This window comes from Thermanaerovibrio velox DSM 12556, from assembly GCF_000237825.1.
In the GTDB taxonomy this organism is placed as follows: Bacteria; Synergistota; Synergistia; order Synergistales; family Synergistaceae; genus Thermanaerovibrio; species Thermanaerovibrio velox.
Window position 1 is genome coordinate 1657759 of record NZ_CM001377.1, and the last position, 42417, is coordinate 1700175.

The 42417-nt window shown below is 62.0% G+C and carries 43 protein-coding genes, 1 pseudogene and 2 riboswitches (1 of these 46 only partly in view); of the genes and pseudogenes, 9 read left to right on the forward strand and 35 right to left on the reverse strand.

Annotated elements, in window-relative coordinates; all coding sequences use genetic code 11:
- The 5 genes in view from THEVEDRAFT_RS07990 to THEVEDRAFT_RS08010 are tightly spaced (at most 32 nt apart) and all read right to left on the reverse strand, a layout consistent with a single transcriptional unit that may run on beyond the window.
- On the reverse strand, nucleotides 1–811 hold the 5' portion of the coding sequence (locus THEVEDRAFT_RS07990) for an acetaldehyde dehydrogenase (acetylating) (RefSeq protein WP_006584218.1). 665 nt of this gene lie to the left of the window's left edge; the window shows 811 of its 1476 coding nt (coding positions 1–811); its start codon is at nucleotides 809–811; its stop codon lies beyond the left edge, outside the window.
- Nucleotides 801–1403: a BMC domain-containing protein gene (locus tag THEVEDRAFT_RS10265; RefSeq protein WP_006584219.1), complete on the reverse strand. Its 603-nt coding sequence runs from the start codon at nucleotides 1401–1403 to the stop codon at nucleotides 801–803. The genes THEVEDRAFT_RS07990 and THEVEDRAFT_RS10265 overlap by 11 nt, the downstream gene beginning before the upstream one ends.
- A gap of 25 nt (nucleotides 1404–1428) precedes the next feature.
- Nucleotides 1429–2082, reverse strand: a complete 654-nt coding sequence (gene eutL, locus THEVEDRAFT_RS08000; protein ID WP_006584220.1) for an ethanolamine utilization microcompartment protein EutL — start codon at nucleotides 2080–2082, stop codon at nucleotides 1429–1431.
- Nucleotides 2083–2114: 32 nt separating this feature from the next.
- Entirely contained in the window at nucleotides 2115–3014 is a 900-nt protein-coding gene (gene eutC / locus THEVEDRAFT_RS08005; protein WP_006584221.1) for an ethanolamine ammonia-lyase subunit EutC, read from the reverse strand.
- Between the two features lie 17 nt (nucleotides 3015–3031).
- On the reverse strand, nucleotides 3032–4393 hold the full coding sequence (locus THEVEDRAFT_RS08010) for an ethanolamine ammonia-lyase subunit EutB (RefSeq protein ID WP_006584222.1): 1362 nt from the start codon (nucleotides 4391–4393) through the stop codon (nucleotides 3032–3034).
- A 131-nt stretch (nucleotides 4394–4524) separates the two neighbouring features.
- Nucleotides 4525–4701: riboswitch (cobalamin riboswitch) on the reverse strand.
- 253 nt (nucleotides 4702–4954) lie between these two features.
- Here THEVEDRAFT_RS08010 and ptsP point away from each other — a divergent pair.
- Nucleotides 4955–6706: a phosphoenolpyruvate--protein phosphotransferase gene (gene ptsP / locus THEVEDRAFT_RS08015; protein WP_006584223.1), complete on the forward strand. Its 1752-nt coding sequence runs from the start codon at nucleotides 4955–4957 to the stop codon at nucleotides 6704–6706.
- Nucleotides 6707–6710: 4 nt separating this feature from the next.
- On the opposite strand, the gene THEVEDRAFT_RS08020 is transcribed toward ptsP, so the two are convergent.
- The gene (locus THEVEDRAFT_RS08020; protein WP_245522649.1) at nucleotides 6711–7457 is read right to left on the reverse strand and encodes a prepilin peptidase; all 747 of its coding nucleotides are present in this window, start codon (nucleotides 7455–7457) and stop codon (nucleotides 6711–6713) included.
- 77 nt (nucleotides 7458–7534) lie between these two features.
- Here THEVEDRAFT_RS08020 and THEVEDRAFT_RS08025 point away from each other — a divergent pair, with 77 nt between their 5' ends.
- Nucleotides 7535–7723: a 2-hydroxymuconate tautomerase gene (locus THEVEDRAFT_RS08025; protein WP_006584225.1), complete on the forward strand. Its 189-nt coding sequence runs from the start codon at nucleotides 7535–7537 to the stop codon at nucleotides 7721–7723.
- Here the strand turns inward: THEVEDRAFT_RS08025 and THEVEDRAFT_RS08030 are convergent.
- The 20 genes and pseudogenes from THEVEDRAFT_RS08030 to THEVEDRAFT_RS08120 all read right to left on the reverse strand — a co-directional run bounded on the left by THEVEDRAFT_RS08030 (nucleotide 7720) and on the right by THEVEDRAFT_RS08120 (nucleotide 26605).
- Nucleotides 7720–8595 carry a lysophospholipid acyltransferase family protein gene (locus THEVEDRAFT_RS08030; RefSeq protein ID WP_006584226.1) on the reverse strand — a complete coding sequence of 292 codons (876 nt, stop codon included), beginning with the start codon at nucleotides 8593–8595 and terminating at the stop codon, nucleotides 7720–7722. The genes THEVEDRAFT_RS08025 and THEVEDRAFT_RS08030 overlap by 4 nt on opposite strands.
- 2 nt (nucleotides 8596–8597) lie before the next feature.
- On the reverse strand, nucleotides 8598–9887 hold the full coding sequence (tyrS, locus tag THEVEDRAFT_RS08035) for a tyrosine--tRNA ligase (RefSeq protein WP_006584227.1): 1290 nt from the start codon (nucleotides 9885–9887) through the stop codon (nucleotides 8598–8600).
- Between the two features lie 18 nt (nucleotides 9888–9905).
- The gene (locus tag THEVEDRAFT_RS08040; protein WP_006584228.1) at nucleotides 9906–11375 is read right to left on the reverse strand and encodes a hypothetical protein; all 1470 of its coding nucleotides are present in this window, start codon (nucleotides 11373–11375) and stop codon (nucleotides 9906–9908) included.
- Between the two features lie 67 nt (nucleotides 11376–11442).
- Entirely contained in the window at nucleotides 11443–13044 is a 1602-nt protein-coding gene (locus tag THEVEDRAFT_RS08045) for an MBL fold metallo-hydrolase RNA specificity domain-containing protein (RefSeq protein ID WP_006584229.1), read from the reverse strand.
- A gap of 61 nt (nucleotides 13045–13105) precedes the next feature.
- Nucleotides 13106–14470 (reverse strand): histidine kinase, encoded by a 1365-nt coding sequence (locus THEVEDRAFT_RS10170; RefSeq protein WP_006584230.1) that lies wholly within the window; start codon nucleotides 14468–14470, stop codon nucleotides 13106–13108.
- Entirely contained in the window at nucleotides 14470–14763 is a 294-nt protein-coding gene (locus THEVEDRAFT_RS10270) for a response regulator transcription factor (protein ID WP_342610159.1), read from the reverse strand. Before THEVEDRAFT_RS10270 ends, THEVEDRAFT_RS10170 begins: the two co-directional genes overlap by 1 nt.
- A gap of 94 nt (nucleotides 14764–14857) precedes the next feature.
- Nucleotides 14858–15115 (reverse strand): annotated as a pseudogene (locus tag THEVEDRAFT_RS10275) (response regulator); the annotation flags it as partial.
- Nucleotides 15112–15669, reverse strand: coding sequence for an HDIG domain-containing metalloprotein (locus THEVEDRAFT_RS08060; RefSeq protein ID WP_006584232.1), 558 nt, complete (start codon nucleotides 15667–15669; stop codon nucleotides 15112–15114). The pseudogene THEVEDRAFT_RS10275 and the gene THEVEDRAFT_RS08060, both read right to left, overlap by 4 nt.
- Before the next feature lie 58 nt (nucleotides 15670–15727).
- On the reverse strand, nucleotides 15728–16195 hold the full coding sequence (locus THEVEDRAFT_RS08065; protein WP_083830715.1) for a deoxycytidylate deaminase: 468 nt from the start codon (nucleotides 16193–16195) through the stop codon (nucleotides 15728–15730).
- Nucleotides 16196–16257: 62 nt separating this feature from the next.
- Complete coding sequence (locus THEVEDRAFT_RS08070) at nucleotides 16258–16899, reverse strand: hypothetical protein (RefSeq protein ID WP_245522650.1); 642 nt, start codon at nucleotides 16897–16899, stop codon at nucleotides 16258–16260.
- Nucleotides 16900–16933: 34 nt separating this feature from the next.
- Nucleotides 16934–17839, reverse strand: coding sequence for a chemotaxis protein CheV (locus THEVEDRAFT_RS08075; protein WP_006584235.1), 906 nt, complete (start codon nucleotides 17837–17839; stop codon nucleotides 16934–16936).
- 69 nt (nucleotides 17840–17908) lie between these two features.
- Nucleotides 17909–19435 (reverse strand): Ppx/GppA phosphatase family protein, encoded by a 1527-nt coding sequence (locus THEVEDRAFT_RS08080; RefSeq protein ID WP_006584236.1) that lies wholly within the window; start codon nucleotides 19433–19435, stop codon nucleotides 17909–17911.
- Nucleotides 19435–20010, reverse strand: coding sequence for an HD domain-containing protein (locus THEVEDRAFT_RS09500; RefSeq protein ID WP_040825430.1), 576 nt, complete (start codon nucleotides 20008–20010; stop codon nucleotides 19435–19437). The genes THEVEDRAFT_RS08080 and THEVEDRAFT_RS09500 overlap by 1 nt, the downstream gene beginning before the upstream one ends.
- Nucleotides 20007–20936 carry a CHAD domain-containing protein gene (locus THEVEDRAFT_RS08090; protein ID WP_040825432.1) on the reverse strand — a complete coding sequence of 310 codons (930 nt, stop codon included), beginning with the start codon at nucleotides 20934–20936 and terminating at the stop codon, nucleotides 20007–20009. The genes THEVEDRAFT_RS09500 and THEVEDRAFT_RS08090 overlap by 4 nt, the downstream gene beginning before the upstream one ends.
- 28 nt (nucleotides 20937–20964) lie before the next feature.
- Nucleotides 20965–23100 carry a polyphosphate kinase 1 gene (gene ppk1, locus THEVEDRAFT_RS08095; RefSeq protein WP_006584238.1) on the reverse strand — a complete coding sequence of 712 codons (2136 nt, stop codon included), beginning with the start codon at nucleotides 23098–23100 and terminating at the stop codon, nucleotides 20965–20967.
- Nucleotides 23101–23154: 54 nt separating this feature from the next.
- Entirely contained in the window at nucleotides 23155–23994 is an 840-nt protein-coding gene (locus THEVEDRAFT_RS08100) for an EAL domain-containing protein (protein ID WP_172634038.1), read from the reverse strand.
- Entirely contained in the window at nucleotides 23978–24622 is a 645-nt protein-coding gene (locus THEVEDRAFT_RS08105) for an SDR family oxidoreductase (protein ID WP_006584240.1), read from the reverse strand. Before THEVEDRAFT_RS08105 ends, THEVEDRAFT_RS08100 begins: the two co-directional genes overlap by 17 nt.
- Before the next feature lie 115 nt (nucleotides 24623–24737).
- Complete coding sequence (locus tag THEVEDRAFT_RS08110; RefSeq protein ID WP_006584241.1) at nucleotides 24738–25487, reverse strand: TIGR02757 family protein; 750 nt, start codon at nucleotides 25485–25487, stop codon at nucleotides 24738–24740.
- Entirely contained in the window at nucleotides 25484–26014 is a 531-nt protein-coding gene (locus tag THEVEDRAFT_RS08115) for a flavin reductase family protein (RefSeq protein WP_006584242.1), read from the reverse strand. Before THEVEDRAFT_RS08115 ends, THEVEDRAFT_RS08110 begins: the two co-directional genes overlap by 4 nt.
- Before the next feature lie 105 nt (nucleotides 26015–26119).
- Nucleotides 26120–26605 (reverse strand): ferritin, encoded by a 486-nt coding sequence (locus THEVEDRAFT_RS08120; protein ID WP_006584243.1) that lies wholly within the window; start codon nucleotides 26603–26605, stop codon nucleotides 26120–26122.
- Between the two features lie 321 nt (nucleotides 26606–26926).
- Here THEVEDRAFT_RS08120 and pheA point away from each other — a divergent pair, with 321 nt between their 5' ends.
- The 3 genes from pheA to THEVEDRAFT_RS08130 are packed head-to-tail and all read left to right on the forward strand — an operon-like array spanning nucleotide 26927 to nucleotide 28573.
- Nucleotides 26927–28009 (forward strand): prephenate dehydratase, encoded by a 1083-nt coding sequence (pheA, locus tag THEVEDRAFT_RS08125; RefSeq protein WP_245522651.1) that lies wholly within the window; start codon nucleotides 26927–26929, stop codon nucleotides 28007–28009.
- Between the two features lie 52 nt (nucleotides 28010–28061).
- Nucleotides 28062–28226: a hypothetical protein gene (locus tag THEVEDRAFT_RS09505; protein ID WP_006584245.1), complete on the forward strand. Its 165-nt coding sequence runs from the start codon at nucleotides 28062–28064 to the stop codon at nucleotides 28224–28226.
- Complete coding sequence (locus THEVEDRAFT_RS08130; RefSeq protein ID WP_006584246.1) at nucleotides 28223–28573, forward strand: cupin domain-containing protein; 351 nt, start codon at nucleotides 28223–28225, stop codon at nucleotides 28571–28573. The genes THEVEDRAFT_RS09505 and THEVEDRAFT_RS08130 overlap by 4 nt, the downstream gene beginning before the upstream one ends.
- On the opposite strand, the gene THEVEDRAFT_RS08135 is transcribed toward THEVEDRAFT_RS08130, so the two are convergent.
- From THEVEDRAFT_RS08135 to THEVEDRAFT_RS08155, 5 genes are all read right to left on the reverse strand, one after another.
- Nucleotides 28560–30284, reverse strand: a complete 1725-nt coding sequence (locus THEVEDRAFT_RS08135; RefSeq protein WP_006584247.1) for an AfsR/SARP family transcriptional regulator — start codon at nucleotides 30282–30284, stop codon at nucleotides 28560–28562. The genes THEVEDRAFT_RS08130 and THEVEDRAFT_RS08135 overlap by 14 nt on opposite strands.
- A gap of 74 nt (nucleotides 30285–30358) precedes the next feature.
- The gene (locus tag THEVEDRAFT_RS08140; protein WP_006584248.1) at nucleotides 30359–31033 is read right to left on the reverse strand and encodes an energy-coupling factor ABC transporter ATP-binding protein; all 675 of its coding nucleotides are present in this window, start codon (nucleotides 31031–31033) and stop codon (nucleotides 30359–30361) included.
- Complete coding sequence (locus THEVEDRAFT_RS08145; RefSeq protein ID WP_006584249.1) at nucleotides 31030–31725, reverse strand: ABC transporter permease; 696 nt, start codon at nucleotides 31723–31725, stop codon at nucleotides 31030–31032. Before THEVEDRAFT_RS08145 ends, THEVEDRAFT_RS08140 begins: the two co-directional genes overlap by 4 nt.
- A 19-nt stretch (nucleotides 31726–31744) precedes the next feature.
- Nucleotides 31745–32587, reverse strand: coding sequence for an ABC transporter substrate-binding protein (locus THEVEDRAFT_RS08150; protein WP_006584250.1), 843 nt, complete (start codon nucleotides 32585–32587; stop codon nucleotides 31745–31747).
- Nucleotides 32588–32717: 130 nt separating this feature from the next.
- Nucleotides 32718–32837: riboswitch (molybdenum cofactor riboswitch) on the reverse strand.
- Between the two features lie 38 nt (nucleotides 32838–32875).
- Nucleotides 32876–33574 carry a GntR family transcriptional regulator gene (locus THEVEDRAFT_RS08155; RefSeq protein WP_006584251.1) on the reverse strand — a complete coding sequence of 233 codons (699 nt, stop codon included), beginning with the start codon at nucleotides 33572–33574 and terminating at the stop codon, nucleotides 32876–32878.
- A gap of 134 nt (nucleotides 33575–33708) precedes the next feature.
- Between THEVEDRAFT_RS08155 and THEVEDRAFT_RS08160 the strand changes: the two genes are divergently transcribed.
- Nucleotides 33709–34890 (forward strand): glycine C-acetyltransferase, encoded by a 1182-nt coding sequence (locus THEVEDRAFT_RS08160; protein WP_006584252.1) that lies wholly within the window; start codon nucleotides 33709–33711, stop codon nucleotides 34888–34890.
- Between the two features lies 1 nt (nucleotide 34891).
- Nucleotides 34892–35845: an NAD-dependent epimerase/dehydratase family protein gene (locus THEVEDRAFT_RS08165; RefSeq protein ID WP_006584253.1), complete on the forward strand. Its 954-nt coding sequence runs from the start codon at nucleotides 34892–34894 to the stop codon at nucleotides 35843–35845.
- Nucleotides 35846–35909: 64 nt separating this feature from the next.
- Here THEVEDRAFT_RS08165 and THEVEDRAFT_RS08170 read toward each other — a convergent pair whose 3' ends face one another.
- From THEVEDRAFT_RS08170 to rarD, 4 genes are read right to left on the reverse strand one after another with little or no spacing between them, the layout of a single operon-like run.
- Nucleotides 35910–36881: an NrtA/SsuA/CpmA family ABC transporter substrate-binding protein gene (locus tag THEVEDRAFT_RS08170; protein WP_156787146.1), complete on the reverse strand. Its 972-nt coding sequence runs from the start codon at nucleotides 36879–36881 to the stop codon at nucleotides 35910–35912.
- A gap of 56 nt (nucleotides 36882–36937) precedes the next feature.
- Nucleotides 36938–37684, reverse strand: a complete 747-nt coding sequence (locus THEVEDRAFT_RS08175) for an ABC transporter ATP-binding protein (RefSeq protein ID WP_006584255.1) — start codon at nucleotides 37682–37684, stop codon at nucleotides 36938–36940.
- Entirely contained in the window at nucleotides 37674–38453 is a 780-nt protein-coding gene (locus THEVEDRAFT_RS08180) for an ABC transporter permease (protein WP_006584256.1), read from the reverse strand. The genes THEVEDRAFT_RS08175 and THEVEDRAFT_RS08180 overlap by 11 nt, the downstream gene beginning before the upstream one ends.
- Entirely contained in the window at nucleotides 38446–39366 is a 921-nt protein-coding gene (rarD, locus tag THEVEDRAFT_RS08185) for an EamA family transporter RarD (RefSeq protein ID WP_006584257.1), read from the reverse strand. Before rarD ends, THEVEDRAFT_RS08180 begins: the two co-directional genes overlap by 8 nt.
- Before the next feature lie 69 nt (nucleotides 39367–39435).
- Between rarD and THEVEDRAFT_RS08190 the strand changes: the two genes are divergently transcribed.
- A complete protein-coding gene (locus THEVEDRAFT_RS08190; RefSeq protein WP_006584258.1) occupies nucleotides 39436–40257 on the forward strand; it encodes an SDR family NAD(P)-dependent oxidoreductase in 822 nt (273 codons plus the stop codon).
- 103 nt (nucleotides 40258–40360) lie between these two features.
- On the forward strand, nucleotides 40361–42417 hold a 2057-nt coding region (locus THEVEDRAFT_RS10175), incomplete at its 3' end, for a methyl-accepting chemotaxis protein (protein ID WP_006582896.1).

Below are 42417 nucleotides of genomic sequence, written 5' to 3' on the forward strand. Positions count from 1 at the left end.
ACTCCCGCCGTACCTGGTCCTCCACCTTCTTGTCCACCACCACCGACTGTTCCGATGCACATATGGTGCTGTAGTCAAAGGTCTTGCTGGCGGTTATCCGGGCCACCGCCCTTGGTACGTCCGCGGTTCGATCTATGAAAGCCGGGGTGTTCCCCGGTCCAACCCCTATGGCGGGGGTCCCGGAGCTGTAAGCCGCCCGGACCATCGCAGACCCACCGGTGGCGAGGATGAGCGATACGTTCTCCGGACGCATGAGCTCCTGGGTACCCTGAGGGGTGGTCAAGGACATACAACCGAAGACCCCCTCCGGCCCCCCCGCATCCTCCACCGCCTTGGAGAGCACCTTCACGGTCTCCATGATGCAGTTCTTAGCGCTGGGATGAGGGGAGAAAACAATGCTGTTAGCCCCCTTCAGGGCTATCATGGCCTTGAATATCACCGTGGAAGTGGGGTTCGTGGACGGTATCAGCCCCGCCACCACCCCCACGGGCACCGCAACCTCGAAGAGCTTCCCCTCCGGGTCCTCCCGGATGATCCCCACGGTCCTCATGGCCTTTACGGCATCGTACACGCCCTTGGCAGCGAACAGGTTTTTGAGCTTCTTGTGCTCCGGCCTTCCGTATCCGGTCTCCTCATGGGCCATCCGCCCAAGTCGCTCCGCGTTTTCAACCGCCGCTCTGAAGACCGCCGCTACAAGGCGGTCGATCTCCTCCTGTCCCATGGAGGCTAGAACCCGTTGGGCCCCCTTGGCCTTTGCCACCAGATCCCTTGCCTCCTGGATCGACAGGAGATCCCGGTCCCTAACCTGCACTCCCGTCACCTCCTCCCCGTTCCGTCAACGACCTTAGCTCCCGCAAAAGCTCCTCCTTGGAGGCGAACTTTATCCTCTTCCGGCTCATACCCACCGGAAGCGATCTCGCAAGCCTCCTGAGCTCCATCACCGTCAGGGCCTCCAGTTCCGAAAGGTCAAGCGAAGGCCCCGTTTCCCGCACCTCCGGCTTGCCCGGTTCGTCAGCTCCACGGGACACCTCCAGCGGCCCTGAAGACGGGGCTTCGTCACTCAAAGCTTCATCCGCCGCTGAAGAAGACGCCCCATCCTCCGGGGAAGACCCCGGGGCCAACATGCCCCAAACCTCCCAATGGGGACGGGGGATAACGTGCACCCCCCTCATCCTCACCCCCACCTTACCCACCGAGGCGGCCGCAGCGTCCACAGCGGCCCTCACGGAGGCCACGTCCCCCGCCACCAGGACCGTGACAATGCCACCCTTGACCTTGAGGGCCCCCAGAAGGGTCACCGACGCAGCCTTCAGGGCCGAGTCCGCCGCCTCCACCGCCCCCAGCATCCCAAACACCTCCACCATGCCGAGGGCCTTGCCGGTGAGAGCATCACCGCAACCCATGGAGTAGACCGCTCCCCGGGTCCGGTTAGAAGAGCAGCGGGTTCTCGGCCACGAAGATCACCGCCTGGGCAAAGGCGTCGCAGGCGGCCTTACAGGCGGACTGAGAACCGGTGAGCAATCCCCCGCCGAAGTTGGTCTCCGAGGGGGGACCGTAGAAAGCCGCCAACCTAACGTCCGCGGCCTTCAAAGCCGCATCCAGGGCGTACATGGCCTCCAACGGAGGGGCTATGAGGTAAGCCAGGGCCTCCCCCTCCTTTATCCCCGCCACCTTGGACAGGTAGCTTCCAGTCCTGGATATGCAATGGGCATAGTAGGGGATCGTATCGTCATCGTTTGCGGAAACGAACCATGCCTCGTTCTCTATGAAGTCCGCTATGGCGTTAAGGCCGCTTCGGACCTCCGCCGGGTTGGGACCGGCTATGATGCCTATGATCTCCCCGGCCAGCTTGGTGTTGGCGTTAGCAGCACCTCCGTAGAAGGACTTGGCGTACACAACCTCCACGTCCGCCTTCTTGGTGGCCTCATCCAGGGCGGTGTACGTCACATCGTCGCTGTCCGCGGTGACCATACCAAGGCTCCTCTGGTCGGGCCTAAGGCCAAGGGCGGATGCCATGTCCGGGTTAACGTTGGGGATTATCTTCACGCTCAAAAGTCTCGCCTTCAGGGGATCTCCCTTCATGTTCCTTCCCTCCTTAGGGGCTCGTTAATTAATTAAAGCTTTAGATCTATCCCGCTTACCTTCTTCTCCAGCATCAGCTTTATGATCTCCCCTATGTAGCCCCCCGCCTCCACCGCCGGGGTGCCACCGGAGTGGATGTTAGAGACAACGGTGCGTTTCGCCTCGGGCATCCCCACGGTGCCCCGGTAGGTTATGTAGGCGGACATGCTCTCCGCGGTGACCAGCCCTGGACGCTCACCGATGAGCACGCACACCACCTCTGCTCCGGTCACCTCGGATACCACGTCCATGGCGGGGACCCTCCCGTACTTCACAAAGAAGGGCTTCGGTAACTTGATTCCCTTTGACTCAAGAACCTGCGACACGGCCTTGAAGGTGTCCATCCCATTGGCCTCCACCGCAGTGGTGCTGAGCCCATCAGAAAGGTAGACCAAAACCTTGGGAGGCTGGGGCACCATGGACTTTATGGCCCCCTTGGACTCGTCGGAAAACCTCCTGCCCAGGTCCGGCCTGGTGAGGAACTGATCCTTATCGGAACATAGGGTTTGTACGACCTTAAGGTCGTTGCTCCGCAGGAACTCCTCGGATATGTCGCTGAACACCGCGTCCTGGGCGGCCGCGTGGTCCGCCCTGAAACGCAGCAGCGTCTCGGTCTTGTAACGGGGTCCCGCCCTCCAAACCCCTATCCTCGCCGGGGTCTTCTCCTTCATGGCCATCAGGGCCTTCGGGTCCTTAGGCTCCGGCACAAGACAATGCTTCCTTATGTCAAGCTTGGTAAGATCGGGCAAGCCCTCGTCATCCAAGCCAAGGGCATCCTCCCCGGAGCCCGACGACGGGGGTTCCACGACAACCCGCTGCCCCGGCTCCTCCAAGGAACCCATCTCCATTAGTATCTCCTTCACCAGCTGTTTAAGCTCAAGTTCCGTCACCATCTCTACCAGCCCTCCCGTCAGCAGAAGATGGAAGCATCCCCGGCCCGGTCGGTCAGGGTGCCGTTCTCCATGATCCCCCATCTCTCCAGCCAGCACTCGAACTCAGGTATGGGGCGCACCTTCAGCAGCTGCCTCAGCGTGGGGGTGTCGTGGTAGCTGGTGCACTGGTAGTTGAGCATCACATCGTCCCCGTGAGGTATCCCCATGAAGTAGTTGCATCCCGCGGCAGTAAGAAGGACCGCCAGGTTCTCTATGTCGTTCTGGTCCGCCTTCATGTGGTTGGTGTAGCAGGCGTCACATCCCATAGGGATCCCCGTGAGCTTCCCCATGAAATGATCCTCAAGGCCAGCCCTTATCACCTGCTTGCTGTCGTAAAGGTACTCGGGACCTATGAAGCCCACCACGGTGTTCACAAGGAAGGGCTTGAACCGCTTGGCAAAACCGTAACAGCGGGCCTCCATGGTAACTTGGTCCGCCCCAAAGTGAGCATCCGATGAGAGCTCCGACCCCTGACCGGTCTCAAAGTACATGAAGTTAGGACCCACGGACGTGCCCTGCCGGGCCGCCAGCTCCATCGCCTCCTCCAGCATGTGGGCGGTTATGCCAAAGGCCTCGTTCCCCTTCTGAGAACCCGCTATGCTCTGGAAGAACAGGTCCGTGGGCGCCCCTTGACGCACCGCCTCCATCTGGGTGCTGACGTGCGCCAAAACGCACATCTGCGTCGGTATCTCATACCTCTCCTTGATCTCCTGGAAACTGTGCAGGATCTTCTTCACGTTCTCCACCGTGTCGTCCACCGGGTTAAGCCCTATCACCGCATCCCCAACCCCGTAGGACAGACCCTCGAATATGGATGCCCTTATACCCTCCACGTCATCGGTAGGATGATTGGGCTGAAGCCGGGACGCAAGGGTCCCCGGTAGCCCTATGGTGGTGTTGCAGTGGGCGGGAACTCGGATCTTGCTGGCCCCGTAGATGAGATCCAGGTTGCTCATGAGCTTCGCCACCCCCGCCACCACCTCGCTGGTAAGACCCCGGCTTACCCGCCTTATGTCCTCCCCATTGGTGCGGTCAGATAATATCCATTCACGAAGCTCCCCAATGGTCCAGTTGCGTATCTCCCCAAAGATCCTCTCATTAACGTCGTCCTGGATTATCCTGGTGACCTCATCCTCCTCATAGGGCACCACCGGGTTCTCCCTCAGATCCCCCACCGTCAGGTTCGCCAACACCTGCTTGGCCGCCACCCGCTCCTCCATGGACTCGGCGATTATCCCCGCCAGGCGGTCCCCCGACTTCTCCTCGTTAGCCTTGGCGAGAACCTCCTTCACGCTCCTAAACTGGTACACCCGACCGAAAAGCCTGGTCTTCAGCTTCACCTTCCCATCACCTCCAACCCCTCAGGATCTGCTCCAAAGAACAAACGCCGAAAAAATCAAAACCCCAGGGCCCAAGTGCACATGGCAACACAGCCAAACTGCGCCTTGGGCCCCGGGGTCACGCGGAACCTCTAAGAACCTCATCCGCGACAGGTCTCCTGGCTTACCCTCATCCTAAGCCGCCCCTTCCCAGGTATAACCCAGTGGTCTTACGCGGCCTCGTCGGGATCACAGTGGCGGCCCCGCGCCGAAATCCCATCGGCTTCCCTTAAGTCGCGGACCGGCAAGTCACGATAAAGCGGCAACATGCTCAACACAAACAACCTCATCCTTAAACAGCAAGGCTAAACGAATCAACCAGAATAGTCAACCCATAGTGCAATGTTGTATTTTTATAAAATAACTACAAATAATACCCGCGCCAGCCCCACGCGAAACACTGCGAAAAACCCCGCAAAGACAAAAGACAGCTTAGGATAAACCCCTCTTGATCCCCCACCCTTTGCTTAAATCCCCTGTAAAAGATAAACTTATCCCATGACATCCTAGGGGGGAAGAAACTTGAATTCTCTAGCTTCCAGTGAACAGCTCACCGTTAAAGGACTGCCCATTTCCCCGGGCTTGGCAAAAGGGGTCATCCTGAGGATCCACCAAAGGCCCTTCCAACAGACCGGCGCTCCTCAGGTCAACTCCGAGTACGACAAGCAGCGCTTCCGGGAGGCCCAGGAGAAGGCCATCGAACAGCTAAAGGCCCTGGCGGACTCCACCAAGGCCACCTTGGGACCTGAGAAGGCCGCCATCTTCGACGCCCACCAGCTCATGATCCAAGACCCCATGCTTGTGGACGCCATACTGGCCGCCATAATGCAGGGCCAGTGCCTGGAGGACGCGGTGGTGGAGGCCACACTCTCCATAAAGGCCCAGTTCGACGCCCTGGACGACCCCTACTTCAAGGAACGGGCGGCGGACATCCTGGACATCGGCCAGAGGCTCTTCAGGATAATCACCGGCGGAGAGGACATAAGCCAGATCGATGACAAACAGGACTACGTAATAGTCACCGACGAGCTGGCCCCCTCCGATGCGGCGGTGCTGGGCATAAAACGAAACGTCAAGGGAGTCGTCACCGCCCAGGGAGGCCCCACCAGCCACTCCGCCATACTCCTCAAGGCCCTGGAGATACCGGCGGTCTCGGGGATACCCATGGACGACAGCTTCCAAAGGGGCAACACCATCCTGGTGGACGGGGTGGGCGGAGAGGTCATCCTGTTCCCCTCCCGCGAGGTGGAGGAGGCCTTCGACAGGCGCATCAAGGCCCAGGAGGAAACCCGCCTCAGGCTCAAGGAACTGAAGGGGAAGCCCAGCGTCACCAAGGACGGCATATCCGTCCTCCTCTTCGGCAACATCGCCTCCCCAAAGGACACCCAAAAGGTGCTTAACTTCGGCGGCACCGGGGTGGGACTCTTCCGGACCGAGTTCCTGTTCATGGGACGCTCGGACTCCCCCTCCGAAGAGGAGCAGTTCCAGGCCTACAGCGAGGCCCTTAAGTCCATGGCTCCACACCCGGTCATAATCCGGACCCTGGACGCCGGGGGCGATAAAGACGTGCCCTACATAAAGGGCCTGGTGGGAGAAGAGGCCAACCCGTTCCTGGGGCTTAGGGCCATAAGGATCTGCATGGAGTACCGGGAGATCTTCATGACCCAACTGCGGGCCCTGGCCAGGGCCTCCGCCTTCGGAAACCTCAAGATAATGCTACCCATGGTCACAAGCCTCTGGGAGATAAGGACCGCCAGGGCCATGCTGGCGGAGGCGGTGCTCAGCGTAAAGGACGCGGGACATAAGGTGGCGGAAAACATCGATCTCGGCATAATGATAGAGGTCCCCGCCGCCGCCGCCTCAGCCCACGTACTGGCCAAAGAGGTGGACTTCTTCTCCGTGGGGACCAACGACCTCGTCCAGTACACCCTGGCGGTGGACCGGCAGAACCCAAGGCTCCTCCAATGGTACGAACCGTTCCACCCGGCGGTCATAGCCCTCCTGGAGAACACCGCAAGGGCCGCCCACGAGGCTAACATAGAGCTCGGCATGTGCGGGGAGATGGCGGGAGACCCACTGGCATTGCCCCTGTTGGTCGCCCTGGGCTTCCACGAACTCTCCATGTCCGCCCCTCGAATACCTTGGATACAGGACTACCTCATGCGGCTCACCAAGGACCGCTGCCTGGAGCTGTTCCAAAAGGTCCGCTCCATGGACTCCGGCTCATCCATAAGAGAGGAGCTCACCCGCTTCATGGAGGAACACCAGGGGTGAACCATTAAAGGGCCAAAAACCAGTCGCTCAAGAACCGGATTATCCACCCCTTCAACATGAAGGCCAGGAAGGACCCGACCCAGAGGAATGGACCGAAGGGCACCGGGTCCTTCCTGTTAATCCGCCCCTTTAGGACCATGTAGATGGCCCAAACACCACCGATGATGACCGCAAAGTAAACCCCCAACAGGGCGCCCACGGGACCTAAGAAGGTACCAAGCCCCCCCATAAGGATGGCGTCCCCTATGCCCATGCGCCCAAACGACAACACCACGATCAGCGCAAGGGGCAAGAAACCCGCAAGACCCCCGAGGAGCGCCCACTTAAGCCCCGGCATTCCACTCCCCAAATACCCAAAGGAAACACCGGCGACGAAGGAGGCAATGGATACCACGTCGTAGACATAGCCGCTCTCCCGATCGGTCACCCCGTGAAACAGCCCGAAGGAGAACATGGCCATGCATGAAAGGGCCTTGATACCAGGGCCGAAGACGAAAACCGCCAAGCCGAACGCAAGGGCGGTGAAGGCCTCGTAGAAGAGGTACTCCTTGGGGATCTTGTCCCCGCAGGTCCTGCAGCGGCCCCTGAACCACAGGAACGACAAGACCGGGATCAGATCCCAAGTGCCAAGCTGCCTACCACAGGACTCGCAGCAAGACCTCTCCCGGCCCCAAAAGGGACGACCAGTGACCAGCCGATGAGCAGCGGTCTCAACGAAAGACGCAACACAAGCCCCTAAGAGAACCGCCATGAACGTCATGAGCCATTTCAATGTATCATCTGCTATACACACCTTAAACCACCTCACACCAAGGGGAGGATGAGAGAATGCCCATAGTGGAGATCCATATGCTCCAGGGTAGGGACCTCAAGGCCAAACAGGAACTGGTTCAGCGGGTGACCGATGCGGTCTGCGTCTCCCTAGGCGTCCAAAGGGAACAGGTCCGCATAATCATAAGGGAGATGAAGGATGAGGACTACGCCGCAGGAGGCGTCCTCTGGTCAGAGAGGACCTAGAGGCCCACAGGGCGGTCCCGCATTGCCTCCCGGAAACGGCGGTGATGCCAAAACCACTGCTCCGGATGACGCCTTATGGCCCCCTCAAGGGCCCGGTTCACCGCCTCCACCCCAAGGGCTATGCGGGACTCCTTATCCCCGCTCTCGTCCCACTCAACCGGGCTGAACCTAAGACGATGCCTAAAAGGCCCCTCCCTCCAGGCCTCAAGAAGGACCACCGGCATCCCCGTTAGGTACCGGAAGACCGAGGGACCCTTCACGGTGGAGGTTACAAGCCCGAAGAACTCCGCGGGCATGCCCTCAGCGCCCCCGTGTTGGTCCGCCAACACCCCCAGCACCGCACCGCCCTTAAGGGCCTTCACCGCCCGGGTCATGCTATCCCCCTTGGGGATGGTCCTCACTCCACCTCTAAGTCGGAACTCCTCCAACATGCCCGCCTGCCTTCCGTCATCCGGGGGACGGACTATGGGCATCAGCGGATATCCCGACTGGGCCAGCCAGAAAGCCGCAAGCTCCCAGTTGCCCAGGTGCCCGGTCACCAGGATGACCCCGCGTCCCTCCCCAATGGGCCCATCAAGCTCCTCCAAACCCTCCGCGGACACAACCCACTCAAGGGCCAGATCGGGGCGCACGTTCAGCGCAAGGCACTCCACCAGCGACCACGCCAGGTGATCCACCCCCCGGCGGTACAGATCCCTAACCTCAAGGTCCGAAAGCCCCCCCATGGCCAGGGCAATGTTCCGCCGGGCCACCTTCCCCCGTAGATCCAGGGCAATCGCAAGCCCCCTCACCACCCGCTGCATAACAAAGGCAACGGGAGACAAGAGGGCCCCCCTGCCGAGGGCCCTCAAAACCCACTCCGAAAAGGTCACCCCTAACCCCTCCGGATCACCAGATGGTACTTCTTCTTCCCCAGCCGGAAGATCACGTACCTGCCAAAGAGCACGTCCCTATCCTCCAGGCGGTGTTCCTCCTGGATCCTCCGGCCGTTAACGTAGACCCCGCCGCCCTTCAGAAGACGCCGGGCCTCCCCCTTGGAGGCACACACCCCGGAAAGGGCCATGAGGTCCACCATGGAGTCCCCCACCGACATGTCCGCCAAAGACGTGGGGATCTCCCCCTCCAACACCTTAACGGTCTCCAGGTCCGCGGAGCTGAAATCACAGTCCCCGAAGAGGATCTCGCTGGTTCGGGCCACCCGCTCCGCCACCAAGGAGCCGTGCACCCTGCGGGTCATGTCCATGGCAAGCATCCGCTGAGCAACCCGCTTCTCCGGGGACCTCATGTGCTGCTCCAGCACGTGGTCTATCTCCTCCTCGTCGAGGAAGGTGTACATCCGGAATAGCCTGGCCAGGGAATCGTCCTCCACGTTCATCCAGAACTGGTAGAACTTGTACGGGGAGGTCCTCTTGGGGGACAGATACACCGCCCCCTCCTCGGACTTGCCGAACTTCTGCCCCGTGGAGGTGAGGAGAAGCGGGAACGTGAAGCCGTAGGCCTGGCCACCCTCCTTCTTGCGGATCAGGTCAACCCCCGCCAGGATGTTGCCCTGCTGGTCGTTGCCCCCCATCTGGAGCTTGCAGCCGTACGTCCTGTACAGGTGCCAGAAGTCAAAGGCCTGAAGCAGCATGTAGGACATCTCCGTGTAGGTTATGGACTTGTCCGGGTCCTCCAGGCGGCTCCTTATGTACTCCCGGCTTATCATGTAGTTCACGGTGAAGAACTTCCCCGTGTCCCTCAAAAATCCGATCAGGGTCTGTTCCTTGAGCCAGTCGTAGTTGTTAACTATAAGCGCCCCGTTGGGAGACCGGTCGAAGTCCAGGAACAGGGCAAGCTGCTCCCGGATGCACTCCATGTTGTGAACCACCTGATCCTGGGTCAGCAGCGGCCGCTCCTTGCTCTTCCCGGAGGGATCCCCTATGAGACCGGTGCCCCCTCCCACTATCGCCAGGGGCCGATGCCCCAGGCGCTGCAGCCAAGCAAGCCCCATTATGGGCACCATGTTACCCACGTGAAGGCTGTCCGCCGAAGGATCAAATCCCACGTACCCGGTCACCATCTGGGACTCAAACAGCCCCTTAAGACCCTCCGGAGCGCTGCACCACTCCACCAAACCCCTCCGGCTCAGCACGTCGAAGGGGTTCGCCCTACCCGCATCACTCATATCCCAATACCTCCCCGTCTATCGCTTTGGGGGATTGTACCACTCCATCCTCCCAGATTCCGCATCCTGGAAAACCAACAGCACCGGGCTCATGGAGGACAGGACGGACCGCACATCCCCACTAGCCTTATCGGAGAACGGGTTATCGTCATCCAACCCGAGCATGCCCATTATCCCCATGACGTCTCCAACCGCCTGGGCCAGCTCCGGCAGGTTAGCGTACACCCAACCCCGGTTCGGCCCCATGAGACCCTCGGGAAGTGCGTTCCTAGACTCCCTTATGGTGTTCGGGGATATGAGCCCCAGCTCCGCCTCCTCACCGTTAGAAGCGGCAACCATGGAGAAGGGCAGCTTCGTGTATCCCCCGCTCTGGTACCCGCTCATGGGCTGGGCGGCAGCCCCGAGGAGCAGCTTCTCCCATACCCCCTTGGCCAGCTCCTCCCCCGCCTTACCGGAGGAGGGAAAGCTCAGGAGCAAACCGGGCATCTCAAGCCAGAGAAGCTCGGTCCTTCCCCCAAGGCTCAGCACCACCGGGCTGGAGACTATAGAACCCTTGCCCTCGGGACTCAAACCAAGGGAGTCAAGCCAACGGCCTATGGAGTCCATGAAGGGGACCTCCTGGGCCTTGCCGTCCCTCACCTTGAAACCCATGGCCAAGGCCACCGGAGAGGCCACCCGGAAGTTGAGGGCCGACCAATCCGCCCGGTCCAGGGATTCCAACAGGGCCATCTTCGTCCCCCGAAGGCGCCACCGGGCCTCCCCGGCGGGGACGAAATCCCCCTCACCATCCCCCTTAAGACGGCGGAACGCCGCCTCCAGGGTCATCTCCCCCCCATCGGAGCTGTACGTCTCAACAAGACGGCCCCCGTCCCCAACTGCCAGGTGCCCCCCCCAGGAGGGCTCCAAATCCCATCCCCCCAAGAGATGCTCTCCCTCCCCGGAGGACAACCGCAGCATCCCCTCAAGACCCTCCCGGGTTGAGGAGAAGAACAACGTCCCCTCCCGATAGGCCATGAAACCCATCTCCTCCCCAGAAGGGGACGACACCGCAAAGACCCCATCCCCCGTGGTGGCCGCGCCGTAATCCTTAAGCAAAAGCCCCTCCGGGACCCTACCCCCCTTTAAGACCTCGTCCCCACCGGTTAGCCGGGCGGCAAAGCTCACCTCCCCATCCGGAGCAACCCTCTGCAGCAGGGCAAAACGATCCACAAGATCCGGGGAGAAGGGCAGCCCCTTGGGAGCAAGGGGCGACAGGACCGAGGAGAAGGACATCACCACCCCCAGGTCCTCCCTACCCCCCTCAAGACAAAACCAAGGCACCCCCTGCACCTTGGGCATGAAACGAACCAGCTGGGTCCTGCCCACCGCACCAAAGACTATCCAGTAGGCAACAGCTCCCAACAGGATAACCATGGCCAACCCGGCCAAAAGATGAAGACCCGCGGACAACCGGGACTTCAGCGCCCCTTTAATCGCCTTAAACTCCAAGGCCTCATACCTCCATTATCTATCAAACAAAAACGTCAGCCTACGACCAAAAGCGCAGGAGAAGGGGCTAGCGCATCCTCTCAACGGTCTTAAGAAGGGTCCTGGAGGACTCTATTAGGGGGATCGCGTCCTTGGGCACCTCACCCTCGGACAGCTTGTCCCTCAAACCCACCGAGAGGGAGGCTATCTCCGCCAAGGCCTCCAGGACCTCGTCCCTCCGACTCCTCTGGAACGGCACCAGCGGCATCACCTCCGGTACGACCTCCACGTCCGCCTTCCGCAGGTTTATCTCCTCGCCGCGCCTTGGGACTATGGCCCGGTACCCCATCTCCCCAAGGGACCTCGCCAAGGCCTCAGAGGACTTGGGCTCCCCATGGGTGACTATGAAAAGCGGCCCCGACTCGAAGTGCCCCGCCCAGGTCAAGAGATCCCTCTTATCCCCGTGGGCGGAGAACCCGTTCACCGTGTGGATCTTGGCCTGAACGCTTACCTCCTCCCCGGCTATCTTGAGGACCTTCTCACCCTCCACCAGGCGCCTCCCCAGGGTGCCCTTGGCCTGGTAACCCACTATGATCACATGACACGACGGCTGCCAGAGGTTGTTCTTCAGATGGTGCACTATCCTGCCACCGGTACACATGCCGCTACCCGCCATGACCACCGCATGGGACATCTGGTTTATGGACCGGCTGTCATCCACCGACGCCACGTGCCTCAAGTTCCTGGGGGAGAACGGGTCGTCCCCTCCCCTTATCATGGCCTGGAGCTCCTGGGACAGCATCTCCGGGTGGGCTCTGTATATGTCCGTGGCCCTCATACCCATGGGGGAATCGAAGAATATGGGAACCGAGTTGGCCTGGGGATAGGCCCTCTGAAACAGGTTCAGCTCGTAAAGCACCCGCTGGGCCCGGTCCACCACGAACGTGGGGATCAAAACCTTCCCCCGGGCGCTCAGGGCCTCGGATATTATGGCCCTGAACTCCTCCCGGGTGCTCTCGTTGTCCTTGTGCAGACGATCCCCGTAGGTGGACTCTATCACCACGAAGTCCGCATCCTCTATGATCGAGGGGCTCTTCTCCATCACGGTCTTCATGGGACCCAGATCCCCAGAGAACACCAGCTTCACGTCCCTTGAGGGACCAAGCCACACCTCTATCATGGCGCTGCCCAGTATGTGCCCCGCATCCCTGAAGCGGACCTGGAACCCCGCATCAAGGTGCATGACCTCGTCGTAGGACACGGGCCTCAAGAGCCTCACGGCCCTATCCACGTCGTCATCATCGTAAAGAGGCTCCACCGGCGGAAGCCCCTTCCTGATGTTCTTCCTAGTCCGCCACTCCGCCTCCTCCCTCATGAGGTGCGCCGAGTCCCGCCAGAGCACATCGCAGAACTCCACCGTGGCGGAGGTGGCGAATACCGGCCCCTTGAAACCCTGCTTGCTAAGCAGGGGTATCAGCCCACTGTGATCCATGTGGGCATGGGTCAGCAGAACCGCATCTATGTTCGCGGGATTGAAGGGGAAATACCCCCCCTTGGACGACTTGGACAGGTCCTCATCGTCCTTACCCTGGTGGATGCCGCAATCCACCAGGACCCGGTAATCATCGGTCTCAAGAAGGTAACAGGACCCGGTCACCTCACCAGCAGCCCCAAGAAATTTTAGGTTCACCCCAAGACCCCCTCCCAATGCTTCAACATGCAATACCCCCAGCACAGCGGGGGAGACAACGTCATACGCCGAACAAACAGCGAACCTCGCAACCACCGCCGGGGGACGATATGACCTGGAGCTCCGCCCCCATCAGGGCAGCCCTCTCCATCATGTTCGCAAGTCCCCGGTGACCCGATACCCTAAGGGACTTAAATTCCTTAGGCGGAACAAAACCACTACCGTCGTCCCTTATATAAAAGCAGAAAACCCCATTTTCCTCAAACGTCCCAATCTTGAAACTTCTAGCCCCCCCATGGCGGCAGCCGTTGTTAACCGCCTCCTGAACTATCCTCATTAGGGGGAGGGTCTTGTCCTCTCCAAGTTTCTCAAGGCCATGGACGTCCAGCTGGATCTCAACCCCCCATTGGGACCTGAGCCTCAAGGCCAGCTCCTGCAAGGCCTGTTCATTCCCCAGCTCAACCCATGGAGGGGCCAGATGGTCGCAAAGCTCCCTGAGCTCCCTAACGCACTCCCGAGCCGCCTCCTCCGCCCTCCTGAGCTCCTCCGCAGCCCTGGGAACGTCGTCTATGAACCGCATGGCCAGCCTTATCCGCTGCATGAGGGCCGTTACAGTCTGCAGGGGACCGTCGTGGATCTCCCGGGAAACCCGCTCCTTCTCCTCCTCCTGCACCCTTATTAGGTCGTTAACGTAGCTCCTGTCCAGGGCGGAAGCCCTCACCGCCTCCTCCGCAAGACCCCTTATGGCGGACTTGAGCTCCTCTATCTCCCAAACCCCACCGGAAGGTCCCACCGATGGCACCTCCTCCCCAAGCCTTAAGGACAAGACCTCCTGGCTCAGACGTCTCAAGGGCGCCACCACCCAACGGCCCATGAGGAACATCCCCCCAAGGCCCATAAGACCAAGGAACACCATGATCACCGGCCACAGCTGGGAGAACCTCACCATCGGACCCATCAGCTGCCCCCAGGGCACCGCCGCTATGACGAAAACCCCACCGTCCACCGGAGTGACCGCCACAGTGTAGCGCTCACCGGAGCTGTCCCGGGCCTCCACCGCCTGCCCCACCGGAAGCCCCTTGACCCAAAGCTCCACCAAACCCTCGGAACCAGGGGAGCCCGCCAACACCTGCCCCTGATAGTCCACCACCGCCACGATGCCCGGAACCGTTAAATCCCTTATGAGGCGCCGCATGCCCATGAAACCCATGGGCCCCCTGTGAACCCTGAAGGGATCCGCAAGGGCAAACCTCACCCGCTCCGCCACCCCGTAGGAGAGGCTCATAACGTACGACCGGGACACGGACTCCAGGGCATCCCGGGCCTTTACGAAACCCACAAAAGCAGCCCCCACCACCGAGGCGGACATTAGGAACATGAGGCCAAAGAGGATGGGCAGAAGGGGACGGCGAAAGGTACGGAACATCAACCCTCCTCCTGGTCAGGGGCGAGGAGCTGGTCCAAGGTCATGAACCCATGCTTGAGCCCCAGAAGAAGCGCCTCCGTCTTGTTCCTGGCACCCAGCTTCTGGTATACCGACGCCAGATGGGCCTGGACGGTACGGTCGCTTATTATGAGCCTCGAGGCTATCTCCTTGCTGGACAGCCCCTTGGACGCCATGAGCAGCACCTCCCTCTCCCGCTGGGAGAGGTCCTCCACCGGGTCGGAGGCCACAAGGTCCGACGCCTCCAGGTCCAAGAAAAGACGGCCGGAGCTCACGGTCCGGATGGCCTCGCATATGACATCCGGGGGGGAGCGTCTTGAGCACGTACCCCTTGGCCCCCGCCTTCAACGACGCCGCCACGTAGGGCTTGGCATCATAGGAGGTGAGCATGAGACAAGCGGTCTTGAGCCTCATCTGAGTCACCCGCTTGGCCACCGCCACCCCGTCCAAACCGGGCATCCGTATGTCCAAAAGGGCCACGTGAGGCACCTTCTCCACTATGCCCGCCAGGGCAGACTCCCCGTCCGAGTACTCCCCCTCCAGGGATATGTCCTCCTCCCGGGCAAGCAGCGCCTTAAGCCCCTCCATGGTAAGGGGATGATCATCCGCCACTATGACCCGTATCATTCCCCTCCCAACCCCAGCTGGGACTCCACGGGCCTCAAGGCCGCCACCACCTCTTCCATCAGCCGCTCCAAGGGCATCTCCAGCATCTCAGCACCTCTCTCGATGACCGACCGGTCAACCCCCCGGGCGAAGGCCTTGTCCTTCCACTTCTTCTTGAGAGACTTGACCTCCAGATCCGCCAGCGACCTGGAAGGCCTTACCAGGGCCACCGCCATGACGAAACCGGTGAGCTCGTCCACCCCGTAAAGGACCTTCTCCATCGGCGTCACCGGCTCCACACCGGTGAGCTCAAAGGCATGGGCCTGAACCGCCCTTATTATCTCCCGGTCAACCCCCGCCTCCTCCAGCCACTTAACACAAGCCTCCCCGTGACGGTCCGGGCACTCCTCCCAGTCCAGGTCGTGCAGAAGCCCCGCAAGCCCCCACACCTCCTCGTCGCCACCCATCGCACGGGCCATGTGCCTCATGGCGGCCTCAACCGCCAGGGCATGCCTCATATGAGACTCGTCCCGGTTGTGGGCCCTTAAAAGCGCCAACCCCTCTTCCCTGGTCAAAGAAATCACCACCCCTGTAACGATAAAGACATTGCGGCCCAATAATTAAAAGCGAGGGTCAGGACCGAGCCATGACCCTCACCAGTATCCCCGCCTCCGCCCTCAGCGAGCGGGCCAGCTCATCCGGGTAGGGGTGCAAGAACACCACCTCCCTGATCCCAGCTCCAATGAGCGCCTTGGTGCAAAACGCACAGGGCTCGTGGGTGCAGTACAGGGTTGAACCCTTGGTGGACACCCCCATCGCAGCGGCCTGGCATATGGCGTTTATCTCCCCGTGGGACCCCCGGCAGATCTCGTGCCGCTGCCCCGAAGGGATCCCCAGCGCCTCCCTAAGACAACCCACCTCCAGACAGTGGGCGGTCCCCCTGGGGGCACCGTTGTAACCGGTGCTCACTATGTACTGGTCCCTGACCAAAACCGCCCCCACCGAACGCCTAAGACAGGTGCTCCTGGTGGCCACCTGCTCCGCTATGCCCATGAAGTACTCGTCCCAACTAGGCCTGGTGTCCAACCGACGCACATCCACCTTTCAAAAAAACCTTCTGAAAAACACCGGGGCACCGGGATAACCCCTCAATCCCCAGCCCGCTAGCCCCCCAGCGGAACGTCCAGTATCCGGGGAACCGGGATCTCCGGCGGAGGTCCCACTATCCGGCGGGTCTCCTCCATGGTTATATCGAACAGCGCCTGGGTTATGGCAAGCTCCGTCAGGTCATCGGTCTCATAGGGGATCGAGAACCGCCTGTAGCCAAAGCGCTCCGCGAAATAGGCACAGCTGGAGACCCCGCCGGTGCTCTCCATCATGGCCTCCTCCAAAGCGGCGAGGAACCCGTCGTCATCGAAGAACGGGTCCCCGCTTATGAGGGCCAAGGCCTTGCACTGGTCAATGGGGACCTCCCCGTCGAACACCCAGCAGAACGTTATACCAACCCTCACATCGGGGGACCCCTCCTGCCCCTGGAGATCCTCCAGGAACCGGGCCATCCTCTCGGAGTAGGAGAAGAGCATGGTAAACCCAAGCCCCAAGGCACCCCTTCGAGGATCACAAAGGTGATCCCTGAAAAGGGACCCCCCGCTGCCCCCCCGGAAGCTCTTTATGAAGAGGAGCTCGCTGTCCATCTGCAACGCCAAGGCCCCCACCCGGAAGAGCTTGTCGCTGTAAAGCCGGTTCCCCATCAGGGGCGAGTAGTCCACCGAGTAGGGGATCCACGACGCTATGTCCAGATCCAAGTTCCGGTCCCAATACGGGAGGGCCGTCAAAGGGCTACTCCCTCTCCTTCAGAAGCCTGGCCACGGTCTCCACCATGAACGGGATCTCCGGCTTGGAGATCTGGGCGTCCGCCCCCACGCTCTGGGCCTTCCGCTTGATGTCCTCCGCCACTATGGACGAGAACACCACCACCGGCAGGTCCTTAAGCCTAGGGGACTCCTTGACGAGACGGGTCAGGGCCAGCCCGTCCATCTTGGGCATCTCTATGTCGGTGATGAGCAGGTCGAAGTGGTCATCCTCGTCGTTCAGCCTGTCCCACGCGGCCTTACCGTGACCCACCAGCTCCACGTTGTGGAAGCCCCCCTCCGCCAGGGCGTCCTGGATGAGACGCCTTATCAAGGGGGAGTCCTCCGCCACCAGTATCTTGTAGCTGTTGGGGTCCCCAAGCACGGACGTGACCTTCTTGGCGTGCTCCGAGTCCATCTTGAAGAACTCCGCCATCTGGGGGTTAACTATCTGGACTATCCGCTCGTAGTCAAGCAGCAGTATGTTACGGCCGTCCCTCTTTATCACGTACAGGGCGTTCTCCCCAAGGAACGTGCCGGTGAGGGACGAGTCAAGCTCCTCGGCGCTTATGCGGTATATGCGGTCCACCGCGTCCACCACGAACCCAAGCTTCATCCGGTTGAACTCCGCCACTATTATCTTGCTCTGCTCGTCCGGCAGGGGGGATTCGATGTTGAGGTATATCCTCAGGTCCACCAGCGGGATCACCTCTCCCCGGATGGTAGTTATCCCCCTCATGGCCGGGTGGGACTTGGGCACCGGCCTCACCCCGGTCCAACGAAGGATCTCCCTGGTCTTGTCCACGTTGATGGCAAAGGGCTGGCTGCCCAGCATGAAAACAACCACCTGCCACTCGTTGGTGCCCACTTCGGTCAGGATCTTCTCGTCCTGCATGCCATCACCCCATCTTCCGGTTATGACCTGTCTGGTATGACAACCATTATAACCTCAAGAAACGCTTTTTTAGCACGGGTAAACCCTGAAGGCGAGATGCCTCTTGAACACGTCCCGGAAGGACTCCTGGTGGGCCAAAAGCCCCCATACCTCGAACTGGCACTCCCCGCCGGAGTATATCTCCATCTCCACCTTGCCCTTCCGGTGCTCCTTGAACCGGGCGGACCTCACGGACCCCGTGTGGCTCCGGTCCAGCGTCTCCGCCAACCGCAGAAACAGGGACAGCACCTTAACCCGGCCCTGCTGCTCCGGGGAGAGCTCCCTGAACTGCTGGTGCTTCTTCCGCGGCGACTTCTTCCGGTGGTACATGGCCAACACCGCCATCAGTTTAAGCTCCTCCCGCTGAAAACCCAACATGTCGGAGTTGCTTATTATGTAATGGCTGTGCAGATGGTGGTTCGAAAAGGATATGAACATGCCAACGTCGTGAAGCATGGCGGCGTACCCAAGCAGCTGACGGTCCTGGTCCCCAAGGCCGTGAAGCCCCTCCGCCCTGGCGGAGTCGAAGAGACCAAGGGCCAGGTCCCTCACCCGAAAGGCGTGCTCCTCGTCGAAGTGGCACAGCCTTCCCAAACGGAGCACGCTCATCTCCCGTACCGAGGAGCCCCCTCCCATGGTGCGCTCCAGGTAGTCCAGCAGCAGTCCGTCCCGAAGCCCCCGGTCCGTGGCCTCCAGGTAAGGCACCCCGGTCTCCTCCATTATGGTCTCCACTATGGCACCCCCGGCCACTATTATGTCCGCCCTCTCGGGCTGAATGCCCGGATACCCACGGCGGGAGCTCCCGTCCATACCCCGAAGCTCCCGGAGCACCTCCCGCAAGGGCTCCAGGGTTATGCGGCGAACCCCGTCCTTGCGCTTTATGGCGCACATATCCGCCAGGTTGAGGAGCGTACCGGAGCTGCCGTAACCCCCGACTAGAGGACCTAGCCCCCCTATCCTCTGAAGAGCTCGAACCGACGAGTCCCGGACATGCCCCTTTATCCTGCGGTACACTTCCTCTCCGATCGGAGCCGAAGGGGACTCCACGAAGAGGTCTGTGAGCCTTATGGCCCCCAGCTTCAGGCTGTCCAGGAACTTATGCTCCTCCCGGTCGCCCACCACCAGCTCGGTGCTGCCTCCCCCTATGTCCATGAAGAGGTAGTTGCCCTCCCCCATGTGCACGTTCCTCGACACGCCAAGGTATATCAGCCGGGCCTCCTCCAGGCCCGATATGACGCTCACCTCAAGGCCCGCCTCCTCCTTAAGGCGCTCTATGAGGACCTCCGAGTTCTCCGCGTCCCTGGTGGCGGACGTGGCCACCGCCACCTTCTCGTTGGGCCCGTAGGACTCCAAGAGCCGCACCAGCCGGCCGCATACCGTCACGCACCGATCCATGGCCTCCTGGGTTATGCGACATTCCGGGAACTCCCCCTCCCCAAGGCGTATCATCTCCCTCTGGAGGTTCACCACCGTGAAATCCGGCCCATTAAACCGCACCACCATGAGCCTCACCGAGTTGGTCCCTATGTCAAAGAACCCCACGTGCTTCTGTTCCATCACACCCACCTCACTATCAGGCTCCTGCCCGATGCAAGCACGAAAAGGTCCTTCTTCCGTTCCATCGCCATCATCACCGTGGGGGACACGGGCTTGGCCACCGCCATCACCACCCGATCCTTCAAGGCGGAGCAGCGCACCTTCCTCTCCGCCCCCTTGCGGTCCGCATCAAGGGCGTCCGCCAGCCTCAGGATCCCCGCTATCCAAACCAACCTCCGCCGGTCCTTCTTGGAAAGCCTGCGAAACTCCCGGTGGTCCTTGGAAGGAAGCGCCTTCCGGTGGTACCTGGCGGCGGCGGCCACCAAGGGCCCCTTGCCCGCAAGGGGCAGGTCCATGCCCATTATCATCTCGTAGGAACTCTTGTGGTGCCCCGCCTCACCCCGCGACAACCCCACGTCGTGAAGCAGCGACGCCAGCTCCAACGCCAACCGGCTCTTGCGGCCAAGGCGGTGCAACTCCGACAGGTCGTCGAAGATCTTAAGGGCCAGGCGTCTCACCGAAACCGGGTGCTCCCTCTCCACCCCATCAGGCAAGGCCTTCATGGCCCAATCAAGCACGAAATCCAGATCCTTCACGCTCCCACCTCCGCCATTGAACCCGCAAGGGATAACAGACGGTCGAAGAACCCCTCGGACAGAAGCCCCCCGTAAAGCCTCCTGGCGGCCTCCAGCCCCCTTGCGGAATCCTCCAGCCGGTCCTCCTTTACCTTGAGAAACCCCTTGGCCAGCCTTCCCAAGGGCCTTGTGTGGCCGAAGTACTCCAGCGTGAGCTTCCTCTCCTTCTCGAGGTACCGCTCCGCGAGGGACGCCCAAACGAGCCCGTCGTGCTCCCGCCCAAGCTCCCGCTGCAGGGCCTTGAGGGGCTCCAACAAAGGCGAAACCGCCTCCTCCCCCAGGGCTGAGGAGCATATCTCAAGGCCGTACCGCAGGACCTTCACCCTTATCCTCATCCGGTGATGCATGTCCGGCGAGTCCCCGGGAAGGTACGCCCCAAGCTCCACGACCCTCCTCGCCATCACGCTCACCCCAAACGCCAGCCTCCCCGGGACCCCGCAATCCCGGTCAGGGGACAACATCATCTCCTCCAGCGGGTCCTCCAGGAGGCAGAGCCCGGAAGACCCCTCAAGCCAGTCCATCACATGCAAAACCCGCTTCTGCTCCTTAAGGCGCCTCTGGTTTATCCTCAAAAGGAACCTCTTAACCCCCGGGGCATAGGGCTCCCCCACCTCCTCGGCGAAGGACTTTAACCACTCCCCCTGGACGTCCAGGTCCCTGGCCCTGCCCAGCTCCCCCGTAAGCCCCTTTAGCCCCGAGGACTTCTCGTCGGGCAGGTCCAGAAGAGGCCCGAAGAGCCAGAGGGCCACCCGGGCGCGCCTTGAGGCCACCCTCATCCGATGCAGCGCCTCCACGTCCCGGTTCTCCCGGACCCCAGGCACCTCGGCCCTCACCGCCTTGAGCCGGCTCCTCAACACTCCGGCACAGAACCTAACCCCAAGCCTCACGTTCCCCACCCCCCTCGATAACCCAGTCTCACCGGGACTCCTTGGGATGCCAAAGCCCCCGGTTCTCTATCAACCACATCTGGCTGTCAAACCCATCGGAGGATGGGGGGGAGTAGGTACCGTCGGGATTGAGGCAAAAGGCCCTCCGGCGGTCCAACATCTGGGGGAGCAGAACGAACCTCATCACCGCGTCCCGAAGACGCCGGTCATCCAGGGGGAAAAGGAGCTCCACCCGCCGGTCCAGGTTCCGGGGCATCAAGTCCGCACTGCCAAGGTAGACCCTGGGATCCCCCCCGTTGTAGAAGGCGAATACCCGGGCGTGCTCTAAAAAGCGCCCCACTATGGACACCACCTCTATGCGGTCGCTCAGGCCCTCTACCTTGGGCCTAAGACAACACATGCCCCGCACTATGAGGAACACCGGGACCCCCTTGCGGCTCGCCCGGTACAGCGCCTCTATGCAGCTCCGGTCCACCAGGGCGTTCATCTTCATTATTATGGCTCCCCCGATCCCAGCAAGGTGGTTCTGCACCTCCCGGTCTATGAGATCCAGCAGCTTCTTCCTCATGGCATAAGGGGCGGTTATCAGCTTGCGGTAGGAATCCTGCTTGGAGTAACCGGTCAGGGCGTTGAAGAACTCCGACGCGTCCGCCCCAATTTCCGGATCGCAGGTCAAAAGCCCAAGGTCGCTGTACACCGATGCGGTGGAGGCGTTGTAGTTGCCGGTGCCAAGGTGCACGTACCTCACTATGCCCCCCTTCTCCCGGCGGACCACCAGACATATCTTGGCGTGGGTCTTGAGCCCCGGGACACCGTAGACCACGTGAACCCCCTCCGACTCAAGCCTCTTGGCCCAGCCTATGTTGTTCTCCTCGTCGAACCGGGCCTTGAGCTCCACTAGAACGGACACCTGCTTGTCCTGCTGCCTTGCCTCCAAAAGGGCCTCCACCACCGGCGAGTTGGGCCCCACCCTGTAAAGGGTCTGCTTTATGGCCAACACCGACGGATCGTTGGCGGCCTGGCGGAGGAAGTCCACCAGGGGGGAGAAGGAATCATATGGATGAAACAGCATCACGTCCCGGGAGCGCACGGTCCTGAAAAGGTCCCGGCCGGATGACAGGTCCTTGGGGATGAAGGCTTGAAAGGGGCGATCCTTAAGCTCCTGCCGCTTAAGCCGCCAAAGCTCCATCAGGCACGAGAGGCCCAGCGGCGGGGTCAAGGGGTAGACCTGATGGGGCAAGATGCCCAGGTTCTCCGCCAGCATGTTCCTTATCCTCTTGGGCGCCCGCTCCTCTATCTCGAGCCTGACCACCGAGCCGAACTCCCGCTGGTCCACCCCCTCCTGGATGGACTCCAAAAGGTCGTCCGCCTCGTCCTCCTCTATCTCTATGTCCGCGTCCCTGGTCACCCTGAACAGGTACGAGTCCTCCACCCGATAGCCGGGGAAGAGGCTCTCCAGGTTCATCCTTATGAGCTCCTCGAACCAGATGAAGCGCTTTCCCCCTTCGGAGAGACCCATGCGCTTAAGGGGCTTCTCCTCCTCAAGGGGGACCGGCATCAGTCTGGGAAAGGTGTCCGGCACCTTGAGTCTGGCGAACCGCTCCACCCGTTTCTGGTCCCTTAGGATGACCGCCAGGTTGAGGCTCAGGTTGGATATATGGGGGAACGGATGCCCCGCGTCGAACGCCAGGGGGGTTAGGATGGGGAATATCTCCCGCTCGAAGAAGCGCTTCATGTAGCTCCGCTGCTTCTCCTTGACCAATGCGGGGTGTATGAACGATATCCCCGCCTTCTCCAGCTCCGGCACCAGGTGATCCCGGAAACACCGATCAGCCCGCTCAATCAAGCGGACCACCCGCTCCCGCAAGGCCCCAAGCTGCTGGGAGGGGGTCATCCGGTCCGGCGGCAGGTCCAGAACCCCCTCGTTGAGCTGCCGCACCAGCCCGGACACCCGGATCATGAAGAACTCGTCCAGGTTGTTATAGAAGATGGACAGGAACTTGACCCGTTCCAGGAGAGGCCAGGAGGTGTCCATGGCCTGCATGAGCACCCGCTCGTTGAAGCTCACCCAGCTTAGCTCCCGGTTTATGAAGCACCCCGGGCCAAAAGACAGGTCCTCCTCCTTCGCCGGGGCATCGGCCTTACCCCTCTTGGGCTTCCTCAAGCGGACACCGCCCCCTTTTACGGCATTATAATTAATGATACCACGGTAAAGCGATCAGAAACCCAGCAGGGCGTGAATCAAGCCGCAGGTCTCCTCCTCCCTCAACGGCGCGTCCCAGGAGGGCCGGCCGAACAGGAACCCCTGGGCCATGGGCACGTTAAGCTCCAGAAGAACCCTAAGGTCCTCCAGCTCCTCCACCCCTTCCGCTATTATCCTAGCGTCCACTCCCATGGCGAAGTAGACCAGGGCTTTCACAAGCTTCCTCCTGTAGGAGGAAGAACTTATGCCCCGTACTATCTCCATGTCCAGCTTTATAAAGTGGGGGGTACATTTAACAAGGGTCACAAGCCCGGAGTCCCCGGAGCCGAAATCGTCCAGGGCTATCCGAAACCCCTGGGAGGCGTAGTGCTCCGCCATCCTGGCAAGCCCATCCCTATCGCCGTCGGAGCTGTGCTCGGTTATCTCTATCACGAAGCTCCCCTGGTTAAGCCCGTAGGCCCTGAGCTGGGAAGCCGTGAAGCCCTGCTTGAACCGCGGGTCCTTTAAAACCCTGGGGCTCACGTTGATGAAGAAGGCCCTTTCCCTCAGCCGGCGGGGAAGCTGAGACACCGCCCTCATGGCGGAAAGCCTGCAGGCCCGCTCCAGGTCCCAGGTAACCCCCTCGTCCTCCGCGGCGGAGAACATGGAAAACGGGCTCTCAAAGGGCTCCACACCCCTTGAGAGCACCTCGTAGCCGTACACCGTACCGTCGGTGAGGCTGACTATAGGCTGAAACACGCTTCGCACTCCCCCGGACCTTATGAGGTCCCTCACGGAACCCACCGGGCCTTGGGAGGAACGGCAAGGAACGTTCAAAACCGCATCACCCTTAGGCATTCTACGCCAGCTCTGCAACGGGCTGGTTAACCGGTTCCTCCCAATCGGTTAACACCCCCCGTCGCTTGAGCTCGTTCAGCGCGTCGAAGAGGTTCCTGTACAGGTACCGCACCGTGAGGGCGCTCACCTCCCGGGGGTTATCGCTCAAGTTTATGAGGCACCCATCGAAGGAGCCGCTGGTGCAGTTTATGACCCCCAGCTCCTCGATCTCCTCCCTGCCCATGCGGGCGAGGTCCCTGTGGCTCAAGAGGGTGACCCTTACTCCCATCTCCTTCAGCCTCTTGGCCAGGAACAGGCCTATGCCGCTTCCCGCCACCCCGTGGCTGCGCCTAAGAAGATGGTTGTCCCACAGGTGCCTTATCACCGCCCGCACCACCGGGGGCACGTGGAACCGGTGTTCCGAGAAGTAGGTGCTGTAGCCCTCCAGGTCGAAAACCGGATCGGTGAAGCACACGTAGGCCCCGAAGGGGCGGATGAGGGCGGCGGGGGCTTCCATTACGAAAGGTCCCATCGTCTCGTCCGCCTCGTCCAGCAACAGCAGATCTCCAAAGTGCCTCTGGGCGAACCGCACCAGGGCCCTCACGTAGGGGTTAGAGCCGTCGCTGCGGTTTCTTAGAAGCGACACCCTTATCATCCCACAGCTCAAGGGGACCACATCCTTTCTTCCTCGATTCCCGGTAGAGGATAATTGGTCCAGATTATGAGCACCTTTTGCGGTTTTGTGAAGCCCCCGGAGCCCGGGAGCTCCCATGGGTGGCGGCTCAGCCCAGGGGTCCCAAGATGCCCCTTCGGGTTATGGAGAAGTCGAACCGCACAGGATCCCACGGGTCCACCTCCATGAGGCGGTCGGTGAGCTCCTTGGCGGCCTTGAGATCCGGGGAGGACCTTTTTACCAGGCCGAAGGACTTGGCGAAGCGGAACATGTGGGCGTCCATGGGCACCAGGAGGGCGGAGGCGGGGATCTCGCTCCACAGCCCCAGGTCCACCGAGTCCCGGCGCACCAGCCACCGGAGCATGAGGAACCAGCGCTTACAGGCCCCGCCCCCGGAGGGCAGGGGCATCAGAAACCGGTTGCCCAGGCCCGTAAGATCACCCAGCAACAGCGCAAAGCCCTCAAGGGCCCATATGAGCTCCTCCCGGTTCGACGGGGGTTCCTCACCCATGAAGGCCCCCTTGACGGAGCCGTAACGCCTTAAAAGCTCGCCTATGCCGTTCAGAAAGCGGCACGTATCCTCCCGGCTGGTGAACCGGTGGCAGACCCCCGACGGGGCCTTACCGGCCCTCAAATGCTCGTGTGGAGAGGGCCCAAGGGAGGTCATTATGGCCCTTAAGGCCTTGAGTATCTGGTTCACCCGGCCGTACGCGTAGGCGGAACATATGAGGGCCGCCACCTCCGCGTCCCTGGGATCAGGGTAAGCCCGGACCACCTCCAGGGGGTCCGGGCTTATGAGCTCCGGCAGGTGATAGGAACGGTAGGTCTCCTCCAGGAAGGAGATAAGATCCTGTCTCACTTCAACTGGTTGAAGACGAAGGTGGGGGCGTTCTTGGGGGACTTCCCCTTCTTTATGAGGTGATAGTCCGAGTAGGTAAGGGGCTCTCCGGGGGACACCACCCGGGAGGATATGACCTCCCCGAAGAACATGCGGTGGGTGAATATGTCAAAGCTCCCCACCACCCGGGCCTCCAACACCGCCAGGGCGTAGTCCAGAACCATGGGCACCCCGGTGGAGCCCAGCTCGTACTTCACGTTGCAGAACTTGTCTATGTCCCGGCCACACTTGAAGCCGAACTGGCCTATGAAGGTCATGGGGGCCTCCGACGAGAGCACCGACACGGAGAAGAGGTTGGACTCCCCTATGTACTCGGTGGTGAGGTTGGACTTGTGAAGGCATACCGCCACGCCGCAAGGATCCCCGGTCACCTGCATGGCCGCGTTGGCCACCTGGCCGTTGTAACGTCCCTTTGAGTTCAAGGACGACACTATGTACATGCCGTAGCTGAAGCTGAAAAGGGCCTTAGGGTCTATGTTCTTCTCCAAAGCTAGACACCCCCTGAGCTGAAACCCGGAAACTCTTGGCCTAGGGAGCCGGCGGCCGGAAAGGCCCACCGGCTCGGGGAAACCTCAACCGCGGAAAGGAACTCCCTAGCGCTGGGCGAGCTCCCGGTCCAGCATGAGAAGCCCCTGCAAGCCCCCCTTTAGCATCCTCAAACGGGCCAAGACCTCCTCCGCGGAGGCCTCCTCCTCCACCTGCTCGCTGATGAACCACTGGAGCATTATCTGGGACGGATAGTCCTTCTCCTCCAACGCCAGCTCGTAGAGGCGGTTGATAAGGGAGGTCACCTTCCGCTCGTGGCCCAAAACCTCCTCAAACACCTCCTCCGGGGAAGACCAGGAGGTCTTGGGGGCCTCTATGGCCTTGAGCTCCACCTTGCCGCCCCGCTCAACCAGGTAGTGGAAGAACTTCATGGCGTGCCCCCGCTCCTCGTCCGCCTGCTTGTGCATCCAGTGGGCAAAGCCCTTGAGGTTCTCGGACTCGAAGTGGGCCGCCATGGAAAGGTATAGGTAGGAAGAGTAAAGCTCCGCCTGGATCTGGGAGTTTATGGCATCCTTCATCCTGTCGGATATCATCGCACGTTCCCTCCCCTAAAAGGATTTTAGTTTAGGTCCTTTTTACCCCTACCCTTGGGATAAGTCAAGGGACCCTATAGCTTTTAGATTCTGCACCACCCACATGTCTTTTTCAAGTGCTGAAAGGTCACCGGGAGGACCGACCAGGCGGTTAAGCTCCAGGGTCCCCCGGGACTTCCCAAAGTGCGCCTGCTTATGGATAATGGCGCTCAAACGAAGTCCCGGTGCCCCGGGGAGGGGTGAAGCACCGCCCGGGATCTTTAGAGGTTCCCGCCAAGATTGGCAAGGCGGGACCCCAAGGGGAGGCAGAAAGACGGGGGGATGAGTATGGACGTAGACCAGGTGAAAACCTTGAGGAATGTCATAGACCAAATAGACCGGGATCTGATGGAGCTCCTTTCAAGGCGCCTGGAGGTGGCCCGGGAGATCGGGGCAGCCAAGGAGGGCGGAGCCGTTTACGACCCCAAGCGGGAAGAGGCACTGGTGAAGAGGCTTGCGGGGGAGAACCCGCATCTTGGGGAACCCCTGATCCGGGCGGTGATGGGGGAGATAATCGGGGCCTGCCGGGCCGTGCAGGGGCCGTTCCGGGTGGTGTTGATGGGCCCCAAGTGGTCCTACTCCCACGAGGTGGCGGAAAAGGTGTTCGGCTCATCCTGGGACCCGGTGTTCGTAAGATCCCCCAGGGAGGCCCTTTGCAAGGTGGCGGTGGGCGGCGGTGACGCGGCGGTGGTGCCCATCGAGAACTCCACGGAAGGGGCGGTTCACTCCACCCTGGACGGGCTCATGGAGCTCAAGGGGGCGGTGTGGATAGCCCGGGAGGCCCGGGCAAGGGTAGAGCACTGTCTTGCCAATCAGGGGGATGACCTAGGCCGTATAAGGCGGGTTTACTCGCACCCCCAGGCGATGAGCCAGTGCTGGAGGTGGCTCTCCCAGAACCTCCCCCAGGCAGAGCTGGTGGAGGCTAACTCCACCAGCGAGGGGGCGTTGAGGGCCTTGGACGAGGGGGAGGCGGCGGTCTGCGGGATCCGGTGCGCCAGGGAGATGGGGTTCCGGATGGTGATACCGGGCATCCAGGACAGCCCCCTCAACACCACCAGGTTCATCGTGGTAACCCGCCGGGAGGAGCGGGAGGAGCTCAGATACGGGGATAGGACCAGCATCTTGTTCACCCTTCCCCACAGGCCCGGCTCCCTCTGCGAGGCCCTGGGGGCCCTTAGTGAGCATAAAATCAACCTGATGATGATCCAGTCTAGGCCAATTCCCAAGAACCCCTTCGAGTACGCGTTCTTCGCGGACATCGACGGGGGGCTTGGAGATCCAAAAGTGGAAGCGGCGGTCAACGAGATGGCCAAGAGGACATCGGACCTCACCGTGCTGGGATCCTACTGTTCCCTGGAGATATAGGGGAGTTGGGCCTATAATTTTAATGAAATTTATCGGATGGAGGCGAGAACCGGTGAAAGAGGATAGGCACTGCGTGCTGATCCTGGGCACGTGCGAAAACCGGGCCCGGTGCGGCTGGAACTGCATGCTGCTGGCCAACGAGGGAGCACCAATTCCCCCGGTGGAGGAACCCAACCGCAACACCATGGACCCCAGGAAGGAGGCCCCTCGGGAATGATAAAGAAGTTCCACGATATGACCCCCGTAAGGCGGGAGAACCTTCAGGGGGGGCAAGGCGGGGCCTGGAACCGCTACGCCCTGGCGCCCCACGAGGAGCTGCAGGGAAGCCACTTCCAAATGGTGGGCACCATAAGACTGGACCCGGGGGCGGAGGTTGGGGAGCACGAGCACCTGACCAACGAGGAGCTCTACGTCATCCTGGAAGGGGAAGGGATATACACGGAGGACGGGGTGGAGCATAAGGTGGGTGCCGGGGACGTCTTGATACTCCAGAGGACCCACTCCCACGCCTTGAGGAACACCGGGAAGGGAACGCTAACGTTCCTGGCGGTCATAGTGGACTGATCCTCAAAGCAAGGCCCTTGACCCTCTGGAGCGCCGGGCCGCCACTGGACCGGAGGAACGAAGCGGCCCGGCGCACTTCCTCCTCCGACGGCCCCTCGGGGCAGCGGCGGCCCCCCGCGAGCCCCGCCTCCGCGATGACCGCTCGGGCGCGAACCCACATGGCGGAACAGTAGCCCTCCACCAAGGGGTCTGCCAGAAGGCCCCCGTAGAAAGTCCCCATCTCCCAGGCCACCGTATCCAGGTGGTTTGCCATGCACCTCCCAAGCCAGAACGACAACGACCGCTGGGCCCTGCGCCGCCTCTCCCAGTCCGGCATGATCTCAAGGGCCTTTCGGCGAAGCCCCTGATCCCTGGGGGCAAGCCAGAGGGTGCCGGACATGGGATCCCTGCAGGACACCACCAAGTCCGAGTTACCTTCGCCGGGGGGCACCTCTTCCCACACCGCCCCAAGGGGGCAAAGACAGGATCCCCAAAGGGACTCCAACCCGCCCTGGGGACCAGGATCCTGGCGGGCATCTAGGACCTCCACCTCACCGGCCGCGCTGAGCCAGCCAGGATCTGGGGAGGCGATGAGAAGCCCAAGCCCCTTCCCATCCACCCCGTAGGTCAAAAGGGCCTTCAGGAACTCAAAGGACGCCCCCTCCAGCCGGTCCCGGAGGTTTACCAGGACCCTGCGGGTCCCACGGCGGGCCAACTCCTCCGCCAGGGCCCCCGCGAGCTCCGCCGCCCCGAGGAAGGCCAGGCGGTCCACCTTGGCTTCCCCATGGGACGCAAAGGTTTCCAGGCAGGACAGCAGCGGGTTCGGCGAGGGGGAGGGCAGGTGCAGCAGGACCCCGCCCCCGTCTTGAGACAGGAGCTTAGACGCCAGGTCCAGGGCGGAGGGCCCCGCAACCCCGCGCACCGGTCCTTCCCCGGGGTCCCCAGCCTTTCCCCTCCGGGACACCGAAGCAGGGCTTACCGCCGGAGCTGCGGCAGCTCGTACCGGGGGCACTATGGCATGAAAGTCGTTGAAGGCCCTGCGGGACGCGGAGATGCGGCTGAAAAGCTCCACCGTCTCCGGGGAAGGCATGATCCCGTAGTCCCTGGCGAGCCTCTCCTTGAGGGCGTTGAACACCTCCACGGGACCTGCGGCCCAGCCGGAACGGTGATAGAGCTCCATTAGGCTCCTGGCGGCCACCTCGTCCAGGGGGTCCAGGGCGAACACCCGCTCGAACCACCTGGTGGCCCCCGCCGGGTCCCCCTTCCTCAGCAGCTCCGCCCCCAGCTCCCTTGCAAGGGCGGTGAACCGGCGGCGGTGCTCAACCCGCCGCTCCGAAAGCCACCTCCGGAACTCCTCCTCCCCCTCCAGGTCGAATCCCTCCAGGAACTCCCTTCCCAACGCCTCCCGATCGTCATCGGACAAGGAGAGGAAACGATCCATCATGTGAAGGTCCACCGTTCCCTCCGGCAGGTCCAACGACACAAGGTCCCTGTGGAGGACCACCATCCCGGGGGGCAGGAGGCGCCGCAGAACGTACACGGCGTTCCTCAAGTTCTTCCGGGCCACCGGCAGGTCCTTGTCACCCCAAAGGAGCCTGCAAAGCCTGTCCCTCGGAACCATCACCTGATCGAACAGGACGTAGGCCATGGCCTCCAGCTTCCTGAATGGGAAACGCACCCGCTCTCCGTCCATATCCACCGAAGGGGGTCCTGCAAGGGTCACCTTTAGCATCGTGAGCTGCACCTCCGAACCGGGATAAGCCCCGGGGGCTCCCTGCCCCTGTGCCTTTTATCTCCATCAGGAAGCTATGTTACAACCCCATGCCCCCTTGAGCCATAGGCCCCCGCAAGGCGCCCGTCCCGCATGACGAAGAACCCGTCGCACATCCCGGACAGCCATGGGGGCTGATGACTGCTCACCACGACGGAGGTGCCCCACATGTCACGGGCCTTAAGCACCCCGGCCTTGACCGCATCGGCCCCCTCCTGGTCCACGTTGGAAACCGGTTCGTCCAAGAGCAGCACCCGGGGCCGCATGGCGAGCCTCACCGCCAGGGCCACCCTTTGGGCCTCGCCTCCGGACAGGCGGTACCAGGGCCGGTCCAGGTAGGCCTCTCCAAGCCCCACCATGTACAGGGCCTCCCGAGCCCGCTCCTCCCGGTCCGGTTCCCTCCATATGGGGCCCATCAGGTTGGCCCTCACGGAGCGTTTGAGAAGGCATGGCCGCTGAAGCAGCATTGTAATCCCCATGCCTCGAAGCAACGCCTCCCGCCCCTCCGAGGGCTCGCCGAAGAAGAGTATGCGTCCTGACTGGGGCTTCATGAGCAACGCCAGGAGCTTCATCAAGGTGCTCTTGCCGCTGCCGTTGGGGCCGATGAGCCCCATCACCGCCCCCCGGGGTAGGGACAGTTCGTCCACCTCCAGGCGGTGCTGCCGGTCGTAGGAGAAGGAAAGGCCCTGGGCTTTGAGGGCGTCCGTCATCCCTTGGCCCTCCATCTCATCAGGGACACGCAGGCGCTCACAAGGGAGGATATGATCAAAAGCACCAACCCTAACGCCACCGCCATGCCGAAGTCCCCCCGGGAGGCCTCGAAGGCTATGGCGGTGGTGAGCGTCCTGGTGTGCCAGCGGATGTTTCCCCCTATCATCATGGAGACCCCCACCTCGGAGACCACCCTTCCGTAGGCGGCGAGCAGCGCCATCATGAGGGCATGCCTCATCTCAAGGACCAGGGCCCAAAGGAGCCGCAGCCCCCTGAAGCCCAACGTCCTTAGGGTCATCACCACCAAAGGGTCCACGGACTCCACCGCCGAGGCCACCAGGGATACCAGCACCGGAAGGCCCAAAACCGCCTGCCCTATGGCCATCCCCCACAGGGTGAAAAGCAGCTCAAACCTCCCGAAGGGCCCCTGGTTCGATATGAAGCCATACACCACAAGGCCCACCACCACGGTGGGCACCGACAACAGGCTGTCGAAGAGAAGCCTCAAGGCCCTTCTTCCGGGGAAGCGCAGGGCCCCAAGGGCGATGCCCACCGGGAGCCCCACCGCGGAAGCCATGCACATGGCAAGAAAGCTGGACTTCACCGTAACGGCAGCCACGTTCAGCAGTTCCTCGTCCATGGAGAGGATTATCCTCACGGCCTCCAACATCCCCTCCCTAAGGAAGTCCATGCCCACCGCTTCTCCTAGCTCACCACTTATCCCCGTTGGGGAAGAAAAGCTGCTGCCCTGAGACCTTATAGCTGCCTATGAGCTCCTGCCCCCTCTTGGAGAGGACCCACTGGATGAACCGCACCGCCAGGTGGTGGCGCACCGAGGGGTGCTTCTTGGGGTTCACCTCTATGAGGCTGTACTGGTTCCTGAGCCTCTCGTCCCCCTGGTAGAGAACCTTGAGGGCCTCGGGGTTCTGGGAGTTGAACTTCGTGAAGGTGGCCCGGTCGGTAAGGGTGTAGCCTCCCTTTTCCTTGGCCATCAGCAGGGTCTCCATCATGCCCTGGCCGGACTCCACGTACCAGGGGGAGGACTTGCCCACCAGGACCCCCGCCCCCTGCCATAGTCTAAGCTCCGCCATGTGGGTGCCCGAACGATCCCCGCGGCTTACGAACACCGACCCCTTGGAGGCTATCCTCCCCACCGCGTCCAGTATGGATGTAGCGGATCGGATCCCCGCTGGGTCCGCCGCTGGGCCCACCAGCACGAAGTCGTTGTACATGGTCCGCCGCCGGTTGACCCCGAAGCCCTGGGCCACGAAATCCTCCTCCATCTTGGGGTCGTGAACCCACACCACGTCCACGTCCCCCCGGCGGCCGTACTCCAGGGCCTTGCCGGTGCCCACCGCAACCCACTGAAGCTCTATGCCGGTGTCCTTTCTAAGCTCCGCCGACAGGTAGTCCAAAAGGCCCGTGGCCTCGGTGCTGGTGGTGGTGGCCATCCGGAGCACCCGTTCCTCACCGGCGGCGGGAAGACACAGGGCGATGCAAAGCAAAAACCCCGCCAAGGACCTTAAAACACGCCTGAAACCCACAGAGACCATCTTCCAATACCCCCTTTTGACATAACGAAGACACACCGGGAGGGGCCTTGGGAAATCGACGGGAACTGTCATGAAGGCCAAAAAAACGCCGGTCCCCCATCTCTCCAGGAACCGGCCCCGTGATCCGCCAAGGTATATCGGATTCCCTCCTTTCCAAACGCGGGAGGCCCAGGGGTTTCCCCCCGGACCCTTCGGTCCCTCCCCATAGGAATTACCCCTTAGGGAAGAGGACTCGGAGGCCGTTATTCAATATACCACATGCCAAAGCCCAGTCAAAGCGCCCGAAGTTCAGCGGCGCTGTGGCAAGGCGCTCCTGCCGTGCCGCCGCATGCAGGTCTGCAGGTCGTTGGAGGTGTACTCCAGGTGGCGGCGCAAGGCCTCCACCGCCCCCTCCTGGTCCCCCTCCGCTATGAGTTGAAGGAGCCTGCGGTGCTGGCGCTCCGATTCCTCCCTCATGCTGGCGAGGTGCATCCTTATGTTCCTGTCGGTGTTCTGCCGGAAGCGGGCCAGGACGGACATTATGAGGGGCCTCTCGGCGGGTTCGTAGAGCAGGTTGTGGAACCGTTCGTTAAGATCCCTCCAGGCGATGCAGTCCTCAACCCTTTCCATCCTGTCTAGGACCCCCTCCGCCTCCTCCAGGACGCTGCGGGTTATCCTTGGGAACGCCAAATTCAGAAGGTGGGTCTCCAGCTGGCACACCATCTCGTAGAGCTCCCTCGCCTCCTCCACCGAAAGGGAGGTAACGTAGGCCCCCTTGTGCCCCCGGAAGGCCACCAGCCCTTCGCTCTCCAATATGCGAAGGGCTTCCCTTAAGGGTATGGGGCTTACCCCCATCATGAGGGCCAGCTGGGCCTGGTGAAGCTGGTGCCCCTCTGGGAGCATGCCCCGGTAAATGGCCTCCCTCAGGACCGACGCTATGAGGTACGGGGCCGCCAGGTCCCCCTCCCTTCGCTCCGCCAGCTCCTTGAGCTCTTTAAGATCGGTCAACTCGATTCCCTCCCGGAAACTATATTCCAACGGCCACAACTTATCACGCTCAGGAACATGATTATATCCCTTTGACGGCGGTTGCTGGTTTAATCATACTCGAAAGGAATAGATCCCAAGGGGAGGGATGTCAAGTGGGACCGCTGGATTTCATAACCCAAGAGCTTAAGGAGATGAAGGACGCGGGGCTTTACGGCACCATAAGGACGTTGGAGAGCCCCCAGGGGCCCTGGGTGACCATCGAGGGTCGGAAGGTGTTGAACCTCTGTTCCAACAACTACCTGGGGCTTTGCAACCACCCGAGGCTCGTCCAGAAGGTGAAGGAGTACGTGGACGCCTACGGGGTGGGTCCCGGGGCGGTGAGGACCATCGCGGGAACCATGAGCATCCACCTGGAGTTCGAGCGCCGCATGGCGGCCTTCAAGGGCGCCGAGGACGCCATGCTGCTGCAGTCCGGGTTCTGCGCCAACCTGGCGGTGATACCCACCCTGGTGCCCTCGGAGGAGGACATAATATACAGCGACGAGCTCAACCACGCCTCCATCATAGATGCCTGCCGGCTGTCCAAGGCCAAGGTGTACCGCTACGCCCACTCGGACGTGAAGGACCTGGAGCGGGTGCTGGAGGAGACTAAGGGGCAGGGCAGGCGGAAGCTGCTGGTCACCGACGGTGTATTCTCCATGGACGGGGACATAGCCCCCCTGCCCGCCATAAGGGAGCTTTGCGACCGGTACGGGGTGATCCTGGTGGTGGACGACGCCCACGGGGAGGGCGTTTTGGGCCGCGCCGGGCGGGGCATAGTGGACCACTTCCACCTGCACGGCCTGGTGGACGTTGAGGTGGGGACCCTGTCAAAGGCCTTCGGCGTCATGGGAGGGGTCATAGCAGGCAAGAAGGAGCTCATAGAGTACCTGCGGCAGAAGGCCCGGCCGAACCTCTTCAGCAGCGCCCTCACGGTGCCCGACGTGGCGGCCAACATGGCGGCGTTGGAGATCCTGGAGGAGAGCGGGGAGCTGGTGGAGAGGCTGTGGAGCAACGGCAGCTTCCTGAAGAAGCATCTCAAGGAGGCGGGCTTCGACACCGGCAACAGCGAGACCCCGATAACGCCGGTGATGCTCGGGGAGGCCCATACCGCCAAGGAGTTCAGCCGCCGGCTCTTCGAGAAGGGGGTCTTCGCCACCGCCATCGTGTACCCCACGGTTCCAAAGGGGAAGGCCAGGATAAGGGCCATGGTATCCGCGGCCCATTCGGAGGAGGACCTCATGTTCGCCGTTGACCGGTTCGCCGAGACCGCCAGAGAGATGGGGGTGCTCTAGGATGAAGCGGATACTGGTCACCGGAGCGGGTGGACAGATAGGGTCCGAGCTGGTGCCTTATCTTTGGGGGATATACGGGGCATCCAACGTCTTGGCCACCGATGTGAAGGCCCCGGAGGGCCCCCTTGCGGAGGGTGGGCCCTTCGACCTGCTGGACGTGCGGGACGGCAAGCGGGCCTCGGAGCTCATCAGGAGCTTCAAGGCCGACTCGGTTCTGCACCTGGCGGGGATCCTGTCCGCCAAGGGAGAGGAGAACCCCAACTTCGCGTGGGACATAAACGTTAACGGCACCGTGGCCATGCTGGAGGCCGCCAGGGAGAACCAGTGCGCCTTCTTCTTCCCCAGCTCCATCGCCGCCTTCGGCCCCTCCACCCCCAGGGTGAACACCCCCCAGGATACGATCCAGCGGCCCACCACGGTTTACGGCATCGCCAAGGCCAGCATGGAGATGCTGTGCGACTACTATCACGCCAAGTTCGGCCTGGACACCCGGGGGCTTAGGTTCCCGGGGCTCATAAGCTACGTGACGCCTCCAGGCGGCGGCACCACCGACTACGCGGTCCACATCTACTACGACGCCATAACCAAGGGCAGCTACACCAGCTTCATCGCCAAGGGGACCTATATGGACATGATGTACATGCCCGATGCCCTCCAGGCGGTGGTGCAGCTCATGGAGGCGGACCCCTCGAAGCTCAAGCACCGCAACGCCTTCAACATATCCGCCATGAGCTTCGACCCGGAGGAGATCGCCGAATCCATAAGGAAGTTCATCCCGTCGTTCAGGCTGGACTACCAGGTGGACCCCTTAAGGCAGTCCATCGCGGAGTCCTGGCCGGACAGCCTGGACTGTTCCGCCGCAAGGGAGGAATGGGGATTCAACCCCAAGTACGGCCTGGACGAGATGACCAAGGACATGCTGGAGAAGCTCCGGGAGAAGCTCAACGCCCGGTAGGTAATCCAAAGGATCACGTGGGAGGGCCGGACCATCCGGCCCTCCAGTCTTACCCCCGGAGGGGCTAGAGGGGCCTTACCAGCCTACCAAGGTCCACCCTCTTCCTCATCATGCGGTTCCGTATGAGGAAGTTCTGGGTCTTCTCCAGCTCCTTAAGGTCCTCGGGCCTCACGGAGGGATCGAAGTCGTAGAGGGACATCATGCTTATAACGTCCCCCTGGGAAAGCCCGGTCTCCTGGGCGGTGAGCTCCACCGCCCTTAGACGGTCCTGCTTCATGAGCTGCAGGGCCTCACGATGGGCCCTCATGAAGGCCCTCACGGCCTCGGGATGTTCCGCAAGGAAGCGCCCGGACATGGCTATGACGGTTATGCCGTCCACCAACCCCCTTCCGTCGGTGAGCACCCTAGCCCCCCTCTGGGTCGCCAGCCTCACCGCGGGGCCCGCCGCAAGGGCGGCGTCCACGGCACCGCTCGACAGGGCCGCCACCGCCTCCGGTATTCCCATGGGGACGAACTGCACGTCCGAGAGCTCAAGCCCCTCCCTCTCCAGGGCGGCGGACAAGAGCTGATGAAGCACCGTCCCCTTGGGCCCCGCCACCTTCCGCCCCTTAAGGTCCTTCACGTCCCTTATGGGGGAGTCCTTCTTCACCAGGATGGTGAACGCCCTGGGGGCCCTGGAGTATATGCCCACGATCTTAAGGTCCACCCCCTCGGAGGCGGCGAGCAGCGCCGAAGTGCCCCCAAGACAGTGGGCCACCTGAACGGAGCCCGCCGCCATCGCCCGGGTCTGGTCCGGGCCTGCGGTTATCTCCGGGTACTCCACCTTGAGCTTTAACGCCTCCATGGCGCGATCGATGATGCCAAGCTTCCTCTCGATTATGGACGGCACGTTGAGGGGGGCTTTGACGTAAGTCACTCCAACCGTGTAAGACCCCTCAGCGAAGGCCCCTCCCCCAATGCAGAGGAACGCCAAAACGAGTAAGATCCCAACCACCGTTCTCCCATTGCTCAGTCGGATCAAAACGACCACCTCCATTTGTTCTTTCCCCCGGCGGTGCCCAAGGAACCTGGCGGGCAAGGAGGCACAACATATCATCCCCCTATCATGTTCAACACCCTCCGCCTCAAGAGGACCACCTCCGGGAGGTCCAAGCCCCGGGGCCTTGGGAGGGGGACATCCAGAACCCCCTCAAGCCCGCCTTCCCGCAGAACCGCCACCCGATCCGCCAGGAAAACCGCCTCGTCCACGTCATGGGTAACCATAACAAAGGTCTTTTTCATGTTCAACAGTATTTCCTGAAGCTTTAACTGCAGCTCCCGGCGGGTGAAGTAGTCCAAAGCTCCCAAGGGCTCGTCCATCAGCACCACCTCCGGGTGGAAGGCCAAGGCCCTGGCCAGCGCGGCCCTCTGGGCCATGCCGCCTGAAAGCTCCTTGGGCTTGGCGCCGGCGAACCGGGAGAGTCCCACCATCTCAAGGCTCTCCATGGCCCTGATGGAGGCCTCCCGGCGGGGCATCGTGCCCTCCAAGGGGAACGCCACGTTTTGAAGCACCGTAAGCCACGGGAAAAGCCGGTGCTCCTGGAAGACCATCCCCACCGGATGTCTGGGACACCCCTGGGACGCGGGGCGCAGCAGCACCTCTCCCCGGTCGGGGATCTCAAGGCCCCCCATTATGCGCAGCATGGTGGTCTTCCCGCTCCCGGATGCCCCCACCACCGCCACGAAGGATCCCCTGGGCACCGTGAGACTCACCCCCTTAAGGGCCTCCACCCTCATCTTCCCGGCCCGGAAGGTCTTGAAGACCCCACGCAACTCCAATACCACGTCATCAGGATTCATCCGCTTCCTCCAAATATCCCAGCCTGCCCAGGAGGGCGGTGAAGACCCTGTCGGTGAGCCCCCCTATGAGGCCCAGGACCACCACCCCCGCCAGTATAACGTCGGTCCTGAGCATGGCCTGGGCATCGTTTATGAGGTACCCAAGCCCCGAGGAGGCGGCCACCAGCTCCGCCCCGATGAGGGACCTCCAGCCATATCCAAGCCCCAGTCTAAGCCCCGCCATTATGGGGCCCATGGCGCAGGGCAGCACTATGCGGGTCACTATCCTAAAGTCCGAGACCCCGAAGGCCTTTCCCACCTCTACCAGCCGTTTGTCCGCCCCGGCCACTCCGTGGACGGTGCTGAGGAACACCGGGAAGAACGAGGCGGCCACTATCACCGCCACCTTCGAGGCCTCCCCTATCCCCAACCAGAGGATGAACAGGGGGAGCACCGCCAGGGGGGGGATGTGGCGCATGAACTCCAGCAGGGGCCCCAAGCACGCCCTAAGCCCCCTGGAAAGCCCCAGGAGCGTACCAAGCATAACCCCCGCCAGGGAGGACACCAGGAAACCTTGGAGCACCCGGTAAAGGCTCACGAAGACGTGTCTTGGGAGCTCCCCGGAGCCCAGGAGGGACAAAAGGGTTTTAAAGACCTCTGTGGGGGACGGCAGGAGGAAGCTTCCGATGCCCCCCAGGGAGGACGCGGCATACCAAATGACCAAGGGAAGGGCGGCGGAGACTAAAAGCCCCCCAATGGGGCCTGGGGGCCAGGGGCGGTGCTTACGCATCCACTTCCTCCTCCCTTGGGACATAGGGCCATGCGCTCCTCAGGGAGTCAAGGGTGTACAGGGCCACCGCCGCCACTATGGCACCGAAGCTCACCGCCCTGCCGAAGGAGACCTTCTCATGGTACATGAGAACCCCTATGAGGAATGACATGCTGGGGGAGAGATACTGAACCAGCCCCATGGTGACGAGGTTTATCCTGCTGGCCCCCATGGCAAAGAGCCACAGGGGAAGGGAGGTGACCAGGCCGGAGCCCACCATCAGCATCACCCCCCCCACGCCTCCCCGGAGGCCTAGGTTTGGAATCCCCGAAAGGTACAGCAGGGCCGGGAAGGACAGGATGGCGGTCTCGAGGAACAGCCCCGTGAGGGGGTCCAGGGGGCAGAGCTTCTTGGCGAGCCCATAAAGGGTGAAGGAGACTGCGAGCCCCAGGGCCGCAAGGGGTAGGGAACCGTATCGTACCAGCTCGAACAGCACCCCCAGAGCCGCCAGCCCGAGCGCGGCCCCCTTGAGGGGGCTTACGCGGTCCTTGAAGAAGAGCAGGCCCACCGAAACGTTAAGAAGCGGCAGTATGAAGTATCCGAGGCTTGTCTCAAGGATCCGGCCGGAGTTGACGGACCATATGTATATGAGCCAGTTGCATCCCACCGCGGCGCCGGTGAGCGAGAGAACCGCGAGCAGCTTAGGCGACCTTAGGGCCCGCAGCAGGGGCTCCCTCCGGCCCAGAACCACTAGGGGCAGCAGCAGCGCCGAGGACCATACTATCCGGTGGCACAGTATGACCATGGGGGGCACGTCAACCAGGGCCTTCCAATATACGGGCAACACCCCCCAGAGGAAGTAAGCCCCCAGGGCGTAAGCCAGCCCCCGGCGCACCTCCCTAGGGGAGCTGGGTTTTTCAGGGTGAATGGCCATAAGCGGGTTCTCCTTTCGTGTATCATCCTAGGGAATGATACACCTTAAGCGGAACGGAGGAGGATGGAAATGTCCCTTCCTGAAGGGGGCCTTGCCCTGGTGACCGGCGCCACCAGCGGCATAGGTCTCGCGTACGCAAGGCGGCTTGCGGCGATGGGATACGGGTTGATAATGACCGGCCGGAGGATGGAGATTCTTGAGCGTAAGGCCCGGGAGATCGAGGCGGAGTACCGGGTGTCCGCCGTCCCGATGATGGCGGAGCTCTCCAGGGAGGAGGGGATAGCCGTCCTGGAGGAGACGGTCCGAGGGGAAAGGCCCCGCTTCCTGGTGAACAACGCGGGCTTCGGGCTCAGGGAGCGCTTCGCGGACACTCCCAGGGAGCTGTGGGAGGCCTTGATATGGGTTCACGTGATGGCCCCCTTGAGGCTAACCCAGGCGGCCTTAAGGGTGATGCAGGAGGACGGGGGCGGCGTGGTGGTCAACGTGTCCTCCGAAGCGGCCTTCATACCGGTGCGGCGCAACTCGGTGTACGCGGGGGCGAAGGCGTTTTTGCTTCGATGGACCGAGTCGGTGGCCCTGGAGATGATGGGATCCGGCGTGAGGCTCCAGGCCCTGTGTCCCGGCATGACAAGGTCGGACTTCCACCCCAGGATGGGGAGCGAAGGGGCCTCCCTTTCAAGGAGCCGGCTGATCCCCTGGATGACCCCCGAGGAGGTGGTGGAGGAATCCATAAGGGATCTCAAGCGGGGTAAGGTCATCTGCGTGCCCAAGCTGGCCGGCAAGGCAAGGACGCTGGGGATACCCCTGGTCCCCCAGCGGCTCCGGCTTAGGTGCCTCAACTGGTTCTACCGGGCCTCTTCGGGGGCTGATTCTTGCAATACAAAAAACTAAAATCGTTCTCAAACAGCCCTCCGATTTCCCCGAGCTCTGCTATAATTTTCCGCGAACTGTTACCTAAATATCAAACAAATTAAAAATATAGGGGGTTTTTGTGATGTCCATAAGGAGGAAGCTGTTCCTTTTGGCCCTTGGTGCTGCGGCGCTAATGGCATTGATGGTGGCGGTGGTGGCCTTCAACAGCTACCGGGTGCTGAACCAACAGGTGAACGAGACGGGGTTGGAGACCATAAAGGACCGGGCGGAGCAGATAGACCTGTACTTCGACCGGCTCGCCGCCGTAGCACAGACCGCAGCCCAGGCGGCGGCCCATGAGATCGAGAAGGGCTCCAGCACCGACGACGCTTTGGAGCCCCTGATGATGCGTATTTTCAGCAGGGTATCAAAGGATCCCAACATCTTCGAGGTTTACGTAGGGTTTGAGTCCGACGGGAGGCTCGCCAGCGGCGTGGGGTGGAAGGAGCCCGGGGATTACGATGCAAGGAAGCGGGACTGGTATGTAGGGGCCCTGGCGGCGGGTAAGACCACCCTCTCGGCCCCCTACGTGGATGCTGGGACCGGGGACCTTCTAATCACCGTTTCCACCCCGGTGAAGGGGAGCGACGGCCGGCTTCTGGGTGTTGCGGCGGTGGACGTGAAGCTCAACAGCCTGTCCGACCAGGTGACCCAGTACAAGATAATGGGCAGGGGGCTTGGGCTTTTGACCACCGAGGACGGGGTGTTCCTGGCGAACCCCAAGAAGGAGATGATCATGAAGGAGAACATCTCCAAGCCCAGCTCCCTGGTCAGCGAGGAGTACGCCCGGGCGGGGCAGGTGATACTGTCAACTAAGCCCGGGGGCTTCGTGGACTACAAGTTCCTGGGAGCGGGCCGGAGGAACTTCTTCTACCACTCCCGGTGGGGTTTCGTGGTGTGCGTGGTGTTCCCCACCGCGGACCTCAACCGGATGGTCATGTCCGTGGCGCTGAAGCAGCTTGTCCTTGGGCTCTTCACCCTCCTTGGGCTGGTGGGCATGCTGTGGTGGCTGTGCCGGGGGATAATAACCCCCATAGACCGGATAAGCCGGGCCATAGGGCGCCTTGGGGAGCTGGACTTGAGGAGGGGGGAGGACGAGGAGTGGCTCCGGAAGGAGGCGGGAAGCGACACCGAGATAGGGCACATGGCGAGGTCCATGATGCACCTTTTGGATAACCTGAGGCACACCATAGGGGAGATCCGCCGGGAGTCGGACCGGGCGGCGTCGTCGGCGGAGAATTTGGCGGCCCTGTCGGAGGAGCAGGTGGCGTCGGTGGAGGAGGTAAAGGCGTCGGTGGACCGGGTGTCGTCGCTGATGCAGGAGAACTCCGCGGCGCTGCAGGAGACCAACGCGGGGATAGAGGAAGTGTCCAGCGGCGCCCAGCAGGCGGCGAACTCCGCCACGGAGGGAGCGGAGGCCACGAGCCAGATGTCGGTTCTTTCCGAGAGGGCCATAGGTCAGGTGGAGGAGGTGGTGAGGGCCATAACCGCCCTGGGATCCGAGTCCGAGAGGACCTATGAGAGGATCCGGAAGGTGGCGGAGTCCGTGAGCTCCATATCCGGTTTTGTGAGCACCATAAGGTCCATAGCGGACCAGACGAACCTTTTGGCGCTGAACGCGGCGATAGAGGCGGCCAGGGCAGGCGAGGCGGGCCGGGGCTTTGCGGTGGTGGCGGAGGAGGTGCGCAAGCTTGCGGAGGAGTCCGGGATGGCGGCGAAGGAGGTTGAGGACCTCATAGGGCCGCTGCAGGCGAACACCGAGGAGTCCCTGAGGGCCACGGAGCAGTCGAAGAGGTCCATGGAGGAGACGGTGCGCCGGGCCCACGATTCGTCGGAGGGATTAAGGCGTGTGCTTGAGCACATAAAGACGGTGAACGACGTGATGCAGAACATAGCGGCCACGTCGGAGGAGCAGGCGGCGGCGGCGCAGGAGATAGCCCGTGGGATAGACAGCGCCACCCAGGGCACGTTAGAGACCACCAGCGCGGTGGAGCTCATAAAGAGCTCCAGCGAGGAGACCGCCAGGGCCAGCGAGGCGGTGGCCCAGGAGGCCCAGGCCTTGAGCCAGACCGCGGAGAAGCTGGAGACCCTGGTGGCCAAGTTCAAGCACGACCAAGGGGAGACGCTGGCCATCAAGGG

Coding starts and splice junctions, on each gene's coding strand:
- THEVEDRAFT_RS08180 (WP_006584256.1), bottom strand. CDS start 38,453: ATGCGTAAGCACCGCCCCTGGCCCCCAGGCCCCATTGGGGGGCTTTTA.
- eutC (WP_006584221.1), bottom strand. CDS start 3,014: ATGGTGACGGAACTTGAGCTTAAACAGCTGGTGAAGGAGATACTAATG.
- THEVEDRAFT_RS08075 (WP_006584235.1), bottom strand. CDS start 17,839: ATGCAGGACGAGAAGATCCTGACCGAAGTGGGCACCAACGAGTGGCAG.
- THEVEDRAFT_RS08140 (WP_006584248.1), bottom strand. CDS start 31,033: ATGACGGACGCCCTCAAAGCCCAGGGCCTTTCCTTCTCCTACGACCGG.
- THEVEDRAFT_RS08130 (WP_006584246.1), top strand. CDS start 28,223: ATGATAAAGAAGTTCCACGATATGACCCCCGTAAGGCGGGAGAACCTT.
- THEVEDRAFT_RS08175 (WP_006584255.1), bottom strand. CDS start 37,684: ATGAATCCTGATGACGTGGTATTGGAGTTGCGTGGGGTCTTCAAGACC.
- THEVEDRAFT_RS08120 (WP_006584243.1), bottom strand. CDS start 26,605: ATGATATCCGACAGGATGAAGGATGCCATAAACTCCCAGATCCAGGCG.
- THEVEDRAFT_RS08135 (WP_006584247.1), bottom strand. CDS start 30,284: ATGCTAAAGGTGACCCTTGCAGGACCCCCTTCGGTGGATATGGACGGA.
- THEVEDRAFT_RS08165 (WP_006584253.1), top strand. CDS start 34,892: ATGAAGCGGATACTGGTCACCGGAGCGGGTGGACAGATAGGGTCCGAG.
- tyrS (WP_006584227.1), bottom strand. CDS start 9,887: ATGAGTGATGCGGGTAGGGCGAACCCCTTCGACGTGCTGAGCCGGAGG.
- rarD (WP_006584257.1), bottom strand. CDS start 39,366: ATGGCCATTCACCCTGAAAAACCCAGCTCCCCTAGGGAGGTGCGCCGG.
- THEVEDRAFT_RS08025 (WP_006584225.1), top strand. CDS start 7,535: ATGCCCATAGTGGAGATCCATATGCTCCAGGGTAGGGACCTCAAGGCC.
- THEVEDRAFT_RS08170 (WP_156787146.1), bottom strand. CDS start 36,881: ATGGAGGTGGTCGTTTTGATCCGACTGAGCAATGGGAGAACGGTGGTT.
- THEVEDRAFT_RS08145 (WP_006584249.1), bottom strand. CDS start 31,725: ATGGACTTCCTTAGGGAGGGGATGTTGGAGGCCGTGAGGATAATCCTC.
- THEVEDRAFT_RS10265 (WP_006584219.1), bottom strand. CDS start 1,403: ATGGGTTGCGGTGATGCTCTCACCGGCAAGGCCCTCGGCATGGTGGAG.
- THEVEDRAFT_RS10170 (WP_006584230.1), bottom strand. CDS start 14,470: ATGTTCCGTACCTTTCGCCGTCCCCTTCTGCCCATCCTCTTTGGCCTC.
- THEVEDRAFT_RS08150 (WP_006584250.1), bottom strand. CDS start 32,587: ATGGTCTCTGTGGGTTTCAGGCGTGTTTTAAGGTCCTTGGCGGGGTTT.
- THEVEDRAFT_RS08080 (WP_006584236.1), bottom strand. CDS start 19,435: ATGGAACAGAAGCACGTGGGGTTCTTTGACATAGGGACCAACTCGGTG.
- THEVEDRAFT_RS08020 (WP_245522649.1), bottom strand. CDS start 7,457: ATGGCGGTTCTCTTAGGGGCTTGTGTTGCGTCTTTCGTTGAGACCGCT.
- THEVEDRAFT_RS08190 (WP_006584258.1), top strand. CDS start 39,436: ATGTCCCTTCCTGAAGGGGGCCTTGCCCTGGTGACCGGCGCCACCAGC.
- pheA (WP_245522651.1), top strand. CDS start 26,927: ATGAGTATGGACGTAGACCAGGTGAAAACCTTGAGGAATGTCATAGAC.
- eutL (WP_006584220.1), bottom strand. CDS start 2,082: ATGAAGGGAGATCCCCTGAAGGCGAGACTTTTGAGCGTGAAGATAATC.